Below are 57527 nucleotides of genomic sequence, written 5' to 3' on the forward strand. Positions count from 1 at the left end.
GGAGGTGACCCCCACCGCTTGTGCTTACTCCAAACCTAGAACCACTCAGCCTTCATGTTCAAACACGTGTCATCCATATTCCGCAACAACACCAAATCCTGAGCAACCGTTGGCAACTCCCAATGGAAGAAATACTGAGCAGCCTGAAGCTTGCCCTGATAGAAGTTGCGCTCATCATCAGTATTGGCAGACGCCAGCGCATTAGCCGCTGCGTTAGCCTGACGCAGCCACATCCAAGCTACAATGATGTGCCCGAACAGATGCAAGTAGCAGGAAGCGTTCGCCAGCGTTTTGTCCACCTCGCCGCTCATTAGAGATTTACCCAGATTTTGAGTCACTTTAACGGCCTGTTGCAGCGTCTCACTTAACGACAACGCCCACTGCTGACAGCGATCCGTTGTAGCAGCCTGCAAATCTACCTGCATCTCCTGCATAAGCAGCTGCAAGCCATGGCTTTGATCCTGCCAAATCTTACGGCCTAGCAGGTCCAAGCCCTGTATGCCGGTAGTGCCCTCATGGATGGGGTTCAAACGGTTATCGCGCCAGCACTGTTCCACGGGATATTCACGGGTGTAGCCAGCACCACCATAAACCTGAATCGCCAAGTCGTTGGCTTTCGGCCCATGCTCTGATGGCCAGGTTTTGATCACAGGCGTAAGCAGGTCAAGCAGCTTGCCTGCTTCGATTCGCTTCTGCTCATTCGGATGAGTGTGTTGATCATCCATCAAACGCGCACCGTAGAGGCAAAGTGCCAAGCCGCCTTCACTGTATGCCTTCTGAGCCAGCAACATGCGACGCACATCCGCGTGATCAATAATCGGTACCTGTGGGCTTTCCGGGTTCTTTTCCGACGCCTTACGGCCCTGCAGCCGGTCTTTGGCGTACTCAAGACTGTGCATGTATCCGCGATACCCAATCACCGCCGCGCCAAAGCCTACACCTACTCTGGCTTCATTCATCATCTGGAACATGTACTTCAGACCCTGATGGGGCTCTCCAACCAGATAACCGTGGCAAGGTGCATCATCACCAAAACTTAGGGCTGTGGAGGTGGTGCCGCGATATCCGAGCTTATGGATCAGGCCAGCAAGGCTCACGCCGTTGCGATCCGCCGGATTTCCATCGCTATCCACCCGGAACTTGGGAACGATAAACAGGGAAATGCCTTTTACACCGGCTGGCGCGCCTTTGATTTTGGCGAGCACCATGTGAACAATGTTTTCGGTAATGCTCTGTTCACCACCGGATATATAGATTTTTGCGCCTTTGATAAGGTAGTGGCCATCATCGGTTGGCGTGGCAGAAGTGCGAATGTCCGCCAAAGATGAGCCAGCATGTGGCTCCGTGAGGGCCATGGTGCCGCTGTAACGGCCACTGAGCATGTTGGGTAGAAAGCTGGCTTTTTGGGATTCGTTACCAAACACACGGATAAGGTTTGCAGCCGCTGTGGTCAAGAATGGATAACCTGCGGTTCCTGGGTTAGCGGCGGTGAAAAAACCGTTACAAGCTGCCATGACGGTCTCGGGGAGCTGCATGCCGCCCAATTCATAGTCATAACGCCCCGCAATAAACCCCGCCTCGGCGTAGGCATCAAAGGCCTGCTTCACTTCAGGAAGCATTTCGACCTGGCCGTTGACGAATTTTGGCTCATCTTTGTCTGCCGCACTGTTGTGATTGGCAAACTTCTCTCTAGCCATTTTATCGGCAGTTTCAATGACGGCATCAAAGGTATCGCGATTATGCTCGTTGAACCGGTCGCGGTTTATCAGGCTTTCGGTATCAAGCACTTCGTAAAGTTGGAACGCCAAATCACGGCGGTCTATCAGTGTATCGGTCATTGGTGCAGCTTCCTGATAATTGGCTGGAGAACTTTTTGGTTGTATACAGGCTCTCACAACCGGGTTTTTCTGGGAACCGTCATTTATGACACAATCATGGCCAATATCGCCATCCACCGTCGCCTTAATAGAGTTGCTCGACCGAGAGAATTCATGCAAAAAGTTTCAATTATTGGTTTTGACGGCGCTTTAGCCAGTGCCATCACAGGGATAATTGACTTATTCCGTCTGGCCGGTGTCACCTGGGCACGAATTCATGGTGAGTTCCCAGAACCACGTTTCACCACCCGCCTGCTAACCCGTAACGGAGATCCCTGCCGCTGCATCAATGGCATCACTTTGCTTTCAGATGGAAGTTGGGAAGAGCTAGATACAGAGACAACGGAGAACGCCGATTTGGTGATCGTACCAACCATCGGGGCGCCAATTGATCAAGTACTGATGGCAAATCCGGATCTAATTATCTGGCTGAGCCAGTTCAGTGCCCCGAATAGAAACAGCATCAGCCAAGTTCAACTGGCCAGCAACTGCACGGGAGCGTTTCTTCTAGCGGAAGCGGGACTGCTGAACAATAGAGAAGCCACCACGCACTGGGGTTTCAGTAACAGTTTTCGCCAGCGCTACCCACAAGTAAACCTGATTCCAGACAAACTGGTCACTGTAGATGGCCACATTGCGTGTGCCGGTGGCGGCATGGCGTGGTGGGACTTGGGCGTGCACCTTATAGAACGCTATGCAGGTGCTCAGGTTGCCCGTGAGTTGGCCAAAGCATTTGTTATCGATGCGGGGCGTAATAGTCAGGCACCCTACAGCGGACTTCAAACCAAGCGGTACCATTCAGACTCGGTGATCCTAACACTTCAGGACTGGTTGGATAGCCATTATGGAGAAGCCATAAGCCTGCAATCACTTGCCGCTTTCAGTGGTTTGACAACGCGTTCACTGATACGTCGGTTCAAGCTTGCGACTGGTGAAACACCGACAGGCTATCTGCAATCCATACGGATCGAAGCCGCTCGTCGGCATTTGGAAAACTCGCGGTTGGCCGTGGAGGAGGTTACCCGGCTGGTTGGCTACGAAGACGTCAGCTCTTTTAGTCGCCTATTTCGCAAGCAAACCGGATTGGCTCCCGGAGCCTACCGATCTCGGTTTGGGCGCTAACTACGAGCCGAGCGCTTGGCCCAGGTTATGCATCGAATTACCAAAACGGCCGCTGGCCGGATATTTCTGTAAATTATACTGACAGGTGTCATGCGGGAGAAATGTGCCATGAACGCACCAGTTCAACAAACCCAGCTTGAAGTTCTGAACAGATTGTACACCATGAAGCTTGCACAGGTTGAGCAGGCAACCCAACAAGGCAACAGTCTGCGTAGCATGGTGCTGGAAGCAGAGGCCGAAGCAATTTTCAATGCGCTCAAATCCGCCAAGTAGCGCAAAGGTGACAAAACCAGACGACAAAAATGAGCCTCTCTATGCCCTTCCACGTCACTTCCAAATACCCATTCTGCGCTTGATTGATCACAAGTTGACTTGACCTACGAGCACGGGCACGTATCATCGGATATCAGGTTTTACTAACGGAGCAACCATGACCGCAAGGTCCTTCGGCTGCATGCAGATCAATCGCCCCCCTATTACCGCTGACATCGCGCGGCAACGCGGGCGTTTACCTTACTTTCCAGACCCACCGGCCTTTCGCTGATCACTCTCTTGCTGCCTAACCAAATCGTCTTGATGCGATTTATGCAGGGTGGGCAACGGGAGGCTAGACTCAGGCTCATAAGCCATCTCCATTCATAAGAAAAGAAAACCGCTAACGAGGTTGCGATGTCGCTACCGCTGGTTGTACTACTGCCATTTTTGGGTGCCATAGCCGCCCCTCTATTTGCTCAGGGTGGGCGAACCGCTATCGCAATAGCATCATCCGTCCCTGCACTGATTGCGCTGGCCGCGCTATTTCCACACTGGTCTGTTCTTTCAGCAGGCGGCACGGTGCTTCACACATATGAGTGGCTGCCGGTTCTCGGGCTCTCCTTCAGTTTTCGCCTTGATGGCCTAGCGCTTCTCTTCGCACTGCTGATTCTTGTTATCGGCCTGTTGGTTATTATTTATTCTCACTACTACCTCAAAGCCAGTGAGAACGTGGCCAAGTTTTACTCCCTGCTTCTATGTTTCAAAGGCTCCATGCTGGGCATAGTGCTCTCTGGCAACCTGCTTTTGATGCTCATTTTCTGGGAACTCACTAGCCTGACCTCCTTTCTGTTGATCAGCTTCTGGACACACAAACAGGATGCCCGGCGCGGCGCGCGGATGGCGTTGGCGATAACCGGCGGCGGCGGGCTGGCGCTACTGGGCGGTATTTTGCTCATCGGCAATATTGTGGGCAGCTTTGAGTTGGACGATGTGCTTGCCGCGGGCGACCAGATCAAAGCCCATGCTTTGTATCCCGTAGCGTTAACTCTCGTTTTGCTTGGCGCTTTTACCAAGTCAGCCCAGTTCCCGTTCCATTTCTGGCTGCCCCATGCCATGCAGGCGCCTACTCCGATCTCTGCTTACCTGCACTCCGCCACCATGGTTAAAGCGGGTATCTTCTTGATGGCACGCTTATATCCAGCTTTGGCGGGAACCGAGCAATGGTTCTATATGGTCAGCTTTACCGGCATGGCCACACTGCTTCTTGGCGCTTATATCGCCATGTTCAAACACGATTTGAAAGGGCTACTCGCCTATTCAACCGTTAGCCATCTGGGCTTAATTACTCTGCTATTAGGCATGGGTACTCAGTTGGCTGCTGTTGCGGCGATATTCCACGTAATCAACCATGCCACCTTCAAGGCTTCATTGTTCATGGCTGCCGGTATCATCGACCATGAAACAGGCACCCGCGATATGCGGAGAATCAACGGGCTTTGGCGCTATATGCCCCACACAGCAACTCTGGCCATGGTAGCAGCCTCATCCATGGCGGGTGTCCCATTGCTGAACGGCTTTCTCAGTAAGGAAATGTTCTTCGCCGAATCGCTACAGCTCAATCTTCCTGGCCTCTGGGCCTGGATTCCGCCAATTGTTGCAACTCTGGCAGGCATTTTTGCGGTTGCCTACTCGGCCCGCTTTGTTCACGACGTGTTTTTCAACGGTAAGCCGGTGGATCTACCCAAGTTCCCGCCCCATGAACCGCCCCGTTACATGAAGTTTCCCGTTGAGATTCTTGTATTCGCCTGCATCATGGTTGGCGTCTTCCCAACTGTCTCCGTTGGCCCCCTGTTGTATTCCGCGGCATCTGCGACCCTTGGCGGCGATGTGCCGGATTATCAGCTTGCGATTCTTCATGGCTTTAACCTGCCACTGCTGATGAGCTTTCTCGCCTTCTTTGGTGGCCTGCTTATGTACACCCAACGCCAGCGCTTTTTCGACTTCCACGCCCAACTTAAGGAAGTGGACGGCAAAGCTGTGTTCGAGTTTGCAGTTTCAAAAATTGAAGACATGGCTCGCAGCTTTACCAAATGGCTCGAAAACGGCTCCTTGCAGCGTTACGCCATGCTTCTGGTAGTTAGCGTTATTGCGGTAACGATAATGCCGCTTGCAGAGCATGGCTTCTTTATTGGCGAAAACGGGCTAAGCCCTGTGGATTGGCCAACGGGCATTGCCGCCGGTGTGCTTATCATTGCAGCTCTGGCAACCGCACTCTGGCACCGAGAGCGTTTTTACGCGCTGGTACTTCTCAGCGTTGTTGGACTGATCGTAGCGTTAGCGTTCGCCCGCTTCTCTGCGCCGGATCTCGCCATGACGCAGCTTTCGGTTGAAGTTGTCACGATTGTGCTGCTCATGCTGGCGCTTTACTACATGCCATCTTGGACACCCATGGAAAGCTCTCGAAGCCGCCGCGTACGCGACGTTTTGATTGCTCTGGCGGCCGGTGCTGGCATGACCCTGATTACGCTGGCCATGTTGACCCAGCCATTCAGCTCTATCTCCGAGTTCTTCCTAGAAAACAGTAAACCGGGCGGCGGTGGAACCAATGTGGTTAACGTGATTCTGGTCGACTTCCGTGGCTTCGATACACTCGGCGAGATAACGGTGTTAGCCATCGCGGCACTTGGTATCTACGCCATGTTGAAAAACACCGCTCTGACTCCCCCGCCGGGAGATGGTCTGGGGCATGCTTGGACACGGGATCACTACCCCTTAATGCTACGACAGATTGCCCGACCCATGCTGCCGTTGGCACTAATGGTGTCTGCCTATATCTTCCTACGCGGGCACAACCTTCCCGGGGGCGGGTTTATTGCAGGATTGATTACCTCCGTGGCGCTGATTCTTCAGTATATCGCCAGTGGCATGGTGTGGACCGAGGATCGTATTCCGTTCCGGTACCACAACGTGATTGGTCTCGGTCTATTGTTTGCCACCATCGCGGGGGCTGGCAGTCTGGCCTTCGGGTACCCCTTCCTGACAACCACATTTGGCTACATAACCTGGCCTGTGGTTGGCAAGTTCGAAGTTGCTTCGGCTCTGGTGTTTGATTTAGGCGTTTACCTAGCGGTGATCGGTGCAACCTTGTTGGCATTGGTCAGCATCGGCCGGCTGTCGCCTCATTCGGCCATCAAAAGCAAAATGGAGGGCGCGTAATGGAGCTGTTATTTGCAATCGCAATCGGTGCCTTAACAACATCGGGGGTCTACCTGTTGCTTCGCGCTCGCACGTTCCCAGTGGTCATGGGACTGACACTGCTTTCCTATGGTGTGAACCTATTCCTGTTCGCCTCCGGGCGCCTTGCCACAGGCCAGCAGCCCGTCATCGGAACTACTGCGAGCTACTCTGACCCTTTGCCTCAAGCTCTGGTGCTCACGGCCATCGTTATTGGTTTTGCCATGACAGCGTTCCTAGTTGTTCTGTCGCTGCGCAACTTGGCAGACAACGAAAACGACCATGTGGACGGTCGACGTGAAGCCACCACAGCAGCCTCCAAAGTTGAACAAGAGGTAAGCAGTAAATGACTCACTGGCTTATTGCTCCGATTTTGATTCCGCTGCTCGGCGGTATTCTTCAGGTGTTCATGGGGTATGCCCCGATCGGCCTACGCCGCACTCTGGCAATTGCGACTACCGTGCTTATGCTCGTGTCCGCTGTTGTATTGTTGGCGCTTGCTAGCGATGGCAGCTACCGCGTTTATGCCTTCGGCAACTGGCAACCGCCTTTTGGCATTGTGCTGGTGCTCGACAGGCTGGCCGCCTTGATGTTGGTGTTAACAGCGGTTCTTGGCCTGTTTTGCCACATTTATGCAAGCGGCGGTGCCGATGAAGGTAACCGCCAGTTCCACACATTGTTTCTGTTTCAGCTGATGGGGCTGAATATTGCCTTTCTCACCGGCGACTTGTTTAACCTTTTCGTTGCATTTGAGGTTCTGCTTATTGCCTCCTACGGGTTGCTTATGCACGGCGGCGGAACATCCCGCACTGTGCCCGGGCTTCACTACGTGGTTCTCAATCTGGCAGGGTCGGCCTTATTCCTGATCAGCGTCGGCATGATTTACAGCGTTACTGGCACCCTGAACATGGCGGATCTGGCTGTAAAAATTCCACAGGTGACTGGCAGCAACCTAAACCTTGTTAAGGCGGGAGGCATGATGCTACTGGTTGTTTTCGCCCTGAAAGCAGCCATCCTGCCACTCTGTTTTTGGCTACCCAAGGCATACGCCAGAGCAACCGCCCCTGTTGCCGCCCTGTTTGCGGTGATGACCAAGGTAGGTATCTACGCCATTGTGAGAATCTACCCGTTAATATTCGGGGACGATGCTGGTGAGCTCGCCAATTTGGGTATGGATTGGCTCTTCCCTCTAGCATTGGTCACGCTCAGCATGGGTGTCATTGGGGCCTTGGGCGCTGACAACCTCAAAACCTTAGTCGCCTGGCAGGTTATTATTTCCGTAGGCACACTACTCGCCCCCATCGCTCTCGGCTCTGAGGCAGGCTTATCGGCTGCTCTGTTTTATCTGGTGAGCACCACTTGGACCGTTGCCGCTCTGTTTTTAGTGGCCGAATTGGTGGCGAGCCAGCGAGGTACCGCGGCAGACAAAATCATAACTGCACCCAAAATGCACCACAGAACCTTCCTAAGCGTGCTGTTCCTTATCGGAGCAGTAGCCGCTTCCGGGTTGCCACCTCTGAGCGGATTCTTCGGCAAATTGCTTATTCTTAAGTCCGTAGAGCCCAGCGCTGAAATGGCTTGGCTCTGGGGTGTTTTGCTGGTTGGCGGCTTCCTCACGCTGATCGCCTACAGTCGCGCTGGCAGCATTGTTTTCTGGTGGAACGTAGATGGCCATCTGGAAACCCCAGAACCCATGAACAACCGAGTAGCGGTTTCCACCGGAATATTAACTTGCCTCACCATGCTCATCGTTGTGCTGGCTGGCCCCCTGAGTGACTTCACCCGTGCAACAGCAGAACAACTGCATAACAATCAGGACTATATCAATATTCTGCAAACACCTATGCACGTTCCACAAAATCCACTGGTCGGGGAGATAAACTGATGTTTGATCGCCTGAGCTTTCCTCAACCCTGGCTGAGCCTCATTCTATTTCTTATCTGGCAAATACTCAGCGATGGCGTATCCGGCGGCAGTGTTGTTGTCGGCCTTATTCTGGCCTGGTTGATCCCTCAGATAACACACGGTTTTTGGCCAGAGCGGCCAGCGTTTGTGAAGGTCTGGCGCATGCCTGCTTATATTCTACGGGTGTTGAAGGACATTGTGATCGCGAGTTTTTCAGTCGCCTGGCTTATTCTGACCCCCCGTAACCCACGGCCAGCATTTATTAGCTACCCTCTGCGGCTTGACCACCCGTTGGCAATCTCCATTCTCGCCAGCACCATCTCGCTCACACCCGGAACCGTTAGTGCAGACGTAAGCGATGACAACAAAACCCTACTGATCCACGCATTGGACGCCACCAACGATCAGGAAGTTATTGACGCCATTTACAACAGCTACGAAAAGCCGCTGATGGAGATGTTCCAATGATCGTCATCGCTCTGTATTTATCCATCGCCATGGTCACTGTGGCCGCACTGTTAAACGTTTACCGCTTGATAAAAGGACCGGATGAACCCGATCGGGTTTTGGCCATTGATACACTGTACATCAACGCTATTGCCTTGATTATCCTACTGGGCATAACACTAGGCACACGCATGTACCTTGAGTCTGCCTTGTTGATTGCGGTTATGGGCTTTGTCAGCACTGTGGCTATGGCCAAATACCTGAAACGCGGCAGCGTCATTGAGTAAAACTGGAGTAGAATCATGAGCCCATTGGCAGAATACGCTATCTCGGCCCTACTGGTGTTCGGTGGTGCCTTTACTCTGATCGGTGCCATCGGCTTGGCCCGACTTCCAGATTTTTATACCCGGCTGCACGGCCCAACCAAGGCTACCACCGTTGGCGTGGGCGCTATCATGCTCAGCTCAGTTATCTATTTCAGCGCCATTGGAGAGGGGGTCGGCATCTCGGAAATCCTGATCACCGTATTTTTGCTAATGACGGCTCCCGTGAGTGCCAACATGCTGGCCAAAGCGGCCATGCACATAGGCGTAAAAACAGTGGAAGACACCGAAGGCAAACCATGGGAACAGTAGCTCCTGTTTAAGCTTGGTCTCCAACACCGGTAGAGGCCAGAGCTTAGCAAGCTTCCGATTTCACTCGACTTATGTCAGATTAAACCAACTTCTCAGACAAGACTAACAAACGGGAAAGAGGATTCCAGATATGGCACAAACGCGAATTTTACCTGCCGCAAAAAATGCCCACCAGTACCAGCTTCTGATCAAGCAACTGTTGCTCTCTGGGCCAAGATATTCGCCAGATCAGGAAATTGTGTACGCCAACAAGAGCAAGTACACCTACACAGATCTGGTCGAACGCATCCATCGCCTCGCCAACGCTCTCACCGATGCGGGCGTTAAGCCGGGCGATACGGTGGCTGTTATGGACTGGGATACGCCGCGCTATCTGGAGTGCTTTTTTGCCATCCCCATGATCGGTGCCGTTTTGCACACCATTAACGTGCGCTTATCACCCGATCAAATTGTTTACACCATGAATCACGCAGAAGACGATGTGGTTTTGGTGCATGATGATTTCCTGCCGATTCTGGAAGGCCTTCAGAGCGACATCACAACGGTTAAAACTTACATCCAGCTTAGCGATGAAAAAACCGCGAAAGGTACAAAACTCGATACCGCTGGTGAATACGAGGCTCTGCTAGCCGCTGCTGGTACAGAGTTCGACTTTCCCGATTTTGATGAGAACAGCCTCGCGACCACCTTTTACACCACGGGCACCACAGGAAACCCCAAAGGCGTCTTCTTTAGCCACCGCCAGCTGGTTCTGCATACCTTGGCCATGACAGGGTCACTTTCTTCCTACGACGAAATGCCTCTACTGCGCTCATCGTCTGTGTACATGCCGGTAACCCCCATGTTCCACGTACATGCTTGGGGTGTTCCCTACGCCGCCACCATGATGGGCATAAAGCAGGTCTATCCCGGCCGTTATGAGCCGGAATTGCTGGTTGATCTGATTAAAGAGCACAAAGTATCTTTCTCGCACTGTGTACCAACCGTCATGCAAATGATGATGGGCACTGAATCCATCAAAACAGCAGATTTAAGTAACTGGCAGGTATTGATCGGAGGCAGCGCATTAACCAAGGGCCTTTGTGATGCGGGCGCGAAGCTCGGCATTCGTATGTATACCGGCTATGGCATGTCTGAAACCTGCCCCTTGCTCAGCACCACATTCCTCAAACCGGAAGACCTAGAACTACCACTGGAGCAGCAAACTGCCAAACGGATCAAAACCGGCATCGCAGTGCCTATGGTAGAACTGGAAATTGTTGACCCCGCTGGCAACCCAGTGGCCCACGATGGCGAGGCCAAGGGCGAAGTTGTTGCACGTGCACCCTGGCTCACCCAAAGCTACATCAAAGAACCCGCCAAAGGTGAGGAGCTCTGGGAAGGTGGCTGGCTGCACACCGGGGACGTTGCCTCAATGGAACCGAACAACACGCTGACCATTAAAGATCGCATCAAAGACGTGATCAAAACCGGTGGTGAGTGGTTATCATCCCTCGATCTAGAAAATCTCATCAGCCAGCACTCTGCCGTATCCGGCGCTGCGGTGGTAGGTATTCCTGATGAAAAATGGGGTGAGCGGCCTTATGCTCTGGTTACCCTGAAGCCAGGCGAGCAAGCAACCGCAGAAGATATACAGAGCCACCTGCAGCAACATGTTGATAGCGGCGAGATCAACAAGTGGGCGATACCTTCCAAGATCGACTTTGTTGAAGACATTCCGAAAACAAGTGTAGGAAAGATCAACAAAAAAGTGATTCGTGACCAACTGCAATAAACCACTTTGCTCCTGACCGCTCTCTTGCGGGCAGGAGCAATCCCAACATTGGTCACCTTGGGAAACTACCCGGAGTTATTCAGGCTTGACCCGTTTGGACCCTCCATTGCGCGGCATAGGCCCCGCCCTGTTTCAGTAGCTCTTTATGTGAGCCCACTTCAACCACCTTGCCCTTCGCTATAACAGCAATTGAATCTGCATCAACAATGGTAGATAGGCGATGGGCGATCATAATAACCGTGCGATTGTGCCCAATTCTCCGCAGCGAGCGCTGAATAGCGGCCTCTGTTTCGTTATCCACGGCACTGGTGGCCTCATCAAGCACCAGAATAGGCGAGTCTTTCAGAAGTGCGCGAGCTAGAGATAGCCGCTGCCTTTGTCCGCCTGAGAGCCTTACCCCCCGCTCACCCACGGATGTGTTCAAACCCTCCGGTAACGCCTCTATAAACGCCCAAGCTTCTGCGGTGCGCGCGGCTTCTATGATTTGGGCGTCGGTCGCATCCGGACGGCCATAGACCAAATTCTCGCGGATGCTACCTTCAAATAGGTAGACATCTTGGCTTACCAAACCAATGGATTCGCGAAGAGACTGCAAACTTACCGCCCGGATAGACTGGCCATCAATGCGGATGTCCCCGCTCTCGATCTCGTAAAACCGCAACAGCAGCTTAATCAAAGTGGACTTTCCAGAACCGGTAGCGCCAACCAGTGCTAGAGTATTGCCGGCTGGGACAGTAAGTGAGATCTGATCTATCCCGGCGTTACTGGCAGGATAGTGAAAGCTGACATCACTAAATGTCACTGCTCCGCTCACTGGCTGCTGGAGAGCTTTGGTGCTTTGGTCTTTGACGTGAAGGGGCTCAGAAAGCAAATCTAGAATGCGTCGAGTGCTGGCCATGGCTCGCTCAAACAAGTTGATCACCTCCGCCATGCCAGTCAATGGCCATAGCAGTCGCTGAGTCAAAAATACCAACACACCATAAGCACCCACATTCAGATCGCCTTTCAGCGCCATCATGCCGCCCACCGTAAACGTCGCCAAAAAACCAGACAAAATCGCCATCCGAATAATGGGGATAAAGGCCGAGCTGATGCGGATGGCCCGGCGATTGGCATCCACGTAGGCGCTGCTGCTGACCTTTAGACGCTCCGCTTCGCGCTGCTCTGCGGTAAAGCTCTTGATAGTGGCGATACCGCCGAGGTTATTGGATAGGCGACTGGACAAGTCGCCGACCTTCTCTCGAACATCGGCATAAAGCGGCCCAGCTTTGCGCTGAAAATAGAAAGCTCCCCAGATAATTAGCGGGATCGGCATAAACGCGAGCACAGCGATGAGTGGCGATAGCACAAAGAATACCGCCCCGACAGCGACCACCGTCACCAGCACCTGAATCATGGCGTTGGCACCGCCGTCCAGGAAGCGTTCAAGCTGGTTAACATCATCATTCATCGTAGCCACCAATTGGCCGGAACTACGAGACTCGAAAAAGCCCATGTCCAATTTTTGGACATGCTCATAGGCATCTTGGCGCAGGTCGGATTGCAGTCGTTGGGCCAGATTACGCCAGAGAATCTGATACAAATATTCGAAAAGAGACTCACCTGCCCAAATAAAAAACGTGAGCACCCCCAGCACTAGAATCTGATTCAGCGACTCCGTGATCCCTAGTGAAGCTACGAAGCTATCTTCCTGATTGACGACAACGTCTAACGCAATACCGATCAGTATCTCCGGTGCGATATCAAACAATTTGTTAACAATAGAACAGGTGGTCGCTGCGACGATCTGGCGGCGGTAACCTCGCGCATAACGCAACAATCGAGCGAATGCGGCGAAGCTACTTGCAGCATTGATTTCTTCGGACATCGGATTTCCTTAGAAGGTCTTAATGGAGATAGCGGAACTGAACGCTGAGCTACGAAGTGTTAATTGAAGGCTTACGGTGCGTTTACACTAATCTAAAAAACAATGATGCGAATTATAATTATTTAGACTTCATCAATCCAGTTCACTTACTACCTCGAGCGGACCGTTTTTGTTTTTCATCGTATACTCACCCCGCTTCCATTTTTTTAATTCAATACTGCAAAAGAGTCCAACCGTCATGATGTCCAAACTTCGCAACTGGATTTCCAGCCCTAACGGTATACGTAAAATGATGAACGTATACGGCCCCTATGCAGGCGCCGGGGTTAAAGTGACTCACATTGCAGACGACTATCGCACAGCTTCAGTAGAGATGAACTTGCACTGGTACAACACCAACTACGTGGGCACGCACTTTGGCGGTTCGCTCTACAGTATGATTGACCCTATGTACATGCTGTTGCTGATGAACAATCTGGGGAAAGACTACATAGTGTGGGACAAATCAGCCTGCATCGACTTTATCCGCCCGGGTAAAGGCCGCGTAATGGCAAATTTTGAGCTAACACAAGAGCGGCTAGATGAGATTCGCAAAGCCACCGCAAACGGCGATAAAACGCTGCCTGAGTGGGATGTGGATATTGTCGATGAGAAGGGCGAACTCGTCGCCCGGGTTAACAAGGTTCTCTACGTTAGGAAAAAACGTTAAAGCCCGGAGAAGGTAAAATCCACCTCGGGCTTTCGGCCGCCAACGATATCTGCCAATGCGGCGGCCGAGCCACAAGAGTGGGTCCATCCCAGAGTACCGTGCCCGGTGTTCAAATACAGGTTTGCAAAGTGGCTTTTGCCCACATAGGGAACATTAGAAGGTGTGGCCGGGCGCAGCCCCGTCCAGAACTCGGCCTGATCCCAATAGCCGGCATCCGGCATTATGTCTGCGGTTCTGCGCACAATGGCTTGGCACCGGGCGTAGTTAAGCGTGCGAGTGTAGCCGTTAAGTTCAGCGGTTCCCGCCACTCTAATGCGGTTACCCAGCCGAGAGTACACCAGTTTATATTCGTCATCCGTGAGGCTCACATTAAACGCAGCTTCTTCATTTTTTACCGGAACCGTAATGGAATAACCTTTAGCGGGGTAAATATTCAAAAATAGCCCAAGTTTTCGGGCGAGCACAGCACTATAGCTACCAAGGCTGAGCACATAGGCGTCGGCCCTTAAAGTTTGGTGTTGCCCGTCTTTCAATAACTGCACACCAAGAATACGCTCACCCGAGTGCTCGAATCCAAGAATGTCCGTGCGGAAGCGAAACTCCACGCCAGCCTTTTGGCAGAGTTCGGCCACTGCTTGAGTGAACTTGCGTGCATCGCCAGATTCATCTTCAGAGGTGTAGGTTGCGCCTGCTATTTTGTGCTGGATAGGTTTGAGGCCTGGCTCAATCTCAACAGCTTTGTTTGCATCGATGACCTGACGGTCGCACCCAAGATCACACATGATGCGGGTGGGCTCAAGCGCTGCGTTAAACTCTTCAGGATTGGTATAGAAGTGCAAAATGCCCTTGGTAACCTGATCGTACTCAAGTTCGGTTTCCTGACGCAAAGCCTGTAACTGGCTACGGCTGTACATGCCGAGATTGACCATCTGGCGGATATTTTGGACGGCTTTTGCCGAAGTGCACTGGGTTAGAAAAGATAGGGCCCACCGCCATTGTGCAGGATCCATTTTCGGACGAAACAGTAAAGGCGCATCCGCTCGAAATAGCCATTTCAGAATTTTTAGAGGCGCGGATGGGTTGGCCCAGGGCTCGGCATGGGAAACAGAAATCTGACCTCCATTTGCATAGCTCGTTTCCAGGCCTGACTGGCTCTGCCGGTCTACTACCGTTACCTGATGCCCCTGCTTCTGCAAAAACCAGGCGGTGGTTACACCAACAACTCCTGCGCCCAAAACCACTATGTGCATGCCTGCCTCCGTTCAAAGAGCGCCCATCCAACTGACAATAAGTCAGGCTTACGGCAGGGCTCTGGCCAATGCTCAGTAAAAGAAATGCTTGTTCACGTGCCACGATTGTAGCGTGAGAGAGGCCAACTTGTGACTTATACCATCAGCCACCGGCGCGTTTCACAACCCAGCCATTCTGCTCCAGAAGCGGCACAAGTAGATCTCGCTGATCCCCCTGAATTTCCACCACACCATCTTTCACGGTGCCGCCAGTGCCGCATTTGGCTTTAAGAACCTTAGCGTAGGCTTTAAGCTCTTTTTCAACCATGGGGATACCAGTAACCAGAGTGACCCCCTTACCTTTGCGCCCCTTGGTTTCGCGGCTCACCCGAACAATGCCATCACCTTCTGGGCGCTGTGCCTGACCGCAGGTGCAGTCTGAAACAGGGTTACGACATTCTGGGCACATGCGCCCTTGTTCGGTTGAAAATACCAACCCACCTGCGGATCGTTTTGCCATGTATCCTCCGAGTATTGAACGGCTTACAAGAGCCCATCGCTTTTTCAGTCTAGTTCGGGAGGATACTTGCTGAACATCTCGGCGACTACCTCATCAACCAGCTTGCTGCGGCTTTTCGGCGATTGGTTTTCGGTCAGGTAACGACGACTGGCTGCCCGCCAAACTACTTTTTCTGAGCTCGCTTCCACCAACTCCACCACAAGCTTACCCTCTATAACCTCCCGCACTGGCGGCGGTGTAGACAGTCCCCAGCCGAAGTTTCCAGTACCAAAGCCCATACCAAGGCCAATGCCAGAACGCTCGAGGCGCTCCTGCTCCACAATCTGCCAACTCACCAGAAGGTCGGCCTCAGACTCTTCTACCTTACTCATTGCTTTGCGGGCGAGTTCACGCTCAACTGCTCTCTGTACACGGTCGCCATCCAACGAAACAAACGTGGAATTGCCAGCACCCGTCGCGAAGGCCCAAGTTGTGTAGTCTCCGAAAACCACCGTTGAGTTGTAGTCCGTCACCACATTACCGGCACACCCTGCCACGGCCGCAGCTACCAGTGCCACCATCAGAAAACGAACCATTACCTACTCCTTAATTTCCGAGAGTCTTAAGTTCAAGTATACGCTCAAGGCAGCGCAGCGATGAGCGTTTGCTTCGTCATGTTTCGAAACGGTAATTCAGCTTATGGGAATCACAAAAAGCCGTGAAGGTTTGCATCTGATCCTCGGGAACGAGAACCCGTGCCGTTACCGAACTGCCATAGCTGATGGATTCCAGCTCGGCCGCGTTCACATCGCACCAATGCCGCAGGGGCTGTTCATCTGCAAACCCCATGGTTATATTTGCTGCCTTCACCGGTTTATGAACAATCCTCCCTACCTCCGACAGCACACTTTCAGCTGCACCAGCATAAGCTCGAACAAGCCCCCCAGCACCGAGTTTTATGCCACCGAAATAGCGGATTACCATCACCAGAACATCGCCCATATCTTTGTGCTGAATAACATTCAGAATCGGCTTACCTGCAGTGCCGGAAGGCTCACCGTCGTCATTCATGCCCGCCTCGGCTGCTGAGCCGGGGCGCCCGATTTGGTAGGCCCAGCAGATATGGCGGGCGTCAGGGTGGTCCTGATGCGCCTTCTCCAACCAGTCTTTTAACTCGTCCCGGGAACCCACAGGTGCAACCCGGGCAATAAAGCGGCTTTTTTTCACCTCGGTTTCGCGCTCAAGGTAGCCGGCAGGAACTGGATAATCTTTTTTCATAAGATCGCCCGTGCTTTCATTAGTTGGCTGCGAATATCGGCAACCGAGCCACGATCTGCAAACCGCCACGCTCGCTGTTGTGGGCAGCTATCTCACCGTCATGGGCCAGAATAATATCTTTGGCAATTGCCAACCCCAAACCCCAACCTTGGCCACCCCGGGATTTGTCGGCCCGGAAGAAAGGCTTAAAAAGGTGTTCAAGAATGTCATCCGCAACACCCGGCCCTTCATCCTCAATCGTAAGGCTTACCCAGCCCGCTGAAAGCGCCAAGGAAACATGAACCACTTTGCCCGGCGGAGTGTAATCAAGGGCGTTCTGGAGAATATTATCGAATGCCCGCTGAAGCAGGCCCGCATCGCCCAGAACCGAAACACCGGTGCTTTCAGGCATTGAGTCAAGCTTACAATCCACCCTCTGGTGTTCGGCGTAGTCTGCAGCGTCTTGCAAAACCTGATTCAACAGATCCACCGGCCGCAATGGTTCACGCGCAATATCGCCGCCCTGCTCAGTCACCCGGTATAGCGTCAGTATCTGCCCCGTCATGGTTTCGAGGCGCTCATTCTGGCGCAGAATACTTGCCATCAGGTCTTCTTCTACGCCATTTTCGCTGGCAAGTTCGATAGCAACTCGCTGGCGCGCCAAGGGGGTTCGCAAATCGTGGGATATATCCCGCAGCAAGTGCTTTTGGCGATCCAGCAGGGTACAAAGCTGCTCTGTCATCGCGTTGAATGCGGTAGCTAACTGCCCTACCTCGTCCCGGCGACTGGCTATGCGCTCACTAACTCGCAGCTCGGTTTTACCTCCAGCGATAGCCTGCGCCGTACTCTCCATATGCCTCATAGGTCGCGAGACAAAGCGAGCAATCAGCCAGCAAGCCAAAGTAATTAAAACAAACGCCAATCCCATTTCTATAAACCGAAAAACTCTCGGTTCTAGCCAACCCTCACCGTGCATTTTCGGCCAGGCAACCAAGCGGTAACCATCGCCCACATCCACAATGGCCGGCTTTTGCCGGTACCAACCAGATTTTATGCGCGAACGGATTGCCGAGGGTAGGCGGTTGTCATCATCTGCGCTGATCATCATCAGATGTAGACCCAGCTCATCTCCCTGCGCGTTGAGAAATCTGTAAGCATCTCTACGTCCACGGCTTTCGCGGATAGCGGACACTTCAAACCCAAGATCCCTCAGCTCAAGCTGACGCTCGATTGCTGCGCGCTCCCGGTCGAGCATGACACCTGATGCAAGATTGCTGACAACCACAGTAACCACCATGGCCAGCCAGATGAGCAGGAAAATTCGCCAGAACAGGGGAATGATCAACCGACGTTTCATGTTGGCACCCGGTAGCTGTAACCAAGGCCTCGTACCGTCTCAATTCTGGGTGGGTCATCGGTACCCAATTTCTTACGTAGGTTGCTGATGTGCATATCCAACGTACGGTCGAATGCCTCTAGTCGCCGCCCCAATGCCCATTGCATCAAGTCTGTTTTGCGCACCACACTGCCGGCGTGAGCCAGCAATACTTGCAGAATTTCGTACTCAGTAGCGGTCAGATCCAATGGCTCATCGTTTTGATAGATGCGTCGATGGTCCGGCTCAACGCGCAGGTCTCCGTGGTGCCGGGCTGCTTTTGTCTCGGTCTTCTGGTCCCAAGCAACCCGGCGCAGAATGGCCTGAAGCCTAGCCACCAGTTCACGAGGGTTACATGGCTTGGGGATGTAATCATCCGCACCCACTTCAAATCCCACAATGCGGTCGGTTTCATCACCACGGGCAGTCAGCAATACAACCGGCAAATGGGTTTCAGTACGTAATTCGCGCAGCACTTCAAGGCCGCTAATGTCCGGCAGCATAATATCCAGAACAACAATATCGCAGTTCTGCCCTAGTGCCAGCGCTAACCCATCCCTGCCGCTGGCAGCCTCACGCACGGTAAAACCTTGGCCCGTTAAATAGCGCACGAGCAACTCCCGGAGTTCGTCGTCATCTTCTACCAGCAGGACCCTGTTCTGCATCTCTCGTTTCTACTCACGTTAATTTTCGATGTGTGCTTACTGTATTGCTCAAAGTTTAACACGGCCCCAAAGACCCGCATCCGCAGGCCCCGGTTCCTTTGCAGAACCTTTACATTGCATTGACGCTCATTGACCAAGCACGCAGTACTATAGGGGTGAATCATGCTTCTGGCGAAACCGCCAAGCAGTTACATAACGGCGAGAGGAATTATCATGAGCAAACGTAAAGCATCTATTATCACCGCAAGCCTTCTGGCTACCGCCCTATTTGCAGCCAGCCCGGCTTTGATGGCCGGCCACTCGCATGGCTCATCGTCAAAGCACCATGACGGCCAGCGCAACATGTCAGAAATGTGCGACAACATGCGCGAGGGCAAAGGCAAATTTAATATGGAAGAACGCCAAGCGGAAATGGCTAAACGCCACGAAGCCATGGCCGAACGCCTGAAGCTAAACGACGAGCAGCGCGGAATCTGGAACGAGATCCATGAAGAAAGGCGCCAACAACATGAAAAGCGCATGAGTGGCTGGGAGAAAAAGATGAAAAAGCGCTGTGCACAGCCACAAGAGTGATCACAATGCGGGTTTTGACGTAAGGTATCGGGAGCGATTAAGGAGCGCACCCCGAACATGTCAGAATCCGCAGTCAGAAACATAACACTTGAGGCCTGCCACTCTCTTTCCACTATTCCCCGAAAGGTGTGGGAGCGGTTGGCAGGCACCGATAACCCCTTTCTGCGATACGATTTTTTCGAAGCGCTGGAAACCACCCGCTGCACCAGCGAGGAAACCGGCTGGAAGCCCTGCCACCTGTTATTCCGCTTGGACGGTGAGATTGCGGGGATCGCGCCTGCGTATCTCAAATCCCATTCTATGGGCGAGTATGTGTTTGACTGGGCATGGGCTGACGCCTATCGACGCTATGGCATGGACTATTACCCAAAGCTCCTGATAGCGGTGCCTTTTACGCCCTCGCAGGGGCCAAGATTGCTACTCGACCCAACACTACGAGATACACTCGACTCCCAAGCCGTCCATGACCTTCTAAACACGCTTATCACTCGCATCGGCGCTCACTCCTGGCACCTTTTGTTCCCCAACGCAGACGACCAAAAATTACTTCAACAGGAGGGGCAACTGCACCGAATCGGCTGCCAGTTCCACTGGCACAATCGCAGCTACGAGTGCTTCGATGATTTTCTGGGTGAGCTCACCTCCCGCAAGCGCAAGTCCATACGCAAAGAGCGCCGTCAGGTGGCCGAACAAGGCATTACCTTCGTCCAGTTCGATGGTGTCAGTACTCCCAATCACGTTCTTGCGGCTTTTTATGTGTTCTACCAAGCTACTTACCTCAAGCGCGGGCAGCGGCCTTATCTAAGCCAACAGTTCTTTGAAAAGATACAAGAAAAAATGCCTGAGCACCTGCATATAATCATGGCTGTAAAAAACGGCGAAATGATTGCAGGAGCCCTATTCCTCAGCGGAGGGAACACCCTCTATGGCCGCTATTGGGGCTGCCTTGAAGAATATAACCATCTGCACTTCGAAACCTGCTATTACCAAGGCATTGAACTGGCCATCAAGCTGAGACTACAAACCTTCGACGCAGGCGCGCAAGGAGAGCACAAATTGGTCCGCGGCTTCGAACCCTTAATTACGCATTCATGGCACGGCATTGCCCATCCAGGGTTCCACGATGCAATTGAAGCTTTCACGCACGAGGAGGCGGAGCAAGTTATGGGTTATTACGAGGACGCGAAAACGATGCTTCCGTTTCGGCAGACAACGGGAGTTGAAGGCAATAACTAAAACTATTCTATACTGTTACTTCTAAGCCCAAAACAGGCGGGACTATGCTATTTCACTACAAAAAGACTCAAACGCGGCAAGCCGTGACTGTAGCACTCAACATATTGGCCATCCCCGTTATTCTCTATCTTTTTCAAAGCTTGTTTAAAGACCAACCTGACTTCCAACAGCTTTATGGCTTGGTTGAGAAGGGGGCGATTGCTGTTGCGTTAGTCTTAGCCATAATTCTAGTGTGGCTACTGAAAAGAAAGGACAAGTTCGAAATTTATGTGACCGAAACCGAGTTCTATAGCCACCATCCTTTCTATGAGGAGTGGTGCTTCAGCGTCAACCCTCAAGATATTCAAGCCATCGAGCACAAATTGAACATTGGCTCCGGCTACATGACCAACATAAACGTGCACCTAAAAAGTGGGGAAAGGCTACAGATATCCCAGAACTACCCTTTTTCTCGTAAAGCTCTATACGCCGCATTGAAGAAGGTAAACCCAGCTATAACCTTTCCGAGTAACGCCAACACATTTAATCACAAGCGAAAAAAGTAATGGGGCTGTCAAGACTTGGCAAACTCCTAACGCCAACTGACTTATTCGCATGGGCTCAATTTAGCTCAAGCCCACCCAAGATCCAGCCACATTCCACCAACAACTATCAAAATGACCCACCCGTTCCCTGAGATGAATAATATGGTTCCTAACAGTCTGTCAAATGGTGTTGCATAGCGCCTGACGGTTGGCACATCAATCATTGGATCATCCGTACGATTCCAGCGCCCAACCGGCAGTGCGATGGCATATACATACCAAAGTGCCCTCAAGCCCACCCCATCCCAGGCCGAGGAACGAGGGAGGCCATCCCTACTCATTTCCCGCTCAATGCGAGCCATTGATAAACGGGCGAAGCAAAGCCAAGACAAAAAAGTAACACCACCAAGAACGCAGAACGATATTTGGTACCAAGCATGAGCTGCACTTTCAAACATTCCTACCGATCCCAAATACTTGCAGCCAAACCTTGTCCTTCCTTATCGGCATAACTCCCCACCAAAAGACCCGCTAACACGCCCGCACCCACAATGACACCGAGAGCAGCCCAGCCCAGCGGCCCAGCAACAAGGAAACCTGCCTTAGCAGCAAGCATGGTTCCCCCGCCCACAACAGCTTTTCCTGTGAGGCCGCCAACTGCGCCCCCAGCACCAAACCCCACCATCTGAACAGCAGACTCCCTCATCCAGTCCCCACCCCCATCATGAATGGTATAAACCTTATTCACACGGAGGCCAGCATCCACTGCCACAGCTATACGTCCGGTATTGTTAAGCACTCTACTGAACTGCCCCATGCTTCCAGCATCATTGGCATCGGCCACAAACAAGCGAGGATCTGGCTTTGCGGCTGTGCTGCGCGACGCCAGCGTAATGGCGCGTTCAGGATTGCTCAGGGCATTGCCACGATTCTTATTGCGATAGGCTTCAGGTGCAATCTTGTTGAGCTCTACCCGGTAATGCTCTTTAAGTTCCGTATATGCAACGCGCAGTTTGGCCTCACTCTGCGCGCGCTGTGCACCGATACCCGACCCACCGTCTTTTTTAAGCTTGGCTACATCCAATACTGCTTTTTGATAATTTACTAAAGCCTGCTGAAAACCATTTAAACGAGCAAAGGCGGCTGTTGCGCCAGCACCCACAAGGCTATTTATTTCACTCAATTTCTGGGGTGACAAATAAGTCTCGAAGAAAGTTCTTAAGATACGGGCCTCGTCACCCATCACATCCGCACTTTTCGCGAGACACATGCGCTCCGAGGATGGCAAAGAATTCAATCTACGTAGGGCCGCAAGAGCAAAAGTACCTGAAGGTTCGAACGAATAGGCACGGCCCGGCTGTATCAGTTCCCTTTCGTTGAGACCGTTGGTTCGCAGGAAAGCTTTAAGCGAGTCAGCATCGGCGCCAAATAGGTCTTTAGGGGCAACAAGATTACGGGCAAAGAAGATTTCGGGCATAGACTTGTTCCTTAAGTCTTTTTTAGTGGGTCCATTTCCAACGCCGAGATGTTAGCCGGGAGCTTAGCAGTTGTCCAGACTCACCCCTCCAGAAAAAGCCTTCAATTACCAGCTTTCGAGCCGAACACTATAGTGCCCCAATGACCCTCAAACGGCAGTATTCGAGTCAGCCCTTAGCAAACTCTTGATATCGACTAGCCGCCTGCTTTTTCTCGCTCTGATTGTTCAACAACTCCAATCGCAACCTGTCGATGGCGCTCATATATTCATCCAGAGGCGATTCCGACTTTCCAAGATCCTTGGTTTCTTCAATAAACGTCTTTTGTTTTTCCCGGATTTCATTGAGTTTTTCAAGGGCGCCACGAATGGCCTCGATGCGGGCACCTTCAAAACCTCCTACTTCTTGAGTCCCTTCCGGGCCATTGCCTCTAATCACCTGCGTCGTCGCAGGCGCTTTTTCCTTACTTTGCTCCGCCAAATTGATTTCTTCGAGAGTGCGAACTTCACCGTCTGCTGTCAGATAGATACCGGAAGCCTTGATTTCTCCCAGAGGAATGCCTTGGCTGTTGGTAAGCGTAAAATTGTCTTCAGCACTGCCCACGTATAGGGCCTGCACTCCAACCTCTTCCAGAGTCTTCAACGCTTGCGAGCCATCGGCTGTTTGCACCCACACTGAGAGGGATGAAAACACTTCGTCGTTGGCATCGATCCATTGGTTGCCATCGTCATCAAATTTGGCCAGCTCACCAAAGCCGGAACCACTTTGAGGGCCGAACAGTTCCGTGCCATCATCCACCTGACCGTTATTGTTGCGATCAAAAACCAGATAGCCACTACCACTACCCAGAGTAGCGAACTTTCCGGTTTCTCCATTCCCTTCAAGATCGAATTCGAACAAAGTATCAGTAAGCTGAGCGGTAGCACTACCGAAATTGATAACCAGCGGATCGGTCATTGGGCGCTCTTCAATGCGCAAGCTTTCGGAGTATTCATAGTTTCTGGATTGTGATTGACGCAGAGACAGAGTGAAATCGACCGTCTCACCATTCTCCAGAGAAATACTGCCGGTAGCGGCAAACGACCGAGTTTCACTCTCCGAGTAGAACATGTAACGGCTTGCCTCTACAGACATACTGCCTTTTGCTTGAGTGCCGGACTCTCCACCCAGAGCTGCGCGGCCTACGCTGATAGCCTGCTGCCCCCGAAAAAACAGCTCTGTGGTTTTCTCTGCCAGCTCCGCGCTGGTAAACACTGCGTTACGATCAGCACCGCTAACTGTGCTGGAACTGGTGTATCCCATCCGCTCTTGGCTGTTGTAGCGGTACGTCGCATCGCGGGATATATTTAATTGGTTACCTGCAGCCGGACCTTCCGAGCGATCGCCAGATAGCGGCTGCTGATTAATCCGGAGTTGGCTTTGATTAAAGGCAGTTTCCTGACGGGAGCTTCCCTGAAGAAAAGAGATCTGACTGGATATAATCATGGCGTGGGCTTACCTCAAAGTTCCGCATATACCTACCCAACCTATCGGCTAAGGTAACGTGAACTTGAGCATTTTCTATGCGAGCTATAGCTTCGCAAACTACCGTAACGTCACCTAAAACACATAGCGAACAAGAGCAGCCGCAAGAATACCCGCAGCAATCGCTGGCAGCGGCTTTTTAAGCACAAGCATAACAACCGCAGTAACCAAAAGAGCCGCAAGCGCACCAGCATCACCGCCAAAAGCCATGGGTACGATAATGGCGATAAGTACGGAGCTGGCCATGGTATTGATAAAGCTCTCTATACGAGGGCTTATGCGCACAAAGGACATGATAAACACGCCCCCGAAACGGGTTACCAAAGTTACCAGCGTCATGATCAGTATCAGCAACAAAATGCCCGTTGATGTGGTTTCGATGGTCATGCTGACGCCTCCTTAACAGGCTCGTCATCCGGCTTCTTCTCAAGCCAGAAAAAGCCAACCACGCCGCCAGCAAGGGCTCCGGCAACCACATGGGTATTTGCTGGCAACCACTTCCAAGCTGCCAAAGAAGCCAGTGCAGCAAGTGCCCAAGCAACCAATACGCGAGGGTTTTTCTTGCCGCCTAGCGCCATCGCCAGCAGGAAGCAGCCTAGTACCATATCCATCCCGAGACTTTTCGGATTTTGTAAAAAGCCACCGAAATACACCCCGAGCCAAGTACCAACAATCCATGCCAGCCACAGCACAAGCCCCCCACCAAGAATGACTTCAAGATTACGCCTACCGCTTTGGTATTCCTGAGCAGACACCGCCCAATTAGCATCAGTGAGCAGTAACAGAAGGCCATAACGTTTTGCGGGCGAAACGTCCTTGAGCATGGGGTACAAAGAGGCGCCCATCAGAAGGTGACGGGAGTTGATGGCAAACACTACGACCATAACGGGGATAACAGATACTTCAGCTCCCCACATGTCAATTGCAGCAAACTGCGACGCACCTGCAAATACCAGAGTGCTCATCAACAACGATTCGAGAGGCCCTAGCCCCTGCTGCACAGCCGCAAGACCGAAGGCAGCGCCGAATGCGACCACGAACAGGGATATAGGAAGCATCCGAATAAGTTCGTAACGAACCTTTTCGGGCTGGAACTGATAGGGATATGACGCATTTTTCATCTACGCAAGCTAAGGAAATTTTACCGACACGCGTATCAGTAGTTTCCACATGCGTGAGTTATTGATCTACCAACAAGTTTTGCAAATGCAACTAATATTCAAACAGCGATAACACCGGAGCGAACAGGTTTTACAATTGACCTCTACCGTTACAGCGATTAGTTTACGTCTAGCTCGGCCCCACAAGGGCTACCCCCTTCGGAAACCCCGAGCACCTGAAATCAAAACGCTGGCCAAAAGCCGGACGACAAAAACAACATTGCCAGTGCCGCCGAGATCCGGCCAACTGGAGAGGATTTCAAAATGCTTATATCAGCTCGCCTTCAGGGCGCCTTGTGCAGTGCACAATTGTGCCCGTCTGTTAAAACAAACACCTTTGATTTCCGTAGGATAACGCCCACATGGGCCAAGGAAGAGAGGTGATCCCCATGTCTGTATTCAGCCATCCCGAGTTCGATAACCACGAACACCTGTCGTTTTTCTGCGATCCTGAAACTGGGCTTAAAGCCATTGTTGCCATACACAACACCTCTCGCGGGCCAGCACTTGGCGGTTGCAGAATGTTCCCGTATGCCAGCGATGAAGAAGCCCTGCGCGATGTGCTCCGCCTATCGCGGGGTATGACCTATAAATCCGCACTGGCCAATCTTGATCTTGGCGGGGGCAAGTCGGTCATCATTGGTGACCCGCGCAAGCAAAAAAGCGAAGCTTTGCTGGAAGCGATGGGCAAACATCTGGAAGGGCTCGGAGGTCAGTACATTGCTGCTGAAGATTCCGGTACCAGCGTACCAGACTTAAAAGTGATGGGACGTCACACCAAGCATGTTGCAGGTGTTGTTGAACACACCGGTTTCGATGGCCAACCTAGCAATGGCGACCCCTCCCCCACAACCGCTTACGGCACGTTTGTTGGCCTCAAAGCGGCGGTTAAGCACAAGCTAGGCCGCGAGGACCTCACCGGTTTGAAAGTTGCCATTCAGGGCGTAGGCAACGTGGGCTATCGTTTGGCTCGGCACCTGAGAGAAGCTGGCGCAGAACTTTGGGTGTACGACATCCATCAGGAGAACATGCAACGGGCGATAGATGAGCTTGGCGCCCATGCGGCATCGAGCGAGGACATTCTGTTCCTGCCGGTAGACGTAGTCGCACCTTGCGCTATGGGTGCTGTGCTGAACGACGACAGTATCCCCCGCTTGCAAGCCACGGTTATTGCAGGTGCGGCTAACAACCTCCTGCAACGCTCGGATCACGATCAGGCATTGAAAGACCGAGACATACTCTATGCACCGGATTTTGTGATCAATGCTGGCGGCATTATAGATGTGTTCTACGAGCGTACAGGAGGCTCTCCTGAAGAAGTGCGCGCTCACGTCGAGGGCATTGGTCAAACCCTTGCGGAGATCTTTTCGCGCTCAGACAGCAGCGGTGTTCCAACCGGTTCCGTTGCTAATACGCTTGCTGAAGAACGCTTTCGTAAACGGACAGGCGTAGCTCACGCAGCACATGAGCAGCTTGCCAGCGCGGAGTAATTAAAGACATTTGCTTTGCGGGGCCTTGAGTCATTCAGGACCCCGCGCTTCCAAACAAAAACAAGTATCTAGCAGGAGACAATTATGTCGGAATCAAATGCGCCGATTACAGGGGCAATGGAAGGTTCTAACGCAAACCGAGGGCTTTGGTCCTCACGTTTTGCTTTTATTCTTGCGGCCACTGGCTCTGCCGTTGGCTTAGGTAATATCTGGAAATTCCCCTACGTCACCGGCGAAAATGGCGGCGGCGCTTTTGTCTTGGTTTATCTTCTTTGCATCGCCGCCATTGGCTTGCCCATCATGATGGCCGAAGTGTTGATTGGTCGCCGCGGCGGAAGAAGCCCAGTTAATAGCCTTAGGCAGATTACCCAGCAACAGACTCTCAACCCGTCCTGGCGGTGGGTCGGCGCAATCGGTGTGATCGCTGGCTTCCTGATTCTGTCGTTCTACTCGGTCATTGGTGGTTGGGCAGTCTCTTACGTGGGGACCGCAGCCACAGGGCAATTCACCGGCCAGTCTGCTGATGCTATTGGTACAATTTTCTCTGACCTGCTGGCAGACCCACTTACCTTGTTGATGTGGCACACCTTGTTTATGGCCTTGGTCATGCTCGTGGTGGCAAAGGGCGTTCGGGCCGGGCTTGAGCGTGCCGTCAGCATACTAATGCCAGCTCTATTCCTTTTGCTGCTCGCAGTCGTGGGCTATGCCATGACTACCGGTGAGTTCGGCCGGGCTGTGTCCTTCCTGTTTCAACCGGACTTCTCCAAACTCACTACCGCAGGCGTTCTGGTAGCTCTTGGCCATGCATTCTTCACTCTTAGCCTCGGTATGGCGGTAATGATGGCCTACGGCTCTTACCTGCCCAAAAACGTTTCCATTGCCAAAACATCTATTGCTGTGTGCGTTATCGACACAGGCGTGGCTCTGCTGGCTGGTTTGGCTATTTTCCCAATTGTGTTCGCCAACGGACTTGAGCCGGGTGCTGGCCCGGGCCTAATCTTCCAGACTCTTCCTCTGGCGTTTGGTCAAATGCCAATGGGTAGCCTGTTCGGAACCTTGTTTTTCATACTGTTGATCTTTGCAGCCTGGACATCCGGCATTTCCCTGCTAGAGCCCATTGTTGAGTGGTTGGAAGAACAAAAAGGTATGACCCGCATCACCAGCACCTTGGGTGCAGGCTTTGTATGCTGGGCTCTGGGTATTGCATCGATTCTGTCCCTGAACCTGTGGTCAGGCTTTGCACCTCTGGGATGGATAGGCATGCTTGAGGGTAAAACCATCTTTGATCTTCTGGACTTCTTTACTGCAAATATCATGTTGCCTTTGGGCGGTCTCCTGGTTGCGGTATTTGCTGGTTGGATTATGTCCCGCAAGGCCATGGAGGAAGAGCTTGCGCTCTCGAAGCCCATGTTTAATCTCTGGCTCGTCACCGTGCGTTTCATTACACCAGTGGCTGTGGGAACTGTATTCGTTTACAACCTTGTGGGGGCGTAAGCAAGCCTAAAGCTGATCGAGGGAGGCCTTTAGGGTCTCCCCGATTCTTGCATTCAGTTTCAAGTCCGCTAGATCTTCCGCACGCGTTCTACCCAGATTTAACGTCGCAATCGGCTTACCGAATTCTTTGGCGTACCGGCAAAAACGAAAGCCCGAGAAAACCATTAATGACGAACCAATCACCAGCAAGCCATCACTCGCCTTGAGCGCATCCAGCGCTAAATCTACTCTTTGCTTGGGTACATAGTCCCCGAAGAAGACGACGTCCGGCTTCAGTATTCCTGAGCATTGAGGACAGTCTGCAAGCTTGAAACTAGAGAAATCCACGTTCAAATCCGCGTCCCCATCCGGAGCCGTCTCCGCTTTGTACTTCTGGAAAGCCGGATTAAGATCCGCGCAACGCTCGTGAACGTCGTCCCGACGGCACCTATAACCACAACTCATGCACAACACTTCATCTGCACGACCATGCAGATCACTTACACCTTGAGTGCCGGCTTTTTGATGCAGGCGATCCACATTCTGGGTGACCACCAAACTGGAATGGTTGCGCAATTCCAATTCAGCGATATGGAAGTGGGAGGGGTTGGGCTTTGCATTGCGGATAACAGGCCAGCCGATCAAGCTGCGGCCCCAGTACCGCTGGCGGGTTTCATAATTGTCCATGAATTCCCGGTGTTGAACAGGTTGCTTACGTTTCCAAGCGCCTTCGCCATCACGGTAATCGGGAATGCCAGAATCTGTGCTTACGCCAGCGCCGGTTAGGATCATCAGATTGGGATAGCGGTGAATAAAGTCCGCCAACAGCTCTCCCGCCTGCTCCGGTGCATGCAATACCGGTGGCCTGTCTAGCTTCGGCAGGCGCTGGTTTGAGCTGAAGGGGCGAGTTCGGTGTGTTATCACTGGCATACCGCTCTCCTTTACATTCGCCGGCTGGTTCAGCCCGGTTTGCGGGCCACGTATACGGTGTTGAAAGACTCTCTGTTCTGGAACGGGTTGTAGAAGCTAACCACGTGGCAAGCCACTTCAGTGAAGACTTCCCGCAATACTTCCATGAATACGGAATCTTCGCCTTCATTGGACCACATGGCGAAGATACCACGGGGTTTGAGTTGCCGGGCCATGCGGCTAATGTTCTCGGTGGTGTAGAAGCTGGCGTTGGAGTCGTGCAGTAGAGCGCGGGGCGAGTGATCTATATCAAGCAAAATGGCATCAAATTCTTTGCCGGGTATTTGGGGGTCAAAACCTCCCGTTTCAGGTTCGGCTATGGCAAGGTCGAAGAAGCTGCCGTGAATGTAGCGGCTGCGGGCATCGGCGTTGATGTCTTTACCGAGGGGAACAGATTCTTGCTGGTGCCAGCGGATCACAGGTTCGAGGTATTCAACGATCAGTAGCTCTTCTACCCGTTGGTGTTTGAGTGCGGCAACGGCGGTGTAGCCTAGCCCTAAACCACCAACAACTACGCTGAGGTTGTCGCCTTCGGTTTGGTTCAGCCCGAGATCTGAGAGTGCGACTTCGGCGTCTACGAACATGCTGGACATGAGAAATTCTTCGCCGAGTTTTACTTCGTAGATATCTCGCTCGCCCAGTGCAGGGATGCGCCGGCGCCGCAGTGTGATTTCGCCGATTTCGGAGGGTTGGCTATCTATTTGCTCGAACAGTCGTGCCACTGTGTTGCCTCTTTTTTGTCTGGCTAAAGTCGGGGCTGCATCACATATACACTGTGCAAGCACCTATGGGGGCCCTCTCCCAAAAAACGCTGCGAGTACTTCCGTGTAAGCTTGGCTCCGCCATCCATGGCTCCGCACATTTTTGGGAGAGGGCCCCCATAGGTGCTACGGTCTACTCCCCTGTATTCCTCAACTTGAGTTTATTGAGAGTAGCAACTTTAATAGTTCTTTAATTGCTTCTCAGTTTTCTCTGTCGCCTTCAAACACCCAGCCAGAATATCTCGCATTTTCTCTGCACCAAGTTTATTCATAAGCTCGATATTTCGCGGTGGTATTCCATCTACATCCGGGTGGTTGTCGATCGCCGCCTCCAGACTCGCTTCCCGCAACAGGTGGAGCATCGGGAACGGGGAACGGTTGGTATAGTTCTCAGCAGCATCCGGTGCCGTGTCGGCAAACTGGTAGTCCGGGTGGAAGCTGGCGACCTGGTAGATGCCTTCCATATCCAGATAGGTCAACAACCCGTCCGCAGCGCCTAGAAACTCGTTGTAATCCGGAAAGTCCTGCAGTGCCTGAGGGTGTATCAGGAGGGTGGTTTCGATTTCCGGTTCATCGTCCAAGCGCAGTAGTTCGGTTTGCAGGGCCTGAAGTAGTTCGTCTTCGTTATTGGCCTCTGTTACAACAAACCGAACGCGGTCTTTGACCAGTTCGCGTTTAGCAAATGGGCATAAGTTATAGCCTATAACAACGTCTTCGACCCATTTCCGGGTTGCTGGTATAACGGTTCCTTCGTTCACCTCAAGCTCCTCTTTTGGTTGATCCAAACTGTGCAGTTCAGGTCGGGTAGGCTGGCAGGGCTGTCCAAAAAATGTGCGGAGCCAAGCGTACAAGGACGTATTAACAGCGGTTTTTTGGACAGCCCTGCCAGCCTGCCCAGCCCCAAAGGTATCAGTAAGGCTTAAACATACCCCTGACTACGAAGGTAATCATCATAAGTCCCGCTAAAGTCAGTAATCCCATCAGGCGTAACCTCAATAATCCGAGTCGCCAAGGAAGACACAAACTCCCGATCGTGACTCACGAAAATCAAGGTACCGGGATAGTTCTCCAGTGCCAGATTCAGCGCCTCGATGGACTCCATATCCAAGTGGTTGGTGGGCTCATCCAGCAGCATCACATTAGGCTTTTGCAGAATAAGCTTGCCGAACAGCATACGCCCCTGCTCACCACCAGAAATGACTCGCACCGATTTACCAATGTCATCACCGGAGAACAACATACGCCCAAGAGTACCGCGAACCAGCTGCTCACCGCCGGTAGTCCACTGTGCCATCCACTCCGAAAGCGTATCGTCTGCGGCAAAGTCGTCTGTATGATCCTGAGCGTAGTAGCCAACTTCCGCGCTATCCGTCCATTTAACCTCACCGCTATCTGGCTCATAGGCACCCGCCAAACACTGCAGTAACGTTGTTTTACCAATACCGTTAGGGCCAATCACTGCCACGCGTTCACCGGCTTCAACCTGCAAGTTCAGTTTGTTGAACAGCACATTTCCATCAAAACCCTTCGTCAGATCCCGAACAGTTACCGCTTGGCGATGCAACTTTTTGCCCTGCTCAAACCGGATAAACGGGCTGACCCGACTGGATGGCTTTACTTCATCCAACTGGATCTTGTCGATTTGGCGGGCACGGGAAGTGGCCTGTTTCGCTTTCGAGGCGTTGGCTGAGAAGCGGCTAACAAACTGCTGAAGTTCTGCAATTTGGGCTTTTTTCTTGGCATTGTCCGAGAGCATGCGCTCGCGAGCCTGAGTGGCTGCAGTCATGTACTCATCGTAGTTACCCGGGAACAGCCTTAGCTCGCCGTAATCCAGATCAGCCATGTGGGTGCACACGCTGTTTAGAAAGTGGCGGTCGTGGGAAATGATGATCATGGTGCTGCTGCGGGCCACCAGAATGTTTTCCAACCAACGGATGGTGTTGATATCCAAGTGGTTGGTGGGCTCGTCCAGTAACAATACGTCTGGGTCCGAAAACAGTGCCTGTGCTAGCAGAACTCGCAACTTCCAGCCCGGGGCTAGGTTGCTCATTGGCCCATCATGCTGCTCGAGAGGAATATCCAGCCCCAAAAGCAGTTCACCTGCGCGAGATTCAGCGGTGTAGCCGTCCATCTCGGCAAACTGTACCTCTAGATCTGCCACCGCCATGCCGTCTTCTTCACTCATCTCGGCGAGTGAGTATATGCGGTCACGCTCTTTTTTTACGTTCCACAACTCTTCATGGCCCATGATGACGGTATCCATGACAGAGCAGGTCTCATAGGCAAATTGGTCCTGCCGCAGCTTACCCAAGCGAACGTTCGGCTCCAGCATAACCTGGCCCGCAGACGGCTCCAGGTCGCCACCAAGAATTTTCATCAGGGTGGACTTGCCACAGCCGTTAGCCCCGATCAGGCCATAGCGATTGCCGTTACCGAATTTGGCAGAAACGTTTTCAAACAGGGGTTTAGCCCCGAATTGCATGGTGATATTGGCAGTAGAGATCAAGAAACAAACCTATAGATGTGAGGGCCAGCGCCGCGCTGGCTAAAGAAAGCGGGCATTGTACAGGTTTGCAGTGACAACTGTGAGGCCGGAGAAACACCCATAAAAAGGGCTTGCCTCAGGCGATGGGGACGGGCAGCATTCGTTGTCTGAGGTACACCTACATTTTATTTAAGGACAATTTCCATGACTCAAGCAACCGCACGCCACATTTTGGTAGACAGTGAAGCAAAGTGTGAAGAGCTAAAGAAAGAAATCGAAGGCGGTAAAGACTTTGCTGACGTTGCAAAGCAGCACTCCTCCTGCCCGTCTGGTCGTAACGGTGGCGATCTGGGCTCATTCGGCCCCGGCCAAATGGTTCCAGAGTTCGATAAAGTGGTCTTCAGCGGCGAAATCAATAAGGTTCTCGGGCCGGTAAAGACCCAGTTCGGATATCACCTGCTAGAAATAACTAGCCGCGGCTAAAGGGCTGCCTAGTGTATTGATTGGCTCCTGAATCAATCAGGAGCCAACCTCCACCCAACCAAAACAATCTGAGTATTCCTTACTTTTGTGGGGCGAGGAAGCGCGCCATTTGATTGCCGATGGATTCGATTGGATCGGTAATGGCCTGCTGAATGCTTCCAGTGACACTTTTCGTAAACGCCGACCCAGAGCCACTTTCCAGAAAGTTGATGTACAACTTCATTTCTTGATCGCTGATTTTTTCGTATGTATGCAGATAACTGTCATACACCTGCTGCTCAACAACACCTCGTATAGTGCCGCGCTGGCTCTCGAATTTCTGTTTTAGCTCATCGTAGTTTGCCGAATCTTTGCGAAAAGCAGCCATGGCCGTTGCCAGCCCAAGTTGCACGGCAATGGTAGTATCAACCGCGCTTTCAGTAGCGCGAGCCGCGCGATCGAACCGCGCGAACATCTGCGCACGCCCCGTTCCCTTGTACTTAGTATTCAGTTCCGGAGCCTTGGCTCGCATCTGTTGCCAAACGGCCGGGTCTGAAGCTGCAATTTCCGCCGCCGAGACTTTTCGCGCGACGGGTGTCGCATACCAACCTTCTACAGCTTCAAGCTGCTTACCGGAGAGGTCGCGCTCCAGATTGTTCACAATTTGCTGCTCTATATCCGCCGCACGAAAACTGTTGCTCACAACATACCCTATGGTGTCAGCAACCATTGGCGGCAGCTGCTGGCTACGCTTCAAGCCTTCACGAATGCCTTCACTCATCATCGCGGGGTAGCGATCAACAATATCGTCGATAGGCGATGCAGACAGAACCTGCTGGGCACTGGGTGCAGCCATGGTGGGACCAGCCAAAAACAGACCGGTGACTAAAAGAGGTTTAACTAGGGTACTAAGCTTCATTTCACTATCATCCTGTTTGATGGATGCAGCGTTTATGACACGCGCAGCCTCCCCTGAGCAAGTAATCCATGGGTCCCGGAGATGACAGTTTGGTAGGAAAATTCTGGAGGCCAACACGTCAACGTAAAAGAAAGCGCCAGACTCGCGGCAACCTGTGGCAGTCCCGCATGAAATGGTTTGGGCTTCCGGTTCTGGGTTTGGTTGTCGGTGTCTGGGCCACTCTGCGTTTTAGCTTGCTCGCCCCGGCTCCACCTGTAAACCCGAACGATCTGTGTGACATTTTTCGTGAGCACACCGTTTGGTACGACTACGCAAAAGAGTCTCAGGAACGCTGGGGCACCCCCATTGCCACTCACATGGCATTCGTATATTACGAATCATCGTTCCGAAGCCATGCCCGGCCACCCAGAACGCTACTATGGGGTTTTATACCCTGGTCTCGTCCGACCACTGCCTATGGATATGCACAGGCGCTGGATCCAGCTTGGGGGGAGTACCTTGCAGCCAATGGGGACGGCATTTTTACCGTGCGTACAGACATGGAGTACGCTCTGGATTTCGTAGGCTGGTACAACCATCTTACCAACCGCCAGCTTGGCATTCCTTTCTACAACCCTCGCCAGCTCTATCTTGCGTACCACGAGGGCCGTGGCGGCTACGCTCGCAAAACGTTTGCGCGTAAGCCCGAGGTTACAGCTTTGGCTTCACGGGTTCAGGCTCGCGCCTTCCGTTACGATAACCAGCTCAAATCCTGTGAGCAGGAGTTCCAATGTTGGCGCTGGTACCAGTTCTGGCCATTCTGTAGCGCGAGCCCATCGCCCCAGTAGTCAGGCTATCGGATTAAACTCAATGGCCGCTGCCTGCGCCTTTAGTCGATCAACTAGAAACTCCATCACAATACGAACTCTCGCCATCTGATGCGTGTCTTGGCTTACATGCACCCACAGATCAACACTTTCACCCTCAAGAGGGTCTGACAGGCGGCGCAATTCTTTTGTGCCCTCTCCCAAATAACATGGCAATACCGCAAGACCTGCACCTGATCGTGCCAACGAATGCATGGCATGCAAGCTGTTGCAGCGGATAACGGAGGTGGCATTTTTCAAATGCTTGCGATACCAGCGACCCGTAGCCAGATGACTAAAGGTGTCATCTGGAATTATCCAAAGACACTCCTCGGGCTGGTTTTCAATATCCATATTACGGTGGCGACGGCAATAACTGGCAGAGCCATAAACTGCGGATTCAATCGCCGCTATGCGTTCACCTTCCAGTGTTGCCTGAGGTTTGTTCTCAGGGCGCAGGGTGAGGTCTGCCTCCCTGTGCGTAAGATTGGTGACGTCGTTATCGGTAAGCACTTCTAGCTCAATATCCGGATACTCACGCACCAACTCAGCCAAAACTGATCCGAGCAGTTCACTCATCATCGTGTCTTCAGCCGCCAAACGCACCCTCCCTACCGGGGCCGCATCCTGCCCGACCAGCTTACGCTCGAGATTTTCCATTTCCACGGATAGTTTTTCCGCATTACGGAAAGCGGTTTCCCCCACCGGCGTTAGCTGTAATCCATCTCGGTTGCGCTCAAAAAACTGCACACCCAAAGACTCTTCCATCTGGTCTAGCCGTCGCAAAACCGTAGTTTGATGAACGCCCAGTATCTCTCCGGCTTTAGCGAGCGTTCCACCTATTGCCAGAGCGTGTATATATCGAAGATAATCCCAATCCATAGCTACTGCATATTTGCAACGTGAGTACGGAGTTTAACGTATTTACGCTGCAAAAAAATACCCCTATAATTGACGGTAAATTCGGGTAATCCCATTTTATTCACAGATAACTAGCAACTCACCAGATAAGGAGGAAGTCGCTATGGCACAAAGACATATAGCAACCGTTCAACCGCTACCATCCAGTATCCTCCACAACAGTACTGCGGTGAGAAGCCAGCACACACGTGCGGCTGCAAAGATGGCGGTTCAATTTATGAGCCGTAAGCTACGGTCATTTAATCGGAAGGCTGTAGCTGTAACACCTGATATCACGCAGATGCAAGGCGGACACTGATTCCAGTCGGGCTAACGTAAAGAGCTGCACCTTATAGCGCAGCTCTGAAGCAACTAGTCAAACTGAAAACGCCGGTGGTTCTGATCCCAGAGCCACCGGCGTTTTGCATTGTTACGTTAGAATTCCCACACCACCTTCTTTTTCTCCTCAAACCAAGCATCCATTTTGCGGTTGTATACATCCTCAATCACATTACGCTTGATTTTCATGGTGGGCGTCAGCATGCCGTTCTCCATGGTCCAAGGCTCTTTCACAACAACCACAAACGACACTTTTTCATGGGCTTCGCAGCCTTCGTTCACCGCATCCAATTCGTTTATCAGCTCCTGCTCCAACTCCTCCCGGTTCATTCCTGCTGCAAGCGCATCTCGAACTTCCTCTGATAGAAGCAGCATCAGGCAGGGTTGAGGCTGGTTTGCCCCAGCCACACAGACAGCTTCCACCGATGGATGATTAAACCGGTTTTCAATAGGAACCGGCACAACATATTTACCCTTCGACGTTTTGAACAGGTCTTTTACCCTGCCCGTAATCTTCAAGTAACCATCGGCGGTGATTTCACCCATGTCGCCGGTTTTGAGAAAACCATCGGGGGTAACGTCTTCGCGAGTTTTCTCGTCATCCTGATAGTAGCCCAACATCATGCCAGGGCTCTTCACCAGCAGCTCTCCACCATCGCCTATACGGTGCTCCACCCCAGGGTTTGCCACACCTATATAGCCGATTCTGGTCTGCCCCGGTCGGCTAACGTGGGAGTAACCGAAGTTTTCCGTCATGCCGTAAACCTCCAGCAATTCCAGCCCAAGATCCCGGTACCAGGTAATTATCTCTTCAGACAGCGGCGCAGCCCCTGTTAGAGCGGCCCGGCAATGGTCCAACCCCAGCTGTTTGAGAACCTTCTTTTTAACCACGGATCGAATCAACGGAATATTGAATAACAGTTTTTGCTTTTTGGGCGGCAATTTAGCGTTTATGCCAAGGTAGAATTTCATCCACAGCCGGGGAACCGAGAAGAACAGGGTGGGCCGGGCACGCTGCAAATCCTGCTGGAAGGTATCCAGTGTATTGGCAAAATACAGATGAAAGCCGAAGTACAGGGATTGGGTTTCAACAGCCGCTCGCTCAGCCACGTGGGCCAAAGGCAGATAAGACAGCATGCGATCCTCTGACGAAGCCGTGAACATTTGCTGCAAACCATCCGCAACTGCCATCATCGCGCGAAAACTGTGCATTACCCCTTTGGGGCGACCGGTACTTCCAGAGGTGTAAGCAATGGTGGCCAAGGTATCAGGATCCGGCAGTACCGGCGTTGCGGGTTCGTGCTCGGCAGTGATATCCAGCCATTTGGGCGTATCATCTCGCGGCGACATGGGCAAAGAGATAATGGGTAGATCTGAAGGAATGTGCCCTTTTATATCGTTCCAACCATCCGCGGTTCCGTCGAGCTTCCCTAAAAACAGCAGCTTTGCCTGACTGTGTTCAAGAATATAACCAGCCGCTTCACCATTGAGCGTAGGGTAAAGCGGCACAGAGACATGCCCTGCCGCCCAGATAGCAAGATCCGACAACACCCAGTGCGCGCTGTTTTTGCCCAAAATGGCTATTTTGCTGCGTTCTGGCAGCGCAAGGCTGTTGATATGAGCCGCCATCCGTGACACCTGATCAGCAGCTTGTTTCCAAGTAAGGTCTGCCACAGAGCCATCAGGGTATGGCTGGGTCAGGTATACCTTTTCGGGATTTTTCTCTGCCCAGTAATATAAACAGTGCAAAGATGTCTGCCTGCTGGGATTCACTGCCATAAAAAACTCCTTATTGTTGTTATCGCTGTCGGCACCCGACCAACATCGGAATGTAGATTCATCCTATTTCGTATCTATACGATAATAGAGATATTTTTTGAGACCTCAATGGTATTAAACACCCGCCTCACTGACCAAACCATCCGATTTTCAGCGAGCGACCAGAAGAGGCTGAAAAATTTTTATGTGACATCCATCAAGATTGGTCTAGAGTGAAATTTGCAGCGTATCGAATTCCCTTACTCATAGGAGATCACCATGAGACAATCGACCCGCTCTGTACTAATCTTCCCTGCTTGGGGATTTATTTTGCTTGGATCAGCCGCTTTCTTATACAGTGCCTACGCAGGCATGCTGGGTTCCTGAGACTCTTGCATTAAAACAACATGGGAAAGCGCCTAGCGGCGGAAGCGGGTTTCCAACACCACTGCCGAGTTAGTGCGCTCAACACCTTCAAGATTACCAATCTCATCCAATACAGCACTTAACTCTTCCAAAGACTGTGCCTGCAAAATCGCTATAAGATCGTACTCCCCGCTTACCGAAAACAGCTGTGAAACCTGGCTAATCCCTTCAAGCAGTGAGTTTGTTCGTGCCGTCAGCTTCTGGGCAACCTTTATAGAAACATGCGCCTCAACTTGGTTGGACGAAAAAGCTCCGCCCAATTGAACGGCATAGCCAGCAATTACACCGCTAGCTTCCAGCCGAGCTATCCTGTTTTGCACGGTTGAGCGCGACAGGTGCAGCACCTTGGCTAAGTCCGTAATACTGATTCTGGCATTTTTCCGCAGCAGCATAAGCAGTTTCTGGTCTTTATCGCTGATCATTTTGACAAGCTCTTAGGTTATTTTGACAAAAGCATAGCCCATTACGAGCAAAGTGCATCTGCAAACTGGCATAGCCACGCGGCATACTGTGGCGAAATAACGTCAGGTTGCATCCTATGATCATTCGCCCTATTACCGACAAAGATCTGGACACCCTTTTTCAGATAGCCGAAGAGTCTGGCCCAGGGTTCACATCTCTAATGCCCGATAGGGACGCTTTGGCAAAAAAAATTGACCACTCCACGGCCAGTTTTGAGCGTAAGGTGATTCATCCTGCTGATGAACACTATTTGTTTGTACTAGAGGATGAAGCCACTGGTGACGTTATGGGCACAACCGGTATTGAGGCTAACGCAGGGCATACTCGGCCGCTCTACCATTTCCGACGCAATACGGTTACCCATCACTCCCGAGACCTAGATCTCCGCCGCAGCGAAGAAACCCTCACTCGTTGCAATCATTACACCGGCTATTCCGAAATTTGCTCACTCTATTTACGCCCGGAATTTCGTCGAGCCAACGCGGGGAAACTACTCTCTCGGGTACGTTTTCTGTTCATGGCCCTCCACCCTGAGCGTTTTTCGCACAACATAATAGCCGAAATGCGTGGTGTCTCGGATTCTGCCGGACAGTCACCGTTCTGGAATTGGTTAAGAGCCCACTTCGTGGACATGGAGTTCAGTCAGGCTACGCATTTGGTTGGTACTGGCTACACGGACTTCATTGATGAGCTAATGCCGTCGCACCCACTTTATACCTGCCTTATGAGCCAAGAAGCGCGCACAGTTCTCAGCCAAGTGCACAGCCAAACCCGGCCAGCGTTGCGGATACTTGAAGCAGAAGGGTTTCAACACAAAGGGTTTATAGATCTTTTTGATGCAGGGCCAACGATTGAATGTGCACTGGCCGGTATTCGCAGTGTGAGAGCTTCTAATGCCTGCAGAGCTAGAGTTGATGAGTCAGGAGCATTTGGAAAAACCGGATTTGGGCACAGACAACATGGGGACAGCGGGCAAACGCTTATAACCAACGCAGGTACAACAGACTTTCGAGCGACGATCACAACCGACACATTCGAGGAGTCAGGTGACCTGATTATTTCTCCTGCGCTGGCTGACAAACTTCACCTGCAAGACGGTGATCCCTCGCGCATTTTGCCATTGAGCCAAGCGAGACCAGCACAAACCCGAACTACGGCCATGGAGTTAAGTTATGCATACTGATCGCAACACTTTATTCGAAAATCTTTGGGCCAATTATCAAAATGTTACGCCATCGGCTGTGCAAGTACATCGTATTCTGGGGGCCGAGGAAGACCAAACAATCATCAACGATCATATCGCGCTACGCACCTTCAACTTGCAGCCTGTAGGTTTGGATGCACTCGCAGAACACTTCTTGGGCTTAGGGTACCGAGAAAGAGGCGAATACCACTTCAAAGCCAAAAAGCTCTATGCCCGCCATTATGAGCACCCAGACCCAGAGGCTCCACGGGTATTTATTTCAGAGCTGTTAACGGAACAATGCTCACCAGAGCTCCAATCAGTGGTGAAAACGTTAGTTGAAGGAGTCACCGAAGAAAGCGTTGCTGCAGACAACTTTCTGTATTCAGGCCGACATTGGAGTTTGGATTACGACACCTATCGCAAGTTGTTGGACGAAAGCGAATATGCAGCTTGGCTCGCAGCTTGGGGTTTCCGGGCAAATCATTTCACCGTAAGCGTAAATCATCTGCATAACTTCGAGACAGTCGCTGATATCAACCAGCTCTTGAAGGATAACGGCTTCAAGGTGAATGGCTCCGGAGGCGAAGTGAAAGGCTCTCCGGAGGATTTGCTTGAGCAGTCTTCCACCATGGCAGACCGGGTTCCGGTTCAGTTTAGTGATCAGGAAGCAACCATTCCCAGCTGTTTTTATGAGTTCGCATTACGTTATCCCAAGCCCGACGGCAGCCTTTACAACGGATTTGTTGCCGCCTCTGCAGATAAGATCTTCGAAAGTACCAACGCAGGTATGTAGAACCTTAACGGCGCACTATGCAGGCCAGCAGACCCTGCTTACGCGCCGTTACAAAGAAATAACGTTTTACAACGGTGCGCAGCAAGTTAATTGTCTACTTTTTAGGCATTAGTATGTTTTGGAAGCAGCCAGTTGATGAGTATTGCAAGTGGCTACATAACAACAAAATAGCGGCAGCACCTCAATGGCAAGCTCCGCTGGAGAATAGAAATGTCTGCATCCGTAAACCACCTCGAAGAGCGCACCCAAGACTCGGGCGAATTACTTGAAGACATCATGCCTTCGGCGATCACTCTGGCGATGATGCTGCGCCATAAAAAAATGGCCGTATGGCTGCGCTCAGAGCTCGACGGCTATCAGGATCATGATGCCGCCCCTCCCTATCGAAAGGATTTGCCGGGACACATTGTTGCGAAATCTCCTCAATACGGATGGATTCCTGCGCCGGTAAGTGATCAACAAACGAAAGAGTTTGCTCACCTTGACCTGAGTGACGGCACCAAGTCTTTGGAAAAAATCTGCGTTAACAGCAAAAAGGGTGACGGCAACCGTCTACTGCTGGATACCGATGACATGGCAATCCTACAAAAGCAGATCAACCTTAGTGCCGAGCTGGCCATCAACCTCAGCCGAGACGTTTACTCAGGCATTCTCAAAACCGTGCGCGGCGCCGTATATTTGTGGACACAGGCACTAATAGAAAAAGGCTTGGAGGGAGATCATAACCATTACAGCCGTGAGGAACGTGCTTTGGTTGCAGAACTGGACACCCCAGAGTATTTTTGGCGCAGAGCGATGGACGAGCTAGACACACTGCCGATTCCCGACGTGCGCTCTGCCGGATTTTTCGAGCGGATGTTTGGGCGGGCAGGCTAGAGAACCACCGATTAGGCTAAACTAACACCTTGTTCCTGAACAATTCCATTTTGTTCCATGCAACAAGGAGTAACGATGAAGCCTGTTGTCACACTTATTATTGCCTGCCTGTTCTTACTGACGGGCTGCCAGTCACTGTCAGACAGCTCCCCTGAGAGCGCGGCGGGCAATGAAAACCGGTCATCAAAAGCTGAGGCGGCAGACCGCAATACGGTGCTTCTGAGCGCCCAGCACTGCCTGAGCGAATACCTTCAGGAACAGGGTCGTGTTCATCACGGCCCCTGCCTCAAAATCATCACGGTTAACGGTGATACGCCACAAGTTCGACAGGATGGCTTTATCGCCCTCCCCGTTGCTACCTCGATGACTCTCGGCATCAGTTGCGTCTACCGCCATGCCGACGGTTCGCCGATCCCCGTCACCATGGAAACAGCCGACTTCAGCATCTCTGCGCAAACCTTCACCAAGCCAGGAAACCGTTGGTATCTGCACGCACACAAGCAGGCAAGGCAGGTTATTGGTTGTGAGCCCACACTGTCACGATCAACAAAACCAACTCAGGCAACAGATTGAAATCGCTGGTTCTGCGCGATGGGCGCACATTAGCCTACAGAGACGTTGGCGACCTACACGGTTACCCACTGATTTTTGGTCACGGTATGCCGGGGTGCCGGCTACAAGGCCAGTTTTTCCATAATCAAGCACTGAGACATGGCTTCAGAGTTCTTGCGCCTGACCGCCCCGGTATCGGCGGTTCAGATTACCAACAGGGGCGCCAATTATTGGATTACCCGAAGGATATCGAGCAACTGGCTGATTCACTTGGCTTGGATACATTCAGTCACTTCGGTTGGTCTAGCGGCGGGTCGCGCACTCTGGCCTGCTGTTACGCACTGAGTGAGAGAGTAGAACTGGGCGTCTGCCTTTCGGGTTACACACATTTTTCAGAATACGACAGCCGCCAAACACTGGGCGAGGGAGCCAACTGGCCAATTCCATGGCTGGCACGATACAGCCCCGCTCTCGTAAAACTCGCAGTGCGGCTTATAGCTCGCCTCTCCCGACGCCACCCAAGGCTATACATGCAGGAAGCGAAAAAGCTGGTTAACCAATCTGATCACGACCTGTTAAACCTCTTGCTGCGTGGAAATACCTTCCAACACGACCAGATGGTCTGTATGGAAAGCGGCGGCAAGGCCATAGCAACCGACCTGCTCACCGAGCTTAAAGACTGGGGTTTCCGCTTAAATCAGGTACCGACACCTATTCTGATTTACCAAGGAGAGGGCGATGCATTCGTGCCCGTCGATTACGCACGTCACCTTGCGGAACATTTACCTAATGCAGAACTGACGTTGCTTCCGGCCACTGGGCACCTCTACCCCTTAGCTGAAAATTTTCAAGACAAGCTGTTCACAAACATTCGTCAACGGCTAGCAAATAAAACTAATGTAAGGAGCCCCTTGCCACAATGAATTCAGATATCAGCATTATTTGGCTTGGCGCGCTGGCAAGTCTGTTGGCAGGCCTTGCTACCGGCATTGGTGCGCTGGCCGTGTTTTTCATTAAAGACCTATCTAACCGGCTGCAAGACAGCATGCTTGCGGCAGCTGCGGGCGTGATGCTGGCGGCTTCTTTCTTTTCCCTACTGTTGCCGGGGCTAGAACATGGTGAGGCGCTGTTGGGCTCAACCTGGGCTGCAGCGATACTTGTCATATTCGGCATACTTTCCGGCGCAGCTGCCTTGTATTACGTTCATCAAAAACTGCCTCACGAGCACTTCAACCTTGGACCGGAAGGACCAGATGCCTCCCACATACGCCGCATATGGCTCTTTATTATCGCCATAACACTGCATAACTTTCCGGAAGGTATGGCTGTAGGTGTGGGTTTTGCCGGGGGCGACGTGCGCAACGGCTTTGTGTTGGCGCTGGGGATTGGCATTCAGAATATTCCGGAGGGCCTTGCCGTTGCGCTATCGCTCATGGCCATTCAATATTCCCGCACCAAAGCGTTTACCATTGCCTTGATGACAGGCCTCGCCGAACCCATCGGTGGCGTGTTCGGCGCTACCATGGTTTGGTTGGCAGAGCCCGTAATGCCTTGGACACTGGGCTTTGCTGCTGGCGCCATGCTGTTCATCATCAGCAATGAGATCATTCCCGAAACCCACCGGAACCACTACAAAGCGCAAGTAACATTCGCATTACTGATAGGCTTTGTAGTGATGATGTTTCTGGATGCCACATTGGGTTAATGTAGCGTACAACTGATATGTAAATCAGGCTATTAGGAGAAACAACCTTGCCCGATAACAACAAAACGCCGGGGCTGTTGGAGTTTGACTATATCGTAGCAGGTGCGGGAACAGCCGGTTGCCTGTTGGCTAACCGCTTGAGCGCGAACCCCAAAAACAGGGTGCTATTGATCGAAGCCGGAGGAAGGGATAACTACCACTGGATTCATATTCCAGTGGGCTACCTCTACTGTATCGACAATCCACGCACCGACTGGTGCTTTCGTACCGAGCCTGCACCGGGACTCAACAACCGGTCCCTGATATACCCTCGTGGTAAGACTCTGGGTGGCTGCTCAAGTATCAACGGTATGCTGTACATCCGCGGCCAAGCCCGAGATTACAATCGGTGGGCAGACATAACCGGCGATGACGCCTGGAGCTGGGACAATTGCCTGCCTGATTTTATGCGTCACGAAGATCATCACAGCTTGGACAATGGCGGCCCGGAAGATAGCGCCCAAAAGCTCTTCCACGGCCATGGCGGTGAATGGCGAGTGGAGCGCCAAAGACTGAAATGGAAGGTGCTCGAAGACTTTGCAGAGGCGGCAGTTCAAGCTGGTATTCCACGCACACATGACTTCAATCGCGGTGACAACGAAGGCGTTGACTATTTCGAGGTAAACCAACGCGCAGGCTGGCGCTGGAATACCTCCAAAGCCTTTTTAAGAAATGCCTCCAAACGCCCAAACTTAACGGTTTGGCACTCTACTCAGGTGTTAAGTCTGGAGATGGACACAACCGGGGAAAAGCCCAGATGCACCGGTGTACGCGTGGCTAGCGCCAGCTCAGGCAGCGAAAGGGTCGCAACGGCCCATCGCGAAGTCATTCTCTCGGCTGGCTCGATAGGCTCTCCACAACTGTTGCAGCTATCGGGCATAGGGCCGTCCGACTTGCTTCATACGTTGAACATTCCTGTGGTTGTAGACCTACCAGGAGTCGGTGAGAATTTTCAGGATCACTTGCAGATACGCTCTGTTTACAAGGTGAAAAACGCCCTTACCCTAAACACCATGGCCAACTCCTTGTTGGGTAAGGCAAGGATTGGTCTCGAATACCTACTAAAACGCTCAGGCCCCATGAGCATGGCGCCTTCACAGCTGTGCACCTTTACCCGCAGCTCGGATGAATACGACTATGCCAACATCCAGTACCATGTTCAGCCTCTGAGTCTGGATGCCTTCGGGCAACCCCTGCACGACTTCCCGGCTATTACCGCTAGTGTCTGCAACCTCAACCCCACCAGCAGGGGTACTGTGCGTATCCGCAGCCGCAACCCGCTGGAGGCGCCGGCTATTGCACCCAATTATCTGAGCACACCGGAAGACCGGAAAGTCGCGGCAGATTCACTGCGGGTGACACGCCGTATCGCCGGGCAACCAGCCTTCTCAAAATACCAACCCGAGGAGTACAAGCCCGGGCCCCACTACCAAACCGACGATGAATTGAGCCGTTTGGCTGGCGACATAGGCACCACCATTTTTCACCCCGTGGGCACCACTCGCATGGGGCGAGCAGACGATGCAATGGCAGTGGTTGACTCGCACCTGCGAGTGAGGGGCGTAAATGGTTTGCGCGTGGTGGACGCAGGAGTAATGCCAGTTATCACCAGCGGCAACACCAATTCACCAACTCTGATGATTGCGGAAAAAGCAGCGAGCTGGATTCTGGCGGGCGATTAGGCCGTGCCAGAAGCTAGCCTCACAATATCTTCGTATTGACGCACCTGAACAACCTGCTCTGCCACCGGCTCCATGGCCAATGAGCAGGCCTCGTTAATCATGGCAGACGCAACGGTTTGTGCTTCTATCCCCCGATATTTCTCCAAGGGCCCCAAAAGCACCCTGTTGATCAGCGGCATAGCTCTTGCGCCAATCGCTTCCCCAAGACGGTGCTCTGACCGATCGCCCAGTAGCAGGCTCGGGTGATAAATAGACAGATAGGGATATCCCAGTTTTTTTACAGCATCTTCCAGTTCGCCTTTGACCCGATTGTAAAAAATAGTCGAGGAGGATGAGGCCCCAATCGCAGACATCAAAATAAACCCACGCCCACCTGCTGCGCGGCCAAGCTCGGCGGCTTGCAGGCAGTAGCCGTAATCCACCTTACGAAACTGCTCCTGAGAGCCAGCCGCTTTGATCGTCGTGCCCAGACAGCAAACGACCACATCCACCTCAAAAAGCTCTGTATAATCGGCCATGCAATCGAAATCTATTTCCTGCTGACGCAGCTTTTCGTGAGCAGAATTCAGAAGTTTGCGAACAGGTACAACCACCGACTCAACGTCTTCACGAGCCAACAGCCCTTCAAGGACCAACCCTCCGGTCAGGCCGGTGGCACCCAGCAATAGCACATTCATAACGTTCTCTTTTATTTTTCCCAGATACTCATCGTACCAAACATCCGCCTTGATCTATGAACTGGTGATGCCCGAGAGTTGCTTACAGATCCTTCAGATATTTTAGACCCGAAAGCTGGTCCATCTGGCCACGAATCCAGAATGCCCGTTCTCTTACATAGGGCGATGGCGATGCAGCACTAAACACCTTAGGATTCGGCAACACCGCAGCAAGCCGGGCCGACTGACTGGCAGAGAGCTGATGCGCAGAGATTCCAAAGTGAGCCTTACTGGCAGCTTCCACACCATATATGCCAGGCCCAAATTCGGCGATATTCAGATACACCTCAAGAATCCGCCGCTTGGACCAAAGTGCGTCAACGGCAAGTGCGAGCCCGGCCTCCAGAGCTTTACGAATAAAACTACGGCCATTCCAGAGGAACAGGTTTTTTGCGGTTTGCTGGGTAATCGTGCTGGCGCCCCGAAGCCCTTCTCCAGCATGGTACTCTGCCAACGCGCTTTGGATTGCTGAAAAATCAACGCCCCAATGAGCTGGAAACCGTTGATCCTCGCTGGCCACAACCGCAAGCGGCATCCAGGGTGAAATTTCCGGCAGACTAACCCATGTATGCTCTATTTCTTTAGTCGGGTTGGCATAGCTATAACCGAGCATAAACGCCGAGGTTGGCGGATTTACATACCGGAACAGGATTAACACGGAGAAAACCGTCAATAGTACAATCGTCAGCGCCCAAGCAGCCCCGCGAAACAGTCGCTTTGCGACGGATTTACGAGCCATATACACCCTGTTGTTGAGAGCCGGACCGGCTACTTTCAGCTTCTCCGGTACGCACTACCGAAACACCAATTACCCGAAGACAATGCTTCCGGCACACCACCTGCAGTGGTGTTTTACCTGCTTCATCGCCGTCCACCGTCACAGTTTTCGGTTTTGACGTAATAACGTCGCAGCGCTTACCCTTCAGGTGCACCACCGTGCTAGTGCGATTCGGGGATTTACCGCTAAACCGAACCATAAGAAAAGTGAGCAATAGCTGAATCAAGGGGCGTGGTTTTACGGCAATAATATCGAGCATTCCATCATCAGCAGTTGCTTGCGGAATCTCATTCCCACCCCCAAAGAAGGCTCCGCTGGATACCGCAATCGATAGCCAGCGGCCCCGTACAAATGCTTCATCGCATGTTAGTTCTGCATGAAAGCCGCGTTTGGCATTTACTCGTCGTAGCAGCTCAAAGCCATAGCTGAAGCGACCAAACAGCTTTTTGGCGGCGCCTTGTGATTCTCTGGCCGGGAGCGTACCCAAGCCAACATGGGCTACATTAAGAAAAATTCCGTCACCGAACTCCGCTACATCAACTTGCTGAGTAGCCCCTCGTTGAACCAGCTCACACACCGCATCCGGATCTTCCGGCAAATCAAGGTTGCGGGCAAAATCATTGGCGGTGCCCGAGGGTAATACTGCCAGCGTTGCATTGCGCTCAAGGCACAACTGGGCTCCGGCATTTACCGAACCGTCGCCACCAGCCACCATAACAATGTCGTCAGATTTTACCTGCGCCTTCCAACCCTGCTCTTGAAAGTCGCAACAGCTTGGGTTCGTAATACCAGCGTTAGCCAGATGTTCTAGCCAAAAGTCTCTCCCTCTCTGGCCATCGCCTGCTTCCGGGTTTGCAACCAGCCAATAATTCATACCATCAAGATCTCTGTCGCAGCTTCAAAAAGTCCCTCAACACCCCATTAACAATACCTCAAAGGTTACCGTTCCGACGTTACGATTAGGACACCGGAGCCAATGGTATTGATCTGCCAGAGCGCTCCTTAGACGGGGCGTTTTTGAGACACCACCAGAGCGACCCCCGCAATAGACACAATGCCGCCAATGATAGCCAGTACGCCCAAGCGCTCATCAAACAGCCAGAAGGCTTCCAGAGCGGTTACCGGAGGGACAAGATAGAATAGGCTGGCCACCTGGGAAGCCGCACCCCGGCGGATCAGCCACATCAATAGCAATATGGCGCCAATGGAAACACCCAAAACCAGCCAGGCCATGGAAAGCTGAAGCGGCACTGACCACACCACCTCACGGGTTTCGAGCAGGAGTGCGCCAAGTGCGAAGAACGTGGTGGCGGCGCCATATTGAATAATGGTGCCAGCCACCAAATCCGCACCTGTACCATGGCGCTTTTGATACACAGTACCCAGAGAAATTCCTGACAAGGCAAGCAGTGCCCATATCAGCGTCCATAAAGGGAAACTCTCACCCGGATTGCCTGCCCCGCCAAACTTCTCTAGCAAAACCAGCGTTACACCCAGAAGGCCAAGCCCCAAACCCAACCATTGCCGCCATGAAACGGCTTCTTTTAGAACAACAACAGCAACACCCGCCGTCACCAGTGGCTGCAAGCCTACCACCAAAGACACTATCCCAGAGGGCATTCCACCCTGAATTGCGTAGTAAACACCACCAAGATAACAGCCGTGGACCAGCAGGCCTGTTACCGCAAGATGCCTTGCAGCCCTCCAACCAGGCCAACGGGTTTTGAGCATAGCGGCAAGCCCAGCAAGTAGGCCTAGCGTCAGCAGCATGCGAATCAAAAGAAGAGTAAATGGCTCAGCATAGGGCAAGCCATACTTGGCACCGATAAATCCGGTGCTCCACAGCCACACGAACAGTGCGGGAACAAAAAAAGAGTAAAACAAGGATTGCATAGCTGGCTGCCGAGGTCAGATTTCCAAAGCGCGAGCCAGTGTAGCGGCTGGCTCGCTTGCGGAACAGAGACAGACCTCCGACTGTGTAGCCATTACAAATAGCTCTCGGGGTCGCGTTGCGAACACTTAGGTCGTGAGGATGGACTGAAGTTTCTGGGTCAGCTCCACAGCTTCACTACCCATAGGCGTGAGATAGCCGCCGTCGTCCCGTGTAATCAGTCCCTTGGCATAAAGACGCTCCGCGGCGTGCACGGTTTCTGGTGCAGCATCGCCCTGATGCACTTTAATACCAGCCTGACCCGAAGAGGATTCAAACTGTGACAATAGATTGAGCTCTGCAATATGATCTGAAGAGAATGGCATTGTATTTCCTTGTCTGGTTTTGGTGGTCAGATACTTTCTTTTCTTTTTTTCTGCTCAAGGGTTAAGTTTTGCTCAGTTTCATTCCACTGTTCAGAAAGTGCTTCATAAGCCTCTGAAAAGCCTTTCTTAGCCCGCTCCCATGCCGTTGCTGAGCTAGCCTTGAGTTCGTTATACCAGTTTTGCACTCTTTCACGTTGCTCACGCAGGGACGCCAGACTGTCTTTTGAGCGTTCCCGCGCCGTGTTACTCATTTCATCCCAGTTTTCCGAAAGCTCTTGTTCAAGTTCTGCAATACGTTCATCTAACGTCGAGAGCGCCCGGTTAATGGAATCCTCCGCCTGATCCTTCTGGTCGGCCCCATATTCCTGCAATGCTTCTCCAAGCTCTCGGGTTTCCTGTTTGAGGTTTTCCACCGAGCGATTATCTGTTTCAGCCTGCAGCTGTGAGCTAAACACACACAAGGCAGAAACTAAAAGGGCAAACGCTGTGGGTCTTGCATTCATAGATGTCTCCGGAGCTAGGTTATTCAAGAATAGCAGTAGCACCACCATAACAATATCCCGACCAACAGCTTATCTTATAAAAGCTTAATAAACTGACAATAAAACTCGGCTATATCAATAAAAACAAAATCTTAAATACCTAGTTGGAACATAGAAATCGACCTAGACGGACTCCGCAGACAGTTGACGTTTGTGCATCATCCGAGCCTGTGCCATTTTGAAATGGAAGCCAAGCAAAGAGGAATAGTTATGCTCTATTGGGCTGTAGTTTGTCTTGTTATTGCCATCATTGCCGGTGTCCTTGGTTTTGGGGGCATTGCAGGCACGGCGGCTGGTATCGCCAAAGTCCTGTTTTTTATCTTCTTAGTTTTGTTGGTGATTTCTCTTGTTGCCAATGCTGTACGCGGACGTGGACCAAAGATATAGAGTCCTGTCTGACGCGATTTTCGGCCCGGGCGCTTTCTAAGCGCCCGGGCACCGAATTAGCCCTCTCCAGCACCGCCCGTAACATTTCACCCACAATACGAAATATCATTTCTTGCCGGTAACGCCGTATAATCTATGTTGTCCATGTTTTAATATTACTCGCAGCATGATTATTGATAGCGCTTCCCGTGAGTTGCAAATGATACACTTCCGAAAACTCGCACTGCCCTTTCTAATCGCTCTCGTCTGGTTACCTGCACCGGTTGCGGCGGACACTATCAAGCGTATTGTCCACCCTGATGGCAGAGTGGAATTTACCAATGTTAAAACCAGCAGTCGTGGTCGGGCCTCAAGTAAAAACGAGACAGTTTTTCGCTACAAGGACGATAACGGCGTTGTTGCCTACAGCGGCACGCAGCCTGACGTGGCGAGCTTCGACGTTATCAGCTTCTATTGCTACGCTTGCGATCCAGACTCCCACGTAAACTGGCGTACAACGCCCCTCTTTACCGGCCGCTACGACACAGAAATCAAAACAGCTGCTCTGGAATACGGAGTAGACCCCGCGCTGGTGCGCGCAGTCATTCATGCGGAATCCGCGTTCAATGAAAAGGCGCTATCCCCTGTGGGTGCTCAAGGGCTAATGCAACTGATGCCGGGAACGGCGTTGGAAGTTGGCGTGCAGAATGCGATGGTTGCAGCAGACAACATTCGTGGTGGAGTGACCTACCTCGCCAAAATGCTGGAACGCTTCAAGGGTAATACCCGGTTGGCAACCGCTGCCTACAATGCAGGACCGGGCACCGTGAGCCGTTACGGAGGCATACCGCCCTACGCTGAAACCAAGGCGTATGTTGAGAGAGTCGGCATACTGCATGAGCGCTACGCGAGCAATTAAGCCGAACTCTGGAAGCCTCATCCCTGAGAGCTTCCAGCGATAGGATTAACGTTACTCAGACGCTGCAATCAGACTAGCGTTACCTCCGGCCGCTGTCGTATCTACACATAGATGACGCTCAATTACAAAACGCTGATCGAGCGTGTGTTCTGTAATTAGCGGAAGCAGTGCACCATCGCGCTTGGCCAGCGCCAAACGATACTGGCGCAAGAGAATCTGGTCAGCACAGCTTACAACGGCTTCAAAGCCGCTGGCATTAGCAAGCACTTCCGGCTCCAGAAGCCCCTCAACGCCCACTATCGGCAAGCCAGCCTGAGCTGCACGACCGACAGAGTCGTCAATACCCGGTGCAATAACCACCACTTTGTTGCCTTGAGACAGGGCCATGGCGGCCTGTGCCAATGCGGTTTCTTTGTCTGGCCCCAAACACAAAACCGTTCCGCGAGGGTAGTTGGAAAGCCGGTTGAGTTCGCCCGTTGGTCCCGGCAACTCTTCAACCTGCGCATCTAGGGGGGCAGGCACCTTGCCGAAAACCGGCTCCATGGATTGGATTCTGGCTTTGGGAGCTGGCACGGTAAGTTTGCTCAGCTTACCAGCCAGCCCTTCGAGTTTTTTGCCATCAACAGCATTTGCACCAGCTTCTGCAGACCGCTCAGCAGTGGCACCTTTAAGGAAACGTCGAACGTACTGTGGCCCACCTGCTTTCGGACCAGTCCCGGAAAGGCCTTCCCCGCCGAATGGCTGGGAGCCAACAATCGCACCGATCTGGTTACGGTTAACGTAGGTGTTGCCAACCTTGATACGGCTGACAATCTGGTCAACACGGTTATCAACCCGGCTATGAATGCCGAATGTGAGGCCATAGCCTTTGGCATTTACCGCATCCACAACCTTGTTTATGTCCTTCGCTTCGAATGTGGCCACATGCAGTACCGGCCCGAAGATCTCTTCTTCCATGTCTTCAATCCCGCTGACCTTCAGTACAGCAGGAGAGACGAACAGCCCTTTTTCCGGCACCGGGAGCTTTTTCAGCAAGCGCCCTTCGCGCTCGAACTTGTCGCAGTGATCCACAATTTTCTTGCGGGCAGCTTCATCGATAACCGGTCCCACATCGGTAGAGAGCGCCCAAGGATCGCCAATGCCCAGCTCTTCCATTGCCCCGTAGAGCATTTCCAGCAAGTTGTCCGCAATGTCCTTTTGCACATACAGCATGCGCAAGGCCGAACAACGCTGGCCCGCACTCTGGAACGACGATGCCAACACATCACGAACCACCTGCTCTGGCAGGGCTGTTGAATCCACAATCATGGCGTTTAGGCCACCGGTTTCGGCCACCAGCGGTGCGTCCGGCGCCATGTTTTCCGCCATTACCTTATTGATACGCTGAGCCGTAGCCGTAGAACCGGTAAAGCAGACCCCCGCCACTCGGGAATCAGAAGTCAGTGCCGTGCCGACAGTGGCGCCCGAGCCCGGCAGAAGCTGTATGGCATCTTTGGGAATACCCGCTTCGTACATGAGCTCAACCGCACGAACGGCTAACAAAGACGTTTGCTCTGCTGGCTTGGCAACGACAACGTTACCCGCAGCCAAGTTTGCGAGGATTTGGCCAGCAAAAATCGCCAATGGAAAGTTCCACGGCGATATACAGCAAATAATGCCGCGAGCTTCACCATCGTCTTTGTAACGCAAACCTTCATTGGCATAAAACTGTGAGAAATCTACCGCCTCGCGGATTTCGGCAACACCATCCAGCAGGGACTTACCCGCTTCGCGGGTGGTTAGCGCAAACAATTCGTCTGCGTTTTCTTCCAACAAATCACCTACTTTGCGCACACACGCAGCACGATCTTCTGCAGGCATGGCCGACCAGCTCGCAAACCCTTGCTCAGCCGCTGTAATGGCCGCATCCACATCGGCTTCATTAGCCTGTGTGATATGCCCAACCAGATCATCTGGATTAGCCGGGTTTTTGACTTCCAGCACTTCGGTGCCGGTAACATCAGCAGCAAGCAACGGGCCTCCCGACCATTGATGACTGCGGAATGCGCCACGGCCTTCATCAATGCGGGCAACCGTTACAGGATCGGTAATGTCCCAGCCTTTTGAGTTGCGGCGTTTGGCACCAAACAGATTGGCCGGGTGCACTATGGCCTTGCTCGACAGGTTTTTGCCCAGCTCCCGAACCGAATCAATGGGGTCCTTGGCAATTTCCTCGGGAGTGATGCTGGTATCCACGATTTGGTTTACAAATGAACTGTTGGCGCCGTTTTCAAGCAAACGGCGCACAAGGTAGGCCAGCAGGTCGCTGTGCTTGCCTACAGGCGCGTATATTCTGCACGGCACTCCGCTCTCGCTCAGTACCTGATTGTGCAACGATTCGCCCATACCGTGCAGGCGCTGAAACTCGTAACTCTTCAGCCCGGCGATTCCGGTCAGTTCAAGAATGGCGGATACAGAATGGGCGTTGTGGGTCGCAAACTGCGGATAGATACGATCGCTCATGCGCACCAGCTTTTTGGCGCATGAAAGATAAGCAACGTCACTGCATGCCTTACGCGTGAACACAGGAAAGTTCGACAGACCCATGACCTGAGCACGCTTGATTTCGGCATCCCAGTAAGCGCCTTTAACCAGACGAACCATGATTCGGCGATCAAGTTTTACAGAGAGCGCGTACAGCCAGTCAAGCGTGTGGGAAGCGCGTTTGGCGAAGGCTTGCACCACCACGCCAAAACCGTCCCAGTTAGCCAATGCCGGGTCAGATAAAATGGCTTCGATAACATCCAAAGAAAGATCAAGCCGGTCCTGTTCTTCAGCATCAATATTAAAGCCCATGTTCGCAGCTGCGGCCTTCTTCGCCAGCTCAAGTGCGCGGGGAACCAACTCTTTCATTACCCGCTCTTTCTGGCCATATTCGTAGCGGGCCAGAAGGGCAGAAAGCTTGACCGAGATACCGGGGTTTTTCCGCACATCGCCTTTGCAGTTCTTAGCGATGCTATCGATAGCGTTGGAATAGGACTCGTAATAGCGACGGGCGTCGGCATCGGTGCGCGCGGCTTCACCAAGCATGTCGTAGGAGTAGGTGTACCCCTTCGCCATATAGGATTTAGCTTCATTCTGGGCTTCTTCAATATCACGACCGAGAACAAACTGCCGCCCCATTTCCTTCATGGCCTGACCCGCAACCGTGCGGACAACAGGCTCACCGAGACGCTTAACCAGTTTGCGCAGGGTATCGCCCACGGTATGGCGCTCGGAATCCTTAAGCAGGTTGCTAGTCATCAACAGCGCAACGGTGGTGGAGTTGATAAATGACGAGGTAGCTTTGCCCACGTGAGCGCCCCAGTTGCCTGAGGTAATCTTATCTTCAATCAACGCATTGACCGTTGTGCTGTCGGGTACTCGCAACAGCGCTTCTGCCAGACACATCAACGCTACGCCCTCTTTTGTGGTGAGGCCGTATTCCGCAAGAAACTTTTCCATGATTGTGGATTTTGCGCTTTGCCGGACACTGCGTACCAGATCGGCGGCACGGGCAGATATTGCCGCACGCTCGGCCTCAGACAACTGGGCGTCAGCAATCATCTCGTGAATCACTTTGTACTCATCTTCGAGATAGTAATCGCGAATTGCCTGCCGACTGCTGGCGAGTTCAGGAGCCACTGATTGCTGCGATCTCATACTTGTACCCTCATATTTGTTTATCTTTTCCGCATTCTACCGACAACGGCCAAGACTATTTCTCTGTAAGAACAGATCACTCTTACCTTTTCGGCTTTATTGACCCCTAAAAATGTATTAATTGCCCTTCATGAAATACAATTTCAGACAAAATGCCCTGAACCAGTGATTTCAACCAACGCAAAACCCTTGTGGTAGCTGGCATTTATAGCCTACAGCATAGCGCCCATGTTCCAGACTTGCCCAAAAGTAGCGGCTTTACGCATTACAGAGGATAGAACAACATGAGTGAGTTGGATCGAATCGATCATTCCATCATTCGCGAACTGCAAAAGAACGCTCGTATTACGGTTACCGAGCTTGCTTCAAAGGTGGGGTTATCCAAAACCCCCTGTCAGGTGCGTATGCGCCGACTGGAAGAACAAGGGGTTATTACCGGCTATACCGTGCTGGTTAACCAAACAAAACTGGGGCAAAGCCATATCGCCTTTGCGCAGGTCACGTTGAACGATACAAGCAGCGAGGCACTCAAAGCGTTTAACACGGCCGTCAAACAGATTAGTGCCATTGAGCAATGCCATATGATCGCTGCCAACTTCGACTATTTGATGAAAGTTCGAACACGCAATATGGCGGAGTACAGGCAGGTATTGGGAGAACAGATCTCCGCCTTACCCCATGTGCTACAAACCAGTACGTTTGTGGTGATGGAGAACGTGAAAGATGCTGGGCTTTAAACGGAAGAACTTAGCTTTTTACTCTCGCCAAGCCGAGAGAAGAGACATTCAGGCCCAGCTCACCCCGGTACATGGCGTTGCCGATCCCCAGCACTATGTTCTCCACTGTAAAGTTTGAGGATACGGCGCTGGCCCCGCCGGGAGAGCGGGATTCCAGAACAAGTACCAGCCGCAGAAGGTCCAGAAGGCGAATGACCAAATCCAGAACACCGAAATCCTCAGGGGCCTCATCTATTTGGGACAAAACATAAGCCTTAGCAGACTCCACAACAAAGGTTTCATGGCTGGTGAGGTGTTCTAGGCCAAGACACTTGATGGATTCCACGCGCTGTTCCCGCTCACGCCGAATAGCCTCCATGCAGACCTGCTCTGAGTTTTCTGCCACATCTCCCTGACGCAGAATACCCGCCAGCCGAAAGTCCACCTTACCCTCACTACGCATTTGCTCGAGCTCGCTTTTTAGACTCTCCTTTGCATGGGGCAAGTACCGGCGCACTGCAATATCGCGAGCCCGTTCCAAATCTTCTGTTGTGGCCAAGTTCACCAGCGAACTCATCACTCTCACACAGTGTAGTAAGTGTTCCCAAATGGCAGGCTCTATGGCAAGAGGATTACTAGGTAAGACACGCTTGATGGACACAAACTCAAAGTAAAGTGCCGTTACCTTCTGTTCCGAGAAATCAGAAGTACGAATAATCCTGTGCAAACCCAGCTTTTCTATATCACCTAAAAGGCTGGGAATCAGCATCAGAACGTAATGTTGCGCACCTTCCGATATTGGCATTCTGGTTAACGCTCCACTTTAAGACGATCTATACCATAGCTCTTTCCATAGAGCGGTAAAACATCTCGCCTTTCAGTTTCGTTAATGTTTATCATTAACTCACCACTTTCGGGTTCAGGGACGACATCAAACAATGGCGACACAACGCTTCCGGTACGCAGCCAGCGTACTTAAACGTAGTGCATTCCTCATCGTAACCGGATCATTTCTTCTAGTCTTACTAGCTAGCACTTTCCTGCTGCTAAACTTCCCCAACATCGAGGAGTTAGAGCTAAGCCAGCTATACCTGAATGAAAACGGCGACGTATATGTTGAGGTACCGCTCTTTAGCTTGGTTTTACTACTCGGCACCATTGTTATGCTTGCCAAGCACCAGATTCAATTAGTTCTCACTAACGAGGGGCTAACAATCAACATCCCCCGACTGACCGGACTAGGTTTGTTGGGCCTGACCACCGGTAGCCACCGCATCCCATTAACTGCCATCCAAAGTGTTGAACTGGCTCCCGCTAGTGGAGTTCAACATATTCCACAGGCTATCCAAAAGGCTAGGCTTATCATCATCACGCGCGAAAAAACCTATCGGCTGCAGCCCTATAATTTTTTAAGAGAGGGCGGCCCGGATCACCGGATGGGCTTTGGCACATTATTCGGAAAATCCCAATCCAAGGTCGAAGCGCTACTTGTTGAAGCCCCTCTCGTACAAGCTCTATCCTTAGCGACAAACAAGCTTAGCTTCACAACCACCTCCACAGATGAAACCGGACCATTGGCTGGCCATTTCGATTTGCTCAAGCATAAGGGCATGGTGATACAGATGGCGCTTCTGGCAGGACTGGGTATATATGCTCTCGTTGACTACCTACTGCTCACCAGCTTTTTGGTTGTCGGCGAATGGCCGTTATGGCCCTTTATTTGTAGCGGACTGCTAGCGGGGGCTCTGGGTGTTCATTTGGGAAAAGGCGCGCCAAAGGTAGAGCATATAGGGCTCTCCATCCTCCTAGGCTTAGTCGGTGCTGTTGCGGTTTATCCCGGCTTGCAAAGGTATACGCTTATAGCTGCCCCAGCGCCGATCGAAATCACTTACCAAATGACGGAGATCGGGTATTTTGAACACGCCAGCTACCCGGACATTGACCAACGTGAAAGCGGCATTCCCGAATATTGGGAAAGCCTGACGCTGGGGGAAAACTATTCTTTTCCTCTGTATGAGCCGGTGGTGGGGTTTGCGATGGTGGATATGACGCCCGTTTACGCGAAAAGCCGGGCTTTCTATGAAGCCGC

56 protein-coding genes (1 of these 56 only partly in view) are annotated in these 57527 nt (G+C 52.2%); 28 read left to right on the plus strand and 28 right to left on the minus strand.

Annotated elements, in window-relative coordinates:
- Nucleotides 1-35: 35 nt before the first annotated feature.
- A complete protein-coding gene (locus tag KO508_RS13165) occupies nucleotides 36-1838 on the minus strand; it encodes an acyl-CoA dehydrogenase (protein WP_216008753.1) in 1803 nt (600 codons plus the stop codon).
- Between the two features lie 153 nt (nucleotides 1839-1991).
- Between KO508_RS13165 and KO508_RS13170 the strand changes: the two genes are divergently transcribed.
- The 9 genes from KO508_RS13170 (at nucleotide 1992) to KO508_RS13210 (ending at nucleotide 11249) form a co-directional block, all read left to right on the plus strand.
- Complete coding sequence (locus KO508_RS13170; RefSeq protein WP_216008754.1) at nucleotides 1992-2999, plus strand: GlxA family transcriptional regulator; 1008 nt, start codon at nucleotides 1992-1994, stop codon at nucleotides 2997-2999.
- Nucleotides 3000-3107: 108 nt separating this feature from the next.
- Nucleotides 3108-3272: a hypothetical protein gene (locus tag KO508_RS13175; RefSeq protein WP_216008755.1), complete on the plus strand. Its 165-nt coding sequence runs from the start codon at nucleotides 3108-3110 to the stop codon at nucleotides 3270-3272.
- Between the two features lie 396 nt (nucleotides 3273-3668).
- Nucleotides 3669-6470 (plus strand): monovalent cation/H+ antiporter subunit A, encoded by a 2802-nt coding sequence (locus KO508_RS13180; protein WP_216008756.1) that lies wholly within the window; start codon nucleotides 3669-3671, stop codon nucleotides 6468-6470.
- Nucleotides 6470-6838: a Na+/H+ antiporter subunit C gene (locus KO508_RS13185; RefSeq protein ID WP_216008757.1), complete on the plus strand. Its 369-nt coding sequence runs from the start codon at nucleotides 6470-6472 to the stop codon at nucleotides 6836-6838. Before KO508_RS13180 ends, KO508_RS13185 begins: the two co-directional genes overlap by 1 nt.
- Entirely contained in the window at nucleotides 6835-8373 is a 1539-nt protein-coding gene (locus tag KO508_RS13190; protein ID WP_216008758.1) for a monovalent cation/H+ antiporter subunit D, read from the plus strand. The genes KO508_RS13185 and KO508_RS13190 overlap by 4 nt, the downstream gene beginning before the upstream one ends.
- Nucleotides 8373-8861 (plus strand): Na+/H+ antiporter subunit E, encoded by a 489-nt coding sequence (locus KO508_RS13195; RefSeq protein ID WP_216008759.1) that lies wholly within the window; start codon nucleotides 8373-8375, stop codon nucleotides 8859-8861. Before KO508_RS13190 ends, KO508_RS13195 begins: the two co-directional genes overlap by 1 nt.
- Nucleotides 8858-9127 (plus strand): K+/H+ antiporter subunit F, encoded by a 270-nt coding sequence (locus tag KO508_RS13200; protein WP_216008760.1) that lies wholly within the window; start codon nucleotides 8858-8860, stop codon nucleotides 9125-9127. The genes KO508_RS13195 and KO508_RS13200 overlap by 4 nt, the downstream gene beginning before the upstream one ends.
- A 15-nt stretch (nucleotides 9128-9142) precedes the next feature.
- Nucleotides 9143-9475 carry a Na+/H+ antiporter subunit G gene (locus KO508_RS13205; protein WP_216008761.1) on the plus strand — a complete coding sequence of 111 codons (333 nt, stop codon included), beginning with the start codon at nucleotides 9143-9145 and terminating at the stop codon, nucleotides 9473-9475.
- Between the two features lie 130 nt (nucleotides 9476-9605).
- Nucleotides 9606-11249 carry a fatty acid--CoA ligase gene (locus KO508_RS13210; protein ID WP_216008762.1) on the plus strand — a complete coding sequence of 548 codons (1644 nt, stop codon included), beginning with the start codon at nucleotides 9606-9608 and terminating at the stop codon, nucleotides 11247-11249.
- Between the two features lie 79 nt (nucleotides 11250-11328).
- Here KO508_RS13210 and KO508_RS13215 read toward each other — a convergent pair whose 3' ends face one another.
- Nucleotides 11329-13116 carry an ABC transporter ATP-binding protein gene (locus KO508_RS13215; RefSeq protein WP_216008763.1) on the minus strand — a complete coding sequence of 596 codons (1788 nt, stop codon included), beginning with the start codon at nucleotides 13114-13116 and terminating at the stop codon, nucleotides 11329-11331.
- 238 nt (nucleotides 13117-13354) lie between these two features.
- On the opposite strand from KO508_RS13215, the gene KO508_RS13220 reads away from it, so the two are divergent.
- Nucleotides 13355-13825, plus strand: a complete 471-nt coding sequence (locus KO508_RS13220) for a DUF4442 domain-containing protein (protein WP_216008764.1) — start codon at nucleotides 13355-13357, stop codon at nucleotides 13823-13825.
- On the opposite strand, the gene KO508_RS13225 is transcribed toward KO508_RS13220, so the two are convergent.
- The 6 genes from KO508_RS13225 to KO508_RS13250 all read right to left on the minus strand — a co-directional run bounded on the left by KO508_RS13225 (nucleotide 13822) and on the right by KO508_RS13250 (nucleotide 18850).
- Nucleotides 13822-15075, minus strand: a complete 1254-nt coding sequence (locus tag KO508_RS13225; protein ID WP_216008765.1) for a D-amino acid dehydrogenase — start codon at nucleotides 15073-15075, stop codon at nucleotides 13822-13824. The two genes, KO508_RS13220 and KO508_RS13225, sit on opposite strands and share 4 nt — an antisense overlap.
- Before the next feature lie 142 nt (nucleotides 15076-15217).
- A complete protein-coding gene (locus KO508_RS13230) occupies nucleotides 15218-15574 on the minus strand; it encodes a translation initiation factor Sui1 (protein ID WP_216008766.1) in 357 nt (118 codons plus the stop codon).
- 44 nt (nucleotides 15575-15618) lie between these two features.
- On the minus strand, nucleotides 15619-16149 hold the full coding sequence (locus KO508_RS13235; RefSeq protein ID WP_216008767.1) for a DUF4136 domain-containing protein: 531 nt from the start codon (nucleotides 16147-16149) through the stop codon (nucleotides 15619-15621).
- Nucleotides 16150-16225: 76 nt separating this feature from the next.
- The gene (locus tag KO508_RS13240; RefSeq protein WP_216008768.1) at nucleotides 16226-16831 is read right to left on the minus strand and encodes a YigZ family protein; all 606 of its coding nucleotides are present in this window, start codon (nucleotides 16829-16831) and stop codon (nucleotides 16226-16228) included.
- A gap of 19 nt (nucleotides 16832-16850) precedes the next feature.
- On the minus strand, nucleotides 16851-18167 hold the full coding sequence (locus tag KO508_RS13245; RefSeq protein ID WP_216008769.1) for a sensor histidine kinase: 1317 nt from the start codon (nucleotides 18165-18167) through the stop codon (nucleotides 16851-16853).
- Nucleotides 18164-18850, minus strand: a complete 687-nt coding sequence (locus KO508_RS13250; RefSeq protein WP_216008770.1) for a response regulator transcription factor — start codon at nucleotides 18848-18850, stop codon at nucleotides 18164-18166. Before KO508_RS13250 ends, KO508_RS13245 begins: the two co-directional genes overlap by 4 nt.
- A gap of 213 nt (nucleotides 18851-19063) precedes the next feature.
- Between KO508_RS13250 and KO508_RS13255 the strand changes: the two genes are divergently transcribed.
- The 3 genes from KO508_RS13255 to KO508_RS13265 are packed head-to-tail and all read left to right on the plus strand — an operon-like array spanning nucleotide 19064 to nucleotide 21204.
- Nucleotides 19064-19423 (plus strand): hypothetical protein, encoded by a 360-nt coding sequence (locus KO508_RS13255; RefSeq protein ID WP_216008771.1) that lies wholly within the window; start codon nucleotides 19064-19066, stop codon nucleotides 19421-19423.
- Between the two features lie 57 nt (nucleotides 19424-19480).
- Nucleotides 19481-20659: a GNAT family N-acetyltransferase gene (locus KO508_RS13260; protein WP_216008772.1), complete on the plus strand. Its 1179-nt coding sequence runs from the start codon at nucleotides 19481-19483 to the stop codon at nucleotides 20657-20659.
- A 44-nt stretch (nucleotides 20660-20703) separates the two neighbouring features.
- Nucleotides 20704-21204: a hypothetical protein gene (locus KO508_RS13265; protein WP_216008773.1), complete on the plus strand. Its 501-nt coding sequence runs from the start codon at nucleotides 20704-20706 to the stop codon at nucleotides 21202-21204.
- A gap of 439 nt (nucleotides 21205-21643) precedes the next feature.
- Here KO508_RS13265 and KO508_RS13270 read toward each other — a convergent pair whose 3' ends face one another.
- From KO508_RS13270 to KO508_RS13285, 4 genes are all read right to left on the minus strand, one after another.
- Nucleotides 21644-22660, minus strand: a complete 1017-nt coding sequence (locus KO508_RS13270; protein ID WP_216008774.1) for a hypothetical protein — start codon at nucleotides 22658-22660, stop codon at nucleotides 21644-21646.
- 166 nt (nucleotides 22661-22826) lie between these two features.
- Nucleotides 22827-24143, minus strand: a complete 1317-nt coding sequence (locus tag KO508_RS13275) for a hypothetical protein (RefSeq protein WP_216008775.1) — start codon at nucleotides 24141-24143, stop codon at nucleotides 22827-22829.
- 114 nt (nucleotides 24144-24257) lie between these two features.
- Nucleotides 24258-24569: an AzlD family protein gene (locus KO508_RS13280; RefSeq protein WP_216008776.1), complete on the minus strand. Its 312-nt coding sequence runs from the start codon at nucleotides 24567-24569 to the stop codon at nucleotides 24258-24260.
- Nucleotides 24566-25303 carry an AzlC family ABC transporter permease gene (locus KO508_RS13285; protein ID WP_216008777.1) on the minus strand — a complete coding sequence of 246 codons (738 nt, stop codon included), beginning with the start codon at nucleotides 25301-25303 and terminating at the stop codon, nucleotides 24566-24568. The genes KO508_RS13280 and KO508_RS13285 overlap by 4 nt, the downstream gene beginning before the upstream one ends.
- Nucleotides 25304-25731: 428 nt before the next feature.
- On the opposite strand from KO508_RS13285, the gene KO508_RS13290 reads away from it, so the two are divergent.
- Complete coding sequence (locus KO508_RS13290) at nucleotides 25732-26832, plus strand: Leu/Phe/Val dehydrogenase (RefSeq protein ID WP_216008870.1); 1101 nt, start codon at nucleotides 25732-25734, stop codon at nucleotides 26830-26832.
- An 84-nt stretch (nucleotides 26833-26916) separates the two neighbouring features.
- Nucleotides 26917-28326, plus strand: a complete 1410-nt coding sequence (locus KO508_RS13295; RefSeq protein ID WP_216008778.1) for a sodium-dependent transporter — start codon at nucleotides 26917-26919, stop codon at nucleotides 28324-28326.
- Nucleotides 28327-28332: 6 nt separating this feature from the next.
- Here the strand turns inward: KO508_RS13295 and KO508_RS13300 are convergent, their stop codons facing one another.
- The 4 genes from KO508_RS13300 to KO508_RS13315 form a co-directional block, all read right to left on the minus strand.
- Nucleotides 28333-29235, minus strand: coding sequence for an NAD-dependent protein deacetylase (locus KO508_RS13300; protein ID WP_216008779.1), 903 nt, complete (start codon nucleotides 29233-29235; stop codon nucleotides 28333-28335).
- A 29-nt stretch (nucleotides 29236-29264) separates the two neighbouring features.
- Entirely contained in the window at nucleotides 29265-29996 is a 732-nt protein-coding gene (locus KO508_RS13305; protein WP_216008780.1) for a spermidine synthase, read from the minus strand.
- A 218-nt stretch (nucleotides 29997-30214) separates the two neighbouring features.
- On the minus strand, nucleotides 30215-30793 hold the full coding sequence (locus tag KO508_RS13310) for a DUF1415 domain-containing protein (RefSeq protein WP_216008781.1): 579 nt from the start codon (nucleotides 30791-30793) through the stop codon (nucleotides 30215-30217).
- Between the two features lie 161 nt (nucleotides 30794-30954).
- Nucleotides 30955-32541, minus strand: a complete 1587-nt coding sequence (locus KO508_RS13315; RefSeq protein WP_216008782.1) for an ABC-F family ATPase — start codon at nucleotides 32539-32541, stop codon at nucleotides 30955-30957.
- A 183-nt stretch (nucleotides 32542-32724) separates the two neighbouring features.
- Between KO508_RS13315 and KO508_RS13320 the strand changes: the two genes are divergently transcribed.
- The gene (locus tag KO508_RS13320) at nucleotides 32725-33003 is read left to right on the plus strand and encodes a peptidylprolyl isomerase (RefSeq protein ID WP_252738098.1); all 279 of its coding nucleotides are present in this window, start codon (nucleotides 32725-32727) and stop codon (nucleotides 33001-33003) included.
- Nucleotides 33004-33082: 79 nt separating this feature from the next.
- Here KO508_RS13320 and KO508_RS13325 read toward each other — a convergent pair whose 3' ends face one another.
- Nucleotides 33083-33901 (minus strand): DUF2059 domain-containing protein, encoded by an 819-nt coding sequence (locus KO508_RS13325; RefSeq protein WP_216008783.1) that lies wholly within the window; start codon nucleotides 33899-33901, stop codon nucleotides 33083-33085.
- A gap of 167 nt (nucleotides 33902-34068) precedes the next feature.
- Between KO508_RS13325 and KO508_RS13330 the strand changes: the two genes are divergently transcribed.
- A complete protein-coding gene (locus tag KO508_RS13330; RefSeq protein ID WP_216008784.1) occupies nucleotides 34069-34728 on the plus strand; it encodes a lysozyme-like domain containing protein in 660 nt (219 codons plus the stop codon).
- Here KO508_RS13330 and KO508_RS13335 read toward each other — a convergent pair whose 3' ends face one another.
- From KO508_RS13335 to KO508_RS13345, 3 genes are all read right to left on the minus strand, one after another.
- Nucleotides 34729-35628 (minus strand): LysR family transcriptional regulator, encoded by a 900-nt coding sequence (locus tag KO508_RS13335; protein WP_216008785.1) that lies wholly within the window; start codon nucleotides 35626-35628, stop codon nucleotides 34729-34731.
- Between the two features lie 453 nt (nucleotides 35629-36081).
- Nucleotides 36082-37764, minus strand: a complete 1683-nt coding sequence (locus tag KO508_RS13340) for an AMP-binding protein (protein WP_216008786.1) — start codon at nucleotides 37762-37764, stop codon at nucleotides 36082-36084.
- A gap of 398 nt (nucleotides 37765-38162) precedes the next feature.
- Complete coding sequence (locus KO508_RS13345; protein WP_216008787.1) at nucleotides 38163-38591, minus strand: Lrp/AsnC family transcriptional regulator; 429 nt, start codon at nucleotides 38589-38591, stop codon at nucleotides 38163-38165.
- A 116-nt stretch (nucleotides 38592-38707) separates the two neighbouring features.
- Between KO508_RS13345 and KO508_RS13350 the strand changes: the two genes are divergently transcribed.
- From KO508_RS13350 to KO508_RS13380, 7 genes are all read left to right on the plus strand, one after another.
- Nucleotides 38708-39814 (plus strand): arginine N-succinyltransferase, encoded by a 1107-nt coding sequence (locus tag KO508_RS13350; RefSeq protein WP_216008788.1) that lies wholly within the window; start codon nucleotides 38708-38710, stop codon nucleotides 39812-39814.
- Nucleotides 39804-40610: a DUF1338 domain-containing protein gene (locus KO508_RS13355; protein WP_216008789.1), complete on the plus strand. Its 807-nt coding sequence runs from the start codon at nucleotides 39804-39806 to the stop codon at nucleotides 40608-40610. The genes KO508_RS13350 and KO508_RS13355 overlap by 11 nt, the downstream gene beginning before the upstream one ends.
- 210 nt (nucleotides 40611-40820) lie before the next feature.
- Nucleotides 40821-41486 carry a hypothetical protein gene (locus KO508_RS13360; protein ID WP_216008790.1) on the plus strand — a complete coding sequence of 222 codons (666 nt, stop codon included), beginning with the start codon at nucleotides 40821-40823 and terminating at the stop codon, nucleotides 41484-41486.
- A 75-nt stretch (nucleotides 41487-41561) separates the two neighbouring features.
- Nucleotides 41562-42059 carry a hypothetical protein gene (locus tag KO508_RS13365; RefSeq protein ID WP_216008791.1) on the plus strand — a complete coding sequence of 166 codons (498 nt, stop codon included), beginning with the start codon at nucleotides 41562-41564 and terminating at the stop codon, nucleotides 42057-42059.
- Nucleotides 42056-42961: an alpha/beta fold hydrolase gene (locus KO508_RS13370; protein ID WP_252738099.1), complete on the plus strand. Its 906-nt coding sequence runs from the start codon at nucleotides 42056-42058 to the stop codon at nucleotides 42959-42961. Before KO508_RS13365 ends, KO508_RS13370 begins: the two co-directional genes overlap by 4 nt.
- Nucleotides 42958-43743, plus strand: coding sequence for a ZIP family metal transporter (locus tag KO508_RS13375; RefSeq protein ID WP_216008792.1), 786 nt, complete (start codon nucleotides 42958-42960; stop codon nucleotides 43741-43743). The genes KO508_RS13370 and KO508_RS13375 overlap by 4 nt, the downstream gene beginning before the upstream one ends.
- Nucleotides 43744-43790: 47 nt before the next feature.
- Nucleotides 43791-45464 carry a GMC family oxidoreductase gene (locus tag KO508_RS13380; RefSeq protein WP_216008793.1) on the plus strand — a complete coding sequence of 558 codons (1674 nt, stop codon included), beginning with the start codon at nucleotides 43791-43793 and terminating at the stop codon, nucleotides 45462-45464.
- Here the strand turns inward: KO508_RS13380 and KO508_RS13385 are convergent.
- From KO508_RS13385 to KO508_RS13410, 6 genes are all read right to left on the minus strand, one after another.
- Nucleotides 45461-46141 (minus strand): NAD(P)H-binding protein, encoded by a 681-nt coding sequence (locus tag KO508_RS13385; RefSeq protein WP_216008794.1) that lies wholly within the window; start codon nucleotides 46139-46141, stop codon nucleotides 45461-45463. The genes KO508_RS13380 and KO508_RS13385 overlap by 4 nt on opposite strands.
- Nucleotides 46142-46223: 82 nt before the next feature.
- On the minus strand, nucleotides 46224-46919 hold the full coding sequence (gene mtgA / locus KO508_RS13390; RefSeq protein WP_216008795.1) for a monofunctional biosynthetic peptidoglycan transglycosylase: 696 nt from the start codon (nucleotides 46917-46919) through the stop codon (nucleotides 46224-46226).
- Complete coding sequence (locus KO508_RS13395; protein WP_216008796.1) at nucleotides 46909-47832, minus strand: diacylglycerol/lipid kinase family protein; 924 nt, start codon at nucleotides 47830-47832, stop codon at nucleotides 46909-46911. Before KO508_RS13395 ends, mtgA begins: the two co-directional genes overlap by 11 nt.
- Before the next feature lie 128 nt (nucleotides 47833-47960).
- Nucleotides 47961-48851, minus strand: a complete 891-nt coding sequence (locus tag KO508_RS13400) for a DMT family transporter (RefSeq protein WP_216008797.1) — start codon at nucleotides 48849-48851, stop codon at nucleotides 47961-47963.
- A gap of 126 nt (nucleotides 48852-48977) precedes the next feature.
- A complete protein-coding gene (locus KO508_RS13405) occupies nucleotides 48978-49214 on the minus strand; it encodes a TIGR02647 family protein (RefSeq protein ID WP_216008798.1) in 237 nt (78 codons plus the stop codon).
- A gap of 26 nt (nucleotides 49215-49240) precedes the next feature.
- The gene (locus tag KO508_RS13410; RefSeq protein ID WP_252738100.1) at nucleotides 49241-49717 is read right to left on the minus strand and encodes a hypothetical protein; all 477 of its coding nucleotides are present in this window, start codon (nucleotides 49715-49717) and stop codon (nucleotides 49241-49243) included.
- Nucleotides 49718-49966: 249 nt separating this feature from the next.
- Here KO508_RS13410 and KO508_RS13415 point away from each other — a divergent pair, with 249 nt between their 5' ends.
- Together KO508_RS13415 and KO508_RS13420 are read left to right on the plus strand one after the other, a co-directional pair.
- Nucleotides 49967-50143 (plus strand): DUF1328 domain-containing protein, encoded by a 177-nt coding sequence (locus KO508_RS13415; protein ID WP_216008873.1) that lies wholly within the window; start codon nucleotides 49967-49969, stop codon nucleotides 50141-50143.
- 199 nt (nucleotides 50144-50342) lie between these two features.
- A complete protein-coding gene (locus KO508_RS13420) occupies nucleotides 50343-51041 on the plus strand; it encodes a lytic transglycosylase domain-containing protein (protein ID WP_216008799.1) in 699 nt (232 codons plus the stop codon).
- A 51-nt stretch (nucleotides 51042-51092) separates the two neighbouring features.
- On the opposite strand, the gene putA is transcribed toward KO508_RS13420, so the two are convergent.
- Nucleotides 51093-54722, minus strand: a complete 3630-nt coding sequence (gene putA / locus KO508_RS13425; protein ID WP_216008800.1) for a bifunctional proline dehydrogenase/L-glutamate gamma-semialdehyde dehydrogenase PutA — start codon at nucleotides 54720-54722, stop codon at nucleotides 51093-51095.
- 284 nt (nucleotides 54723-55006) lie between these two features.
- Here putA and KO508_RS13430 point away from each other — a divergent pair, with 284 nt between their 5' ends.
- Nucleotides 55007-55459 (plus strand): winged helix-turn-helix transcriptional regulator, encoded by a 453-nt coding sequence (locus KO508_RS13430; RefSeq protein ID WP_216008801.1) that lies wholly within the window; start codon nucleotides 55007-55009, stop codon nucleotides 55457-55459.
- Between the two features lie 10 nt (nucleotides 55460-55469).
- On the opposite strand, the gene KO508_RS13435 is transcribed toward KO508_RS13430, so the two are convergent.
- Nucleotides 55470-56243, minus strand: a complete 774-nt coding sequence (locus KO508_RS13435) for a hypothetical protein (RefSeq protein ID WP_216008802.1) — start codon at nucleotides 56241-56243, stop codon at nucleotides 55470-55472.
- 133 nt (nucleotides 56244-56376) lie between these two features.
- Between KO508_RS13435 and KO508_RS13440 the strand changes: the two genes are divergently transcribed.
- Nucleotides 56377-57527 carry the 5' portion of a hypothetical protein gene (locus KO508_RS13440; RefSeq protein WP_216008803.1) on the plus strand. It continues 10 nt past the right edge of the window, so 1151 of the gene's 1161 nt are visible here — the first part of the coding sequence; it begins with the start codon at nucleotides 56377-56379; the stop codon falls past the right edge of the window.

This window comes from Marinobacter salexigens (assembly GCF_018860765.1).
Classification (GTDB): domain Bacteria; phylum Pseudomonadota; class Gammaproteobacteria; order Pseudomonadales; family Oleiphilaceae; genus Marinobacter; species Marinobacter salexigens_A.

Coding starts and splice junctions, on each gene's coding strand:
- KO508_RS13165 (WP_216008753.1), bottom strand. CDS start 1,838: ATGACCGATACACTGATAGACCGCCGTGATTTGGCGTTCCAACTTTAC.
- KO508_RS13170 (WP_216008754.1), top strand. CDS start 1,992: ATGCAAAAAGTTTCAATTATTGGTTTTGACGGCGCTTTAGCCAGTGCC.
- KO508_RS13175 (WP_216008755.1), top strand. CDS start 3,108: ATGAACGCACCAGTTCAACAAACCCAGCTTGAAGTTCTGAACAGATTG.
- KO508_RS13180 (WP_216008756.1), top strand. CDS start 3,669: ATGTCGCTACCGCTGGTTGTACTACTGCCATTTTTGGGTGCCATAGCC.
- KO508_RS13185 (WP_216008757.1), top strand. CDS start 6,470: ATGGAGCTGTTATTTGCAATCGCAATCGGTGCCTTAACAACATCGGGG.
- KO508_RS13190 (WP_216008758.1), top strand. CDS start 6,835: ATGACTCACTGGCTTATTGCTCCGATTTTGATTCCGCTGCTCGGCGGT.
- KO508_RS13195 (WP_216008759.1), top strand. CDS start 8,373: ATGTTTGATCGCCTGAGCTTTCCTCAACCCTGGCTGAGCCTCATTCTA.
- KO508_RS13200 (WP_216008760.1), top strand. CDS start 8,858: ATGATCGTCATCGCTCTGTATTTATCCATCGCCATGGTCACTGTGGCC.
- KO508_RS13205 (WP_216008761.1), top strand. CDS start 9,143: ATGAGCCCATTGGCAGAATACGCTATCTCGGCCCTACTGGTGTTCGGT.
- KO508_RS13210 (WP_216008762.1), top strand. CDS start 9,606: ATGGCACAAACGCGAATTTTACCTGCCGCAAAAAATGCCCACCAGTAC.
- KO508_RS13215 (WP_216008763.1), bottom strand. CDS start 13,116: ATGTCCGAAGAAATCAATGCTGCAAGTAGCTTCGCCGCATTCGCTCGA.
- KO508_RS13220 (WP_216008764.1), top strand. CDS start 13,355: ATGATGTCCAAACTTCGCAACTGGATTTCCAGCCCTAACGGTATACGT.
- KO508_RS13225 (WP_216008765.1), bottom strand. CDS start 15,075: ATGCACATAGTGGTTTTGGGCGCAGGAGTTGTTGGTGTAACCACCGCC.
- KO508_RS13230 (WP_216008766.1), bottom strand. CDS start 15,574: ATGGCAAAACGATCCGCAGGTGGGTTGGTATTTTCAACCGAACAAGGG.
- KO508_RS13235 (WP_216008767.1), bottom strand. CDS start 16,149: ATGGTTCGTTTTCTGATGGTGGCACTGGTAGCTGCGGCCGTGGCAGGG.
- KO508_RS13240 (WP_216008768.1), bottom strand. CDS start 16,831: ATGAAAAAAGATTATCCAGTTCCTGCCGGCTACCTTGAGCGCGAAACC.
- KO508_RS13245 (WP_216008769.1), bottom strand. CDS start 18,167: ATGAAACGTCGGTTGATCATTCCCCTGTTCTGGCGAATTTTCCTGCTC.
- KO508_RS13250 (WP_216008770.1), bottom strand. CDS start 18,850: ATGCAGAACAGGGTCCTGCTGGTAGAAGATGACGACGAACTCCGGGAG.
- KO508_RS13255 (WP_216008771.1), top strand. CDS start 19,064: ATGAGCAAACGTAAAGCATCTATTATCACCGCAAGCCTTCTGGCTACC.
- KO508_RS13260 (WP_216008772.1), top strand. CDS start 19,481: ATGTCAGAATCCGCAGTCAGAAACATAACACTTGAGGCCTGCCACTCT.
- KO508_RS13265 (WP_216008773.1), top strand. CDS start 20,704: ATGCTATTTCACTACAAAAAGACTCAAACGCGGCAAGCCGTGACTGTA.
- KO508_RS13270 (WP_216008774.1), bottom strand. CDS start 22,660: ATGCCCGAAATCTTCTTTGCCCGTAATCTTGTTGCCCCTAAAGACCTA.
- KO508_RS13275 (WP_216008775.1), bottom strand. CDS start 24,143: ATGATTATATCCAGTCAGATCTCTTTTCTTCAGGGAAGCTCCCGTCAG.
- KO508_RS13280 (WP_216008776.1), bottom strand. CDS start 24,569: ATGACCATCGAAACCACATCAACGGGCATTTTGTTGCTGATACTGATC.
- KO508_RS13285 (WP_216008777.1), bottom strand. CDS start 25,303: ATGAAAAATGCGTCATATCCCTATCAGTTCCAGCCCGAAAAGGTTCGT.
- KO508_RS13290 (WP_216008870.1), top strand. CDS start 25,732: ATGTCTGTATTCAGCCATCCCGAGTTCGATAACCACGAACACCTGTCG.
- KO508_RS13295 (WP_216008778.1), top strand. CDS start 26,917: ATGTCGGAATCAAATGCGCCGATTACAGGGGCAATGGAAGGTTCTAAC.
- KO508_RS13300 (WP_216008779.1), bottom strand. CDS start 29,235: ATGCCAGTGATAACACACCGAACTCGCCCCTTCAGCTCAAACCAGCGC.
- KO508_RS13320 (WP_252738098.1), top strand. CDS start 32,725: ATGACTCAAGCAACCGCACGCCACATTTTGGTAGACAGTGAAGCAAAG.
- KO508_RS13325 (WP_216008783.1), bottom strand. CDS start 33,901: ATGAAGCTTAGTACCCTAGTTAAACCTCTTTTAGTCACCGGTCTGTTT.
- KO508_RS13330 (WP_216008784.1), top strand. CDS start 34,069: ATGAAATGGTTTGGGCTTCCGGTTCTGGGTTTGGTTGTCGGTGTCTGG.
- KO508_RS13335 (WP_216008785.1), bottom strand. CDS start 35,628: ATGGATTGGGATTATCTTCGATATATACACGCTCTGGCAATAGGTGGA.
- KO508_RS13340 (WP_216008786.1), bottom strand. CDS start 37,764: ATGGCAGTGAATCCCAGCAGGCAGACATCTTTGCACTGTTTATATTAC.
- KO508_RS13345 (WP_216008787.1), bottom strand. CDS start 38,591: ATGATCAGCGATAAAGACCAGAAACTGCTTATGCTGCTGCGGAAAAAT.
- KO508_RS13350 (WP_216008788.1), top strand. CDS start 38,708: ATGATCATTCGCCCTATTACCGACAAAGATCTGGACACCCTTTTTCAG.
- KO508_RS13355 (WP_216008789.1), top strand. CDS start 39,804: ATGCATACTGATCGCAACACTTTATTCGAAAATCTTTGGGCCAATTAT.
- KO508_RS13360 (WP_216008790.1), top strand. CDS start 40,821: ATGTCTGCATCCGTAAACCACCTCGAAGAGCGCACCCAAGACTCGGGC.
- KO508_RS13365 (WP_216008791.1), top strand. CDS start 41,562: ATGAAGCCTGTTGTCACACTTATTATTGCCTGCCTGTTCTTACTGACG.
- KO508_RS13375 (WP_216008792.1), top strand. CDS start 42,958: ATGAATTCAGATATCAGCATTATTTGGCTTGGCGCGCTGGCAAGTCTG.
- KO508_RS13385 (WP_216008794.1), bottom strand. CDS start 46,141: ATGAATGTGCTATTGCTGGGTGCCACCGGCCTGACCGGAGGGTTGGTC.
- mtgA (WP_216008795.1), bottom strand. CDS start 46,919: ATGGCTCGTAAATCCGTCGCAAAGCGACTGTTTCGCGGGGCTGCTTGG.
- KO508_RS13395 (WP_216008796.1), bottom strand. CDS start 47,832: ATGAATTATTGGCTGGTTGCAAACCCGGAAGCAGGCGATGGCCAGAGA.
- KO508_RS13400 (WP_216008797.1), bottom strand. CDS start 48,851: ATGCAATCCTTGTTTTACTCTTTTTTTGTTCCCGCACTGTTCGTGTGG.
- KO508_RS13405 (WP_216008798.1), bottom strand. CDS start 49,214: ATGCCATTCTCTTCAGATCATATTGCAGAGCTCAATCTATTGTCACAG.
- KO508_RS13410 (WP_252738100.1), bottom strand. CDS start 49,717: ATGAATGCAAGACCCACAGCGTTTGCCCTTTTAGTTTCTGCCTTGTGT.
- KO508_RS13415 (WP_216008873.1), top strand. CDS start 49,967: ATGCTCTATTGGGCTGTAGTTTGTCTTGTTATTGCCATCATTGCCGGT.
- KO508_RS13420 (WP_216008799.1), top strand. CDS start 50,343: ATGATACACTTCCGAAAACTCGCACTGCCCTTTCTAATCGCTCTCGTC.
- putA (WP_216008800.1), bottom strand. CDS start 54,722: ATGAGATCGCAGCAATCAGTGGCTCCTGAACTCGCCAGCAGTCGGCAG.
- KO508_RS13430 (WP_216008801.1), top strand. CDS start 55,007: ATGAGTGAGTTGGATCGAATCGATCATTCCATCATTCGCGAACTGCAA.
- KO508_RS13435 (WP_216008802.1), bottom strand. CDS start 56,243: ATGCCAATATCGGAAGGTGCGCAACATTACGTTCTGATGCTGATTCCC.